Raw genomic sequence first — 53,769 nt, 5'->3', positions numbered from 1 at the left:
CGACGCCCCGGAGCGCTACATCTCCGGCCAGCTACGCGCCATTGTGGGCATCGAACTGGTCATCACCCGGATCGAGGCGAAAGCCAAGCTGAGCCAGAACCGGCCAGCGGCGGACGTGGACGGCGTGGTGGCAGGGCTCAGCGCTCGGGGTCAGTCGGACAGCGCCGCCGACGTCGAGCGGGCCCGGCCGGCGCGCGCCTAGTCTCTGGCCCAACTAAGTAGCGCTAACTGTCGTTTTGGGGCCTCAAAACGACAGTTAGCGCTACGTAGTTGGGGGCCGGGGGCTAGTCGTGTGACTTTCGGCGCTATTTGGCGGCTTTTTGTGATCGCTAAATGGCGCACACAGCCAGGGATTGAACGCTTGGCCTAATCCTTCCGTCTCGTATCCCAAGGGCTACGAGACATAAGCTACCGCCAGATCTCTCGGGCCAGTTAGACCCGCGCTGTGAAAAGCTGCCTCAAATTTGGCGTTTCCTCAGCACTGCTTCAGGGCGCTCCTGGCATTTCGGGGGATTGCATGAGTCGAAACTGATCTCCGTACATTGTCACGGGTTCTATGCCGGAGGAGACTTGAGGCGACGGCACCCCATCAGGGGCCGCCCGCGGGGCCACCCGGCTGCGGGGCCTCACATTACCCTGTAGCGGCTTGGTGGATCGATGAGTTCCATGACACCCCTCGAAAAGACCGCTCAGCGGTCGCACCATCTCTTGCCCCTAGTGGCTATCGCACTGATTGGCTGTCTAAGCGGGTGCCAGTATGAGCCCGACAACGCCTCCCTCCCGTCCGCCAGTTCTCCGACCACGGAGGCTCGCACGGTCCCGCCGCTGCCGGAGAGTGGCGACACTCGCACCGTCCGACCGCTGCCGAAGAGTGGCAACATCGACGCCGGCACATACTTCGTCCCCGTCGCCGGCTACAAGGAGCCTTTCGAGATCACCGTCCCCGACGGCTGGTTTGCGCTCGACGGCGACAGCCTGGGCAAGGACGACCCGGATCACCCGGCTGAATGGGCCGTCTACCTGACTCTTTGGCCCGCGGACTATGTGCCGAAGGACGCATGCGACTGGGTGGGCGCCCTTGTCGAGGTCGGTCCGTCGGCCGAGGCCTTTGTTGCCGCGATGGCGGCGCAGTCGTCGACGGCAAGCACCCCTCCCGCCAAGTTCATGGTGGGCAACTACTCCGGCTTCGAGTTCGACCACTCCGTCGAGGGCAGCGTGGACATCAACGCCTGCGACGGCGGCAAGTTATGCATCCACTCAGGATCCTTATACGACTGCTCACGCTGGTACTCGACTCAGAATGAACACGAAACCTACCGGGTGGTCGACCTGAACGGCCAGCGGGCTGTGGTCGCGGTAGGCCATGTCGACGAAACGATCAATCCGGAGCTGATGAGAGAGGCACGCGCCGTCTTCGACTCGATCGTGTTCGGGTCCGACAAATGACCAACTGATCCGATAGACAATCCCGCCCGCGGACGCCGACTCCTTCTCTTGGCCACCGGGGTGTCTCATAGCCTCAGTGTTTCGTATCCCTAACGTTTTGAGGCACTAAGATTTCGAGACACCGTCTTGAGATGGGAACCCCCTTACGGGCGATCCCTGTAGCGCTCGGCGTACCAAGCGCAGCAGCGACTGCCCGTAGGGGTGACTGAGGTTCTGGTTAGTGGGTCGCACAGTGCCCACCGCGCGATCGGTGTGCGGCCGGTCCTAGCTCAAGATGTATGGTCCGGGCATGCTGAGTGCATGACGGCCACCGTCGCGGTACTTCTACCGGGTACTGCGGCCCCGTGCGGCGGAGGTGATGAGGTCACTCTTGGTCAGCGCCGCGCTCGTGCGCAGTGCTTCGGTCCAGGTCGCGGTGTCGGCGACGGCGGCCCAGTTCGAGTGCAGCAGCGCCATGAGGGTCTCGTGGACCTGGCGTGCGGACGCGGTGCCAGCGTCGTTGGAGAGGTCGATTGCTCCCGTCGCGTCTCTGAGGACTTCGACGGTGAATCCAAGCGGCTCGGCGGCCGCGGCGGAGGCGATCACACAGTTGTTTGTCATGTACCCAACGAGAGTAATCGTGTCGATGCCCTGTTCACGCAACCAGGCTTCGAGGCCGGTGTCGGCGAAGATGCTGGAGAACTGCTTGCTGATGCGCTTGACTGCCAGGTTCTCATGGGCAGCTACTTCGGAGTGGTTTTGCCAGGTCGCCGATCCGGATGCGAACACCGGGGCTTCTGCGGGAAGCTCGTGCTGGACGAGCACGACAGGCGTTCCGGTCTGCTCTGCGGCCTTGATCGCGGTCTGGATGCTGGTGATGGATTGGTGACGGTCCGGGTACTGGATCGGAAGTAGTCCGTCGAAGTATTCCTGTTGGGCGTCAATGACGATTAGGGCTCGGTGGGGGGCGGTCATGGGGTTCTCCTTTAGGGCTGTGTTTGTGAACGTCTGAGTGTTGAAATGTCTCTATTGTGCGGTGGCCGGTAGCGGTGCGTTCAGGTGCGGGAGTTCGTAGTGATCGGCGATCAGGGTAATCCCGTGCTGGTCGAGGGCTGTTGAGTGGCCGCCAACGACAAGCATCACCTCGTCGACGCCGGTGCGTTCGTGCAGGGCTTCGAGACGGTCGGCGATAGTAGCGGCGGTGCCATGAAAACTGCGGCTGGTGTACGCGTCGAGGATCTGCCGCTCCTGAATCGTGGCAGCGTACGCCTCGACCTCGTCCGGAGGCAGGAGCAGGTAGCCTTCGCTCTTGAACATGCGCAGCATCGCCATGGCCGATGTGGCCGCCTGCCGTTTTGCCTCAGCCGGGTCGTCGCTGATCGCCGCGGGCACGCTGACGAGGGTGTGCGGCTCGGCCAGCACAGCGGAGGGCTGGAAGCTCTCACGGTAGAGACGCATGGCCGTGTCGATGTCAGCGTCGCCGAACTGCAAGGCGAACGCATACGGCCGGCCGAGCTGCCCGGCCAGTTGTGCTGAGTACGGAGAGGAACCCAGCACCCACACCTCCGGAAAAGTCGAGGGCGCAGGCACTCGGTTTTCCCTTGACTGCCAAGGGCCGGGAACCGCGTGGACATGCCGGTAGGGGTGTCCAGGAGGGAACTCGTCACCCAGGAACCCGAGCAACTCGAGCATCTGCTGCGGGAATCCATCGTTGGCATCCGCGCCCCGACGCAGAGCCGCAGCAGTCGCCCCATCAGTGCCAGGGGCGCGTCCCAGCCCCAGATCGATCCGGCCCGGGGCGAGAGCCTCCAGCATCCCGAACTGCTCGGCGATCAGCAACGGGGAATGGTTGGGCAGCATTACCCCTCCGGCGCCAAGGCGGATGCTCGTCGTCTCAGCGATGAGGCGGGCGACCATCAACGGAGGTGAAGACACCGAGGTCGCCCCCATCCCATGATGCTCAGACATCCAGAAACGGTGATAACCGCGCTGGTCCGCCGTCCGCGCCAGCGAGATCGTACTCGCGAGCCCCTCCCCAGCGGTCATCCCCACTCCTGTACCGCCCGCGGAAAGCACGGACAGTGTGAATGGGGCGGTGCCGGCTGGTCGACCGAACTTCATAAGAACTCCTCATGGAAAAATGTGTTATTTAGCGTGATTGGAGCGTAGCAGCTGCCTCACGCTTAAATGAAACTGATACCATGAGAACCATGTCGGAGACACTGCTAGCAGCCGCGCCAGGCGCCGAAGAGCATCCCAGCCTCGCACTGGTCAACAGCGCAAGCGAACTGCCCGGAGGCAAACGCTACGACGAACTGGGCGGTCCTGACGACGCCGCGGATTGGCTGAGAGCACACGATCTCATCGCATCGGACACTGTGCTGCACGAGCACTGCCGGGGCAGGCTCGCAGCGCTGCGCACAGACCTGCGCGATCTATTCAACGCGCACACCACAGGGGACGTCCCCACGACAGCGGCCGTGCAAGCTCTGAATCGTGCGCTGACTTGTGCACCCGGGGCGCTCCTGCTTCAGTTCGACCCGGAGTCAGGGTTTACCCGCAGCGCCAACCACCCCGTGACACAAGTCGTCGAGCACGTCATGGCCGTCATCGCCGACGACGCTGCCTCGCTGCTAAGCGGCGACCAAGCATCGGTGCTCGCGTCCTGCGAAGCGGACGGGTGCCGGCGATTCTTCCTCCGCACCCATGCGCGGCGGCAATGGTGCTCAACCCGTTGCGGCGACCGAGTCCGCGCCGCACGAGCCTACGCACGCAAACGCGCGCTACACAGCGGATGAATCCAGATGCACGCTGCGGTAGTCGCCATGTCGTGGGGCGGGAAGCGAACACGCTGGAGCACCCCAAACAAGCGCACTCCGGAGGGCAAGAGCAAACGAAACACCCTGCGCTGCCTCAAACCCAAGGCAGCCCGGGAGATCTACCGCCAGATCACCAACCCCCATTCAGAGGTCAGTCGGAAGCCAGTGAGTCGGCCAATGCGGCGATGTCCCGGGGCGTGGTGCGGCAACAGCCTCCGATGATGCGGGCGCCGAGGTCCCGCCATGCACCGGCTCCGGCTTCAAGGCCTTCGGGCTGGGAGCTGAACGACTCAACGGCACCCTCTGATGAGGGTCCCCAGGTCTTAGTGGCGGCATCGTAGCTTTCGCCGGAGTTCGGATAGGTGACCAGCGGCTTCGAGCCCGCCCCGCCCAGGGCTGCCAGGGCGGCCGGGACCAGGTGCAGCGGCACGCAGTTCACGCCCAGAGCCACCACGCGCGGCTCGGCCCCGCAGAGTTCCGCCACCGTACTCAACGGAGTGCCGTCACTGATGTGCGCGCCGTCCCGCAGCGAGAAGGAGAACCAGGATTCGACGTCGAACTCCACGGTGAGTGCCAGCAGCGCCTGTGCTTCGGCAAAGGACGGCAGTGTCTCGCAGGCGAGGAAGTCGGCTCCGGCGTCCACCAGTGCCGCGATGCGGGGCCGGTGGAAATCCTTGAAGGCCTCAGCGTCCAGGACGTAGTCCCCGCGGTACTCCGAGCCGTCCGCGAGGTAGGCGCCATACGGGCCCACGGAGCCGGCGATCAGCAGCGGCCCGGCCTGAGGATGGACGGCCATGTGTTCGCGCCGCGCGTCGTCCGCCAGCCGGACCGAGAGCCTGACCAGGTCCAATGCCGCATCCTGGGAGAGCCCCCGCTGTGCGAACCCCAGCGGGGTGGCCTGGTAGCTGGCGGTGGTGGCCACGTTGGCGCCGGCTTCGAAGTAGTCCCGGTGCACGTCGCGGATCAGCTGCGGCTGCTCCAGCAGGACCTTGGCCGACCATAGCGGGTCATCCAGGCTGCAGCCGCGCGCCTCAAGTTCGGTGGCAAGGGCGCCGTCAGCGGTCAGGTGCGCTCCGGCATCAAGCAGGCGGGACAGCGTGGTGTTGCTGGGCATGGCAAGAACTCCGGAGGTCGGTGGCAGGGCGGGCGCCGATTGTTCATCATAAGCAATTAGAGATGCTGTTAACGAGCATAGCGAACTGTGACCGACCTGGATCGGGCAGCTCCATTAGACTCTGGCCTATGTCGAAAACCTCCAGCATGGGCCGCGGCATGCTGGCCATCCTGGCTCTGGGTGCACGGCATGAGGCCGGACTTCCGGGTGGGACCGTGGCGGGGATCGCTGCGGACCTGGACAAAGACCGCAGCCAGGTATCCCGGAACCTCCGCACGGGCGAGCAGGAAGGTTTCCTCGGCCGGACCGGCGAGCGAACTTACACCCTGGATTGGTCCATCCTGACCGATGCCCAGCAGCTGACAACGCAGCGGCTGCACACTGACGGCGCCGTGGCACTGGACCGGCTGGCCCGCGACACCGACGAGGGGTGCTTCCTGGGCGTGCTGCACGGGGCGAGTACTGTAACCATCGGCGAAAGCGTTCCGGCCAGCAGCAACCTGGTGGGCTCATGGTTGGGCAGGCCCTACCCCGCGTACTGCAGCGACGCCGGCCAGGCTGTCCTGTGGGAGTCGTCGGTAGCGGAGGTGCGGACCGTTTTCGCCGACGTGGATTTTGTGCGGCATGGCCCCAATACCCCGTCCGACGTCGGCGATTTCCTCGTGCGGCTGGCTGCGGCGAGGGTGCGGGGTTACTCAGTGGTGGATCAGGAAGCGGAGCCCGGGCTCTATTCGCTGGCCGTCCCCGTCCGGGATTTCAAAGGGGACGTGGCGGCGGCGCTGCAGATCGTGGGCACCAAGGCCCGCCTGGAGCCGCGCCGGACCAAGTTCGCGACGGCGCTGATGGAACAGGGACGGTGGCTTGAGACCACGCTTGGCTACCAGCGTGCGGATAGCCCCGAGTCCTAGGAAAGCAACCGTACGCCGCAGGCCTAGCGGGAGCGGGGCCTAGCCACCAGCGGGGTTCAGCGGGCAGCGGCCACTGAGCCCAGTCGCTCCGCGGCATCGCGCAGGGCAGCGGCAATTCCCGCCGCGTCATGGCCTACTTCGGCACGGTGTCCCAGCACACTGAGTGCGGCCAGGATGTTGCCGCTGACATCGCGGACGGGGACGGCGAGCTCCAGGATGTCGTGCTCAAATTCCTCGTCCGCGGTGATGTAGCCGCGTGACAGGTCGCGGACCATCAGCTCCCGGACCTCATCGATGGAGTGAGCGGCGCCGGGGCCGCCCACGCCGATGAAGTTCACCTCGTGCAGCAATTCGTCCAGGGCGGGCCGGACGTGGTCCCAGAGCAGGGCCCGGCCCGCGCCGGTGCACCAGGCCGGCGTCACCATGCCCGGAGCAACGAAGCTGCCCAGGCCGGCGTCGTTACTGGAAGCGCGCACAAGGATCGCCCGGAAACCGTCCCGGACGGAGAGCCGTGCCCGCAGCCCTAGGGCGGAAACCAAGGACTCGAGTTCGGGCTTGGCCTCGCGGACCCAGCTGGTGTTCAGCGATGCGGCAAGGCCAAAGTACCGGGGCCCGGTCCGGAACGGGCCACGGTCCACCCGTTCCAGCAGGCCCAGATCACACAGTTCCTGCGTCAGGCGTGAGACGCGGCTCTGGTCCATGTCCAGCTCCGCCGACAGCTGGGAAACGCCCAGCAGCTGCCGCCCGCGTTTCTCCCGATCAACCACCAGCCGGACAATCCGGAGTCCTTGCGCCAATGATGACGCTTCAGCGGACGAATCCACGCGTATTACCCCTCACTGCCGGTGCCCGCCCCATTCTTCCACGGTGACCGGGGCGGTGACGCAGGTGGCCCGGGCTGGTTACTGGACTGCCGCCGTCGAACGTTTCCGGCCGTGCCGGAAGTAGAAGTATGCGTAGCAGGCGGCAACGAACGGGATACCAAAGTAGAGGGCGGCCACCTGGTTGGGGTCCAGGGCGATGCCCACCAGCGAGATGACACACATGGTGAACGCCAGGATGGGCACCAGCGGGTACAGCGGGGCCTTGTAGGCCAGGGCGCCAACATCGCCGCCGTTCCGCACGAAAGCGCGCCGGTGGAAATAATGCGAGGCCGTGATGGACATCCACACGCCCACCACGGCGAATCCGGCCACGGATACCAGCACCAGGTACACCGTTTCCGGGGCCACCACGCTGCTGATAAGGGACGCAATGCCGCCCACCATACTCACCGACAGGGCGATCAGCGGGATGCCCCGGCGGGTGAGGCGCTTGAAGGCCTGGGGCGCGTGGCCTTCGTCGGCCAGGGAGTAGAGCATTCTGGCGCAGGAGAAGAGGCCGCTGTTTCCGGCCGAGAGGAGGGCTGTGATGATGACGAAGTTCATGATGTCAGCTGCGAACGGGATCCCGATGGCGGAGAAGACCGTGACGAAGGGGCTCTCGTCCAGACCCACCTCGGTGTAGGGGATGGTGGCTGCGATGACGGCGATGGCGCCGACAAAGAAGATCAGCAGCCGGATCACCGTGGTGCGCATGGCTTTGGGGATGGCCGTGGCGGGGTCCTTGGTTTCGCCCGCTGCCACGCCGATCAGTTCCGACCCCGAGAAGGCGTAGAAGACGGCGAGTACGGTGACCAGGACGCCGGTGAAGCCGTTGGGGAAAAGCCCGCCGGCCGTGTTGAAGTTCTCGAAGAGGACAGGGTGGCTGCCGCCGTCGCTGAGCGGATGGAAACCGAACAGTGCGGCGCCGCCGAGGACGATCAGGCCGATAATGGCGCCCACCTTGATGATGGCGAACCAGAATTCGGATTCGCCGAAGAACTTTGCGGACACCGCGTTGAAGCCGAAGAGCACTGCCGCGAAAATCAGGCACCAGATCCACACGTCAACATCCGGGAACCAGCGCTGCATGAGCAACCCGGACGCTGTGAATTCGGAGCCGATGGCCACTGCCCAGCAGAGCCAGTACAGCCAGGCCGTGGCGAATCCGGTGGCGGGCCCGATGGAGCGGGCGGCGTAAATGTGGAACGCTCCGGAAACCGGATACGCGATGGCCAGCTCACCCAGGCATGCCATCACCAGGTACACCACAAACGCGCCCACCAGGTAGGCGAGCACCGCGCCCAGCGGACCGGCCTGGGAAATGGTGTAGCCCGAGCTGAGGAACAGGCCGGATCCGATGACGCCGCCCATGGCGATCATCACCAGGTGCCTGGTGCCCATGGATCTGCGGAGTCCGGGTTGGACCGGCGCAGGCCCGGTGGGCTTCAGGTCCGGCGTCGCATCGAGCGTCAGGGGTGATGGGGTTTCCACGGGCGTCTCCAGGAGGCATGGTCGGCAGGTGTGCGGGCGCACTCCCCTGTCCCGTCCCGGGTACCGAAGATATGCGCGTCAACAGAGAGAAATTAGCACAATCACCGAATTACGCTCGCTAAAATCATGCGAACTTGTTCATATTGCACACTTGTTACCTCGGGTGACCCGCCTGCGGTTGGAAGTCAGGCTGCGACGAGTGCCTCGCTGGCCTCCCACAAACCCTGCGCCAGCTCGGCGTCGTACGCCTGGGCGTTGGCCTTGGCCAGAGCGCGCTTGGCGTAGTAGGCGCCGGAGATCCAGTCGGTGCCGGCGGTGCCGTTGATGAGCCAAAGCAGGGTGTCGGCGCCCTGGTCCGGGGTGAGCATAAAGCGGTTGAGCAGCGTCTTGTAGGCGTGCCGCATCGGGCTTGTGGACTCCGCCGCAAAGTTGGTGCGGACCACGCCCGGGTGGAACGCCGCCGTCGTGATTCCCTGCTCGCCGAAGCGGCGGTGCAGCTCGGATGTGAAGAGGATGTTGGCGAGTTTGGCGGTGCCGTAGGCGCGGTTGGTGGAGTAGGTGTGCTCCGACTTGAGGTCGAAAAGATCCATTTTGCCGAAGCCGTTGGCCGCGCTGGAGGTGTTGATGACCTTGGCGTTGCTGGCGGTGAGGACGTCCATCAGCTCCGTGGTGAGCAGGAAGGGCGCCAGGTGGTTGATTTGGAAGGTGGATTCGTTGCCGTCCACGGTGAGCTGGCGCTTGCCCATGATGCCGCCGGCGTTGTTGGCCAGGACGTCGATCCGTTCGTAGTCGTCCCGGAGCTGCGCGGCGAGGGTGCGGACCTGGTCCAGCTCGGCGAAGTCGCTGACGAAGTAATCGGCGTTGAGTTCCTTCGCGATGGCCTGCGTTTTCTCCTCGGAACGGCCGACGACGACCACCCGGTCGCCTGCCTGCGTCAGCGTCCGCGCGGCTGCCGCGCCGATGCCGTCGCTGGCGCCGGTGATCACAATGGTGCGTTGGGTCAAGGGGTGTCCTTTGGTTGAGGTGGGAACCTGTGAAGAGACTTCGGACTCCTGCCAGCCTAGCGGTACGGCACTTCTGTCCACGGCGCCTGGGCAGGCATAAGCTGCACACGGAATCACGCTTCAACCATGGGAGACAGCGACATGGAAATGGCCAAAGCGTCCGACGAAGCCAAGGAGCACTTCCGCTCAGTAGTGCCCGACAACCCCGAGGTGGTGGTCAAGCCGATGTTCGGCAACCTGGGCGCCTTCGTCAACGGCAACATGTTCGCCGGCCTGTTCGGCTCCACCATCGGGGTAAAGCTCTCTGACGCCGACCGGCAGGAGCTGGAAAGCACCGAGCGGACCGTCCCGTTCGGCCCGGCGGAGCGGCCCATGGGCGGCTACACAGGGCTGCCGGAGGGGTGGAACGCCGAGGGTGCGGACGCCGACGCGCGGGCAAGCGCCTGGGTGGAGAAGGCCTTCGAGCACGTCGCGGGGCTCCCGCCGAAAGCGCCCAAGGCAGCCAAACCGCGCAAGTAGCGGCGCACCCGGAGTACGACGACGACGGGGCGCCCGGAATTTCTCCGGACGCCCCGCCGTCGTACTTCAGCCAGCCGTGGCTGGGGTCAGATCGCTAACCCGCCACACCGGCGAGCAGGAAGAGCACCGCCGCGATGGCGAAGCCCATAACACCGATGAGGGTTTCCATGACGGTCCAGGTCCGCAGGGTGGTCTTGACGTCCATGCCGAAGAAGCGGCCCACCAGCCAGAAGCCGGAGTCGTTGACGTGGGAGACCACCACGGAGCCGGCTGCCACAGCAATAACCAGGGCGGCGATCTGCATGCCGGTCAGGCCGGCGGCGGCCACGGCCGGGGCGATGAGGCCGGCGGTGGTGGTCAGGGCCACGGTGGCGGAACCCTGGGCGATGCGCAGGATGGCGGCGATGAGGAAGCCGGCCAGGATCAGCGGAATGCCCAGGTTGCCCAGGACATCAGCCAGCGCGGCGCCAATGCCGGAGGCCCGGAGCACACCGCCGAACATGCCGCCGGCACCGGTGATCAGGATGACCGAGCAGACCGGGCCCAGTGAGGATTCGAGCAGCTTCTCGATGGCGCCGGCATCCTTGCCGCGGCGGGAGCCCAGGACAAACACGGCCACCAGGACGGCGATCAGCAGGGCCACCGGGGTTTCACCGATGGTGCGCAGGACCTGGAACCACTGCTCCTTTTTGACCTCTTCGGCGAGGGCGCCGGACGAGGCCAGGGTGTTCAGGCCGGTGTTGATGAAGATCAGGACGAGCGGCAGGAGCAGCAGGCCGATGATGGTGCGGAAGCGCGGCGGGTGGGACTCGGCCTCGGCGCTGGCGTGGCCCAGGATCTCCGGTACCGGAAGGACCAGCTTCTTGCCGGTCCACAGGCCGAACAGGTACGCGGTGACGTACCAGGTGGGGATGGCGGTGATGAGGCCGGCGATCAGGACCAGCCCGATGTTGGCGTCAAAGAAGGCGGCAGCGGAGACCGGGCCCGGGTGCGGCGGCAGGAAGATGTGCATCACGGAAAACGCGCCGGCGGCGGGGAGTCCGTAGCGCAGCACTCCCCCGCCCAGTCGGTGGGCCACGGCGAAGACCACGGGCAGCATAACCACCAGGCCGGCGTCGAAGAAGATGGGGAAGCCGAAGATCAGAGAGGCGAGGCCCAGGGCGAACGGGGCGCGCTTTTCGCCGAAGACGCCGATCAGGTAGTCGGCCAGCACCTTGGCACCACCGCTGGTTTCGACGATGCGGCCCAGCATGGCACCCAGGCCCACGAGGAGCGCCACGGTGCCCAGGGTGGTGCCGAACCCGTTGATCAGCACAGGAACCACCTGGTTGGCGGGGATTCCGGTGGCGAATGCGGTCGCGAGGCTGATTACGATCAGGGCTACGAGAGCGTGCATCCGCAGCTTGATGATCAGGAACAGCAGCGCGACGATCGCTGCCGCGGCAATGAGCAGCAGGGGGCCGGCGCCCAGCGTTTGGGTCCATCCTTCGATGACCATGGTTCTCCTTTGAAACAGAATTTATTGGGGGAAATTGGGCCGGCTCAGCCGGCGCTGGGCTCCATGCGAGCGCTCGGCGCCGGCCCGACGGGGAGCTTGAGGCCAGCCAGCACTGCGGCGACGATCTCTTCCGGGGAGTTGGAGATGTCCAGGCGGAGGCTGCCGGCAGCAAGTTCTTTGCCGGTCAGCGGCTCCAGGGTGGCCAGCTGGCTGGGTAGGAGCGTGGGCGGCATGAAGTGGCCTTCGCGGCCCTGCATCCGCTGGCCGATCAGGTCGGCGTCGCCATCGAGGTGGATGAACAGGACCCGGCCCTGCGCGTCGGAGAGCAGCTGACGGTAGCTCTGCTTGAGCGCGGAGCAGGTGAGAACTGTGCTCTTCCCGGCAGCGGCACTTGCAGTCATCCACTCCTGGATTTCCCGCAGCCAGGGCCAGCGGTCCTCGTCCTGCAGGGGAATCCCCTGGGTCATCTTGTCGATGTTGGACTGCGGGTGGAACTCGTCCGCCTCGGCACAGGCCCAGCCAAGCTGCTGGGAAAGCGCTGCCGCGATGGTGGACTTGCCGGAACCGGCAACGCCCATCACCACCAGGTGAGTGGCTGGATACTGCATGGTTTACCTCCGAAGACGCCGTTGGCTAAGTGAAGAAAGCTATTAGCGCACCCCACAAGGAACTGCGCCGGAAAATAAGGTATCACCATTACCGGCCACAGATACTATCTTTTGGTGTCACAAGTCATACCTTTGGGACTTTTTGGGTACGATTAGTGGGCGCACAGGCGCGGACGAAAGCAGGAAAGATGTCGACGGCGACACCACCGGACGCGGATAACGCGCACGACGGCGGGGCCTCCCCCGCCATGCATAAACGGGTTCTCGAGGCTGTTGGCGTTGCCATCGCGGCAGGAAGCCTTCCGCCGGGCAGCCGCCTGACCCTTGACGGCCTCCAGCTGGAGTACGGCATTTCCCGCACCGTTGCGCGGGACACCATGAAGGTCGTCGAGTCCATGAACCTGGTGTATTCGCGCCGGCGGGTGGGCATTGTGGTCCAGGAGCGCAGGCTGTGGAATGTCTTCGATCCCAAGCTGGTGCGCTGGCGCCTCGCCTCAGCCAACCGCGCCGAGCAGTACAGCAGCCTCACGGAGCTGCGCATCGCCGTCGAGCCCATTGCGGCCGCAGGTGCTGCCCGCCGGGCGAGCGCCGCGGAACGGGCCAGGCTGGTTTTCCTCGCTGCGGAGCTGCGGCGGCTGGGCGAAGCGGGCCAACTTGAGGCGTTCCTTGCGGTGGACATCGAGTTCCACTGCCTGCTGCTCGAAAGCTGCGGCAACGAGATGTTCACGGCGCTCGAAGGCATGGTGGCCGAGGTGCTCACCAGCCGGACCCAGCAGGGGCTGATGCCCTTCAAACCGCGGGCCGAAGCGTTGCAGGCCCACGAGGATGCTGCGGCGGCAGTGGCCCGCGGAGACGCGGTGGCGGCGGAGAATGCCGTCCACCACATCCTGGACGAGGTCCGGAACGCGATGGGCCTGCACTGACTCTTTCGGGACGCCTCGTTCCTGAGTAGCCTGCAAGTAGGGGCTCATGCAAAGGGCCCAAAGCTGCCGTGCAGAATTATCTGTGAGGTGAAAAATGGCCATCGCCGGACATTCACGACTAGGGACCGCATCAACCGCCGCTCCCCCGGTAGTACCCCTGCGCAAAGGCTCCAAGGTGGTCGGCTGGCTCACCTCCACCGACCACAAAGTCATCGGGTACATGTACCTGATCGCCTCGTTTGTGTTCTTCATGATGGCCGGAGTTATGGCCCTGCTTATCCGGGCAGAGCTCTTCGAACCCGGCATGCAGGTCCTGCAGACCAAGGAGCAGTACAACCAGCTGTTCACAATGCACGGCACCATGATGCTGCTGATGTTCGCCACCCCGCTTTTCGCCGGCTTCACCAACTTCATCATGCCGCTGCAGATCGGCGCCCCCGACGTCGCGTTCCCGCGGCTGAACGCCCTGGCCTTCTGGTTCTTCCTCTTCGGCTCCACCATCGCCGTGGCGGGCTTCATCACCCCGCAGGGCGCGGCGGCGTTTGGCTGGTTCGCCTACGCGCCGTTGAATAACACCACTTTCACCCCCGGAGTGGGCGGTGACCTGTGGGTCTTCGGCCTGGCCCTGTCCGGCTTCGGGACCATCCTGGGTGCGGTCAACTTCATCACCACCATCATCTGCATGCGCGCCCCGGGCCTGACCATGTGGCGGATGCCCATCTTCACCTGGAACGCCCTGGTGACGTCCATCCTCGTGCTGATGGCCTTCCCGCCGCTGGCTGCCGCATTGTTCGCGCTTGGCGCCGACCGCCGCTTCGGGGCCCACATCTATGATCCGGAAAACGGTGGCGCCGTACTCTGGCAGCACCTGTTCTGGTTCTTCGGCCACCCCGAGGTGTACATCATCGCGTTGCCGTTCTTCGGCATTGTGTCCGAGATCTTCCCGGTCTTCAGCCGCAAGCCGATCTTCGGCTACAAGGGCCTGGTTTACGCCACCATCGCCATTGCCGCGCTGTCCATGACCGTGTGGGCGCACCACATGTACGTGACCGGTTCGGTGCTGCTGCCGTTCTTCTCCTTCATGACCATGCTGATCGCAGTGCCTACCGGGGTGAAGTTCTTCAACTGGATCGGCACCATGTGGGGGGGCTCGCTGACGTTCGAAACTCCCATGCTGTGGAGCCTCGGCTTCCTCATCACGTTCCTCTTCGGCGGCCTGACCGGCATCATCCTGGCCTCGCCGCCGCTGGACTTCCACGTCTCCGATTCCTACTTCGTGGTGGCGCACTTCCATTACGTCGTGTTCGGCACGGTGGTGTTCGCGATGTTCGCGGGCTTCTACTTCTGGTGGCCAAAGTTCACCGGCAAGATGCTCAACGAACGCCTCGGAAAGATCCACTTCTGGATGCTGTTCCTGGGATTCCACGGAACGTTCCTGATCCAGCACTGGCTTGGGGTCATGGGCATGCCCCGCCGCTACGCCGACTACCTGGTGGAGGACAACTTCGCCTGGCTGAACCAGTTCTCCACCATCGGTTCCTATCTTCTGGGCGCCTCAATGCTCCCGTTCTTCTGGAACGTCTACATCACATCGCGCAGCTCCAAGCGCGTCGAGGTGGACGACCCCTGGGGCTTTGGCGCCTCGCTCGAATGGGTCACGTCCTGCCCGCCGCCGCGCCACAACTTCACCTCGCTGCCCCGGATCCGTTCTGAGCGTCCCGCCCTGGACCTCCATCACCCGGAGCTCAGCATCCGCGCGCACGAAACCGCGCACAGCCCTGCCGCGGCCGCCCTGGGCGCTGCCGATATCGGCGAACGGGACGTACGCAATCCAGACCCGGACCAGTGACCCGGGGGGGGGTCGAGCCCGTCCAAACTTAAACCGACCGCCTCGGGAGCTGTCAAAGTGCAGGCTCTACGGACTCAACTGACTCAACGGCATAGGGTTTGGTAGCCGAGCGTCGCAGCGGATGCCGCAGCCGCACCTGGTACGGACCGTTCCGGAATGTGGCGCGGGGGTCCAACTGGACCAGCACGAGTGGTTCGTCGCCGGCGAGGTCCAGCCGAACCACGATGCCGTCACGCCGCCCGTCTACGTACAGCGGGGTGGCCCGCTCCACGGCTGTTTCCTGAAGGCGGTCCCGATATTCCTGCCCTGCCGCCAGAAACAGGATTCCGTGCGCCAGCCCGGTGACTTTCAGGGGGATCACGGCGTCAGACCGTGCGGGTTCAGAGGTAGGCAGAGTAGGGACAAGGTAGTCCTGCGCAGGCGACGCCCTGGCTGCCTTAGGGTGCCGGTCGCATTCCGTGCACCGGGTCCGCTCCCCCACATCGGCCAATAGTGTCACGAGCAGTTTTCTGGGGCCGCGGTCCCAGGTGTCGGCCACCACCTGGCACCACGCCGGGTGGTAGTCCGTCCCGTACTTCATCACGTAGACCTGGTCATTGCCCAGCAAGGGCACCCCGTCCCGGCGGCCGGCGGGTTCCACTGGCTTGAGCTCGCCGAGGCCCCGGGGCTCTGCCTTGGCGGCGTGGTTGACATTAAGGTACTTGCGGATCAGCGGACTGAGTTGGCGCTTTGGTATTGGCACGGAAATACGGGGTCTCTCTGTGCGGGCACGCTGCGATCAGCACACCTGGGTTAAACAAAAAACAGGGCCGGTCAAGAGACCGGCCCTGCTTTGAAAATGAAACCCTAAGGCCCCAGAATCTCTAATGAATTAGAGTGCCTGGATGTTGACGGCCTGGGGACCCTTGGGGCCCTGCTCGGTTTCGAAGGAAACCTTCTGGTTCTCTTCGAGTGAGCGGAAGCCGGAAGAGGCGATCGCGGAGTAGTGAGCGAAAACGTCCTGTGAGGAGTCATCGGGGGAAATGAAGCCGAAGCCCTTTTCAGCGTTAAACCATTTGACGGTACCAGTAGCCATTATTTTTGTCCTTCGTGAAGGTAGAGGAAAAGTCCCGACTTTCGGGTCCTCCGGTGTGGGGTGTTCAAAACCGCTACTTCAGAAAGACGCGGACTTTCGACCGCGCGTACTGCCTGAACTACCAACTGCATAAACACAACAACAGGATCAACTCTACAGGAGATTTTCCGAACCATTTACCACCGGCCACTGAAAGGGGCCATTGAGCCTCGCGAAGCCCAGGCGTAGCGTTCTTCTTATGGGACCAATTCGGGCCATTCTCCTGCCGGGTGCCGTACTCCCCGCCCAGGCCGCCTTCGGCGAACTCATCGCCGCCCTCGGGCCGGATGTCCACGCAATCGCCAAGGACCTCGAGCTCTACGCAGGCGAAGAACCGCCGGCGGACTGGAGTCTGGACACAGAGATCGGCGGCGTGCTGCGCGAGGCCGATTCCCGGGAATGGGAGACGTTCCACTTAGCAGGCTATTCGGGCGGTGGCGCGGCGGCGCTGGCGTTTGCCGCCAAGCACCCCGGCAGGCTGTTGAGCCTGGCGCTGCTGGAGCCCGCTTGGGCCGGGAACTGGGACTGGAGTCCTGCGTACGCGGAGCACCGGACGAAGTTCGAGCAACTGGAAACACTCCCGCCGGAGCAGTTCATGCCCGCCTTCATGAGGCTGGGAGTCAGGCGCGAAGTCGTCCTTCCGCCGCCGCCAGATCCCCCGCCTTCCTGGATGGCCAACCGGCCTGCGGGTATCAGGGCGTTCCTGCGGACCTTCAAAGACTATGACCTGGAGAGAGCGTGCTTGGCCGTCTTTCGGCCGCCCGTCTTCTTCGCCCTCGGCGGCCTGAGCAATCCCGACGACTACGGCGACATTGCCACCCGACTGTCACGGGTCTTCTTCCCGGACTTTCATCTGGAAGTGTTCCCCAAGCGGCACCACTTTGACCCACCACACCGGGTCGAGCCCGAACGGCTGGCTGAATTGCTCCGGCGGCACTGGGAACGGGCAGAGGCCAGCATGGCCGTTGAGCCTGTCGAAACCCACCGGGGTTGAGCCTTAACCTCCGGCGCAGCAGTCCATCGGCTGGCCTCAAGCTGGTGGTTGAAGAGCCAGAGTCGTCCGCAGCCGCCCGATACCTGTCAGCAGCCGCTGCCGAGAGCCACAAGTTGGTGGCGTCGATGCTGCTATATACGGAACTTCATTGCGCGGCCCATCGCCGCGGTTTTCCCGGCGAGCCCGTCAATACGGTATTGGCGGCCATCAACCTGGTCGATCTTGCCCGCCCGGACCTTATGTACGCGGCAGCCCTGCCCGGCAAAGCTCCGGAGCGCCGACGCCATTCATCTGGCCGCAGCCATCCGGCTGCAGTGCGACATTATGGTGGCGTATGACGCCAAGCTGCTGGCCGCCGCCGTCGAGGCCGGCCTGAACGTCCTCTCCCCCGGTGGTTGAGCTTGCCCTAACCAGCAGGTGCGGAACGGCCGCTCGATTCAGTGGCGCTCGGTGGCACCGGAGGTGACGGCCACAGGTGTCGGGGCGATGTGCAGCCGCGTGGAGAACGCCGCCACGAGGGCGAAGAGGAAGGCTGCCACCGCGATGGCCAGCGCCATGACGGCGACGGCTCCGTAGCCGCTGACCCTAGGGTCCAGGAACGGGTAGGGGTACCAGTCGACGATGGGACCGCGGATCAGGCTGTAGACCAGGTAAAGCAGGGGGAACCCGAGCCAGATCAGCGAGGTCCGGACGGGGACCCTGGTTCTGGGCAGGTCAACAAGCCAGTCGATCACCATGATGGTCGGGATGGTGTAGTGCAGGACCACGTTGATCCACGGGATGGGCGTGTTGACGTCGATGTTGCTCAGCAGGAGGTTGTAGACGATCCCCGTGATGGTCATGTAAATGGTGGCAGCACCGCGCAGCAGTTCAAGCCAGCGGGGGCTTTCGCCGTTCCAGGCGTACCAGCCGGAGATAGCCAGGCTGATGACGGCGATGATGTTTGATTCGATGGTGAAGTAGCTGAAGAAGTTCGCCGCAGACGCGCCGGGAACGTTCTGGAGCAAGTGTGTCAGCTGGAAAAATATGGCCAGGAATCCGAGCAGGGCGAACCAGAACCTGAAGAGTGCGAGACCTCGATTGGGTGTCATATGGAAATCCTATGGCGATGTGCCGTGTAATTTAGGCATAACATCACCCTGGTCCGAGGACGCCCATGAAAAGAGCCACCATCACGCCGCGCTCCTTTAGCCTGCAGCGTGAATGGTCCGGGGCGTTCACGCTGATGCTCCTGGCCCTGTTCGTCGGCGCGGCAGTCACCGTCGTCGGAGTCCGGTTCGTGGTGAACGAGATGGAAGCTGCGAACGGCCGGCTGCAGGCCGAGTACGGCAGCGTCGCGCACCTGGCCGCCGCCCTTGAGACACATGAGCAGCTGGGGCACCAGTTGCTGGCGGCGGGGCCCGTGAACAGGGAGGCGTTTGTCCTGGAGCAGCAGGACCTTGAAGCGCTCTTCCGTGCGGCCGCCGCCGTCCCGGTTGCGGACGAAGGCCGGCCCGAGGCCCTGTCCGCGGCGCAGCAGGACTGGCAGGCCGGACTTGAGCAGGCCGGTCTCTGGGGTGACCAGGCACTGAACCCTACCGGGAGCAATGTAGCTGCCGCCGCTGCCTTCGCGGCCGCAAACTCCACCGTGCGGGCGCAATTGGCCGCTGTCCAGCAGTCCTCCCTCCAGACGCTGAACAGGGGGCTCGTGGACACGCGCGAACTTGAAGGGCTTCTGGTGATTGGCCGGTTCGGGCTGTTCGTTGTGGCCATCGGCGCCACCCTGTACTTCCGCCGCCGGATGGTCAAGGACCTGATGCGGCCCGTCAACAGCCTGCGCCGAGGCGTCCTCAAGCTGCAGTCCGGCGATTTCAGCCACCGCCTGGACGTGGCCCGGCGCGACGAGCTGGGCGAGGTGGCGGTGGCGTTCAACGGGATGGCCGCCGCGCTCCAGGACAGCCACAAAGCCCTGACCTACCGGGCAACACACGATGACCTCACCGGGCTCGCGAACCGCGCGGCCCTGGCCGAGCGCCTGCTGGCATCCTTCGAACCGGACAGCGATCGCCGGACCCGGCACGAGGGACTCCTGTTTATTGACATCGACGATTTCAAGGACGTCAACGATTCCCTCGGCCACGAGGGCGGCGACGCGCTGCTGGCCCAGTTGGCCGAGCGGCTGCGGGCCAGCGTCCGCAGCCACGACCTGGTGGCGCGGCTGGGCGGCGACGAGTTCGCCGTCGTGGTTTTGGATAACGACGACGGGACTCCGGCCACGGGGGCCGTCGCCGAGCGGATCTATGAGGCCCTCAGCGAGCCGTTCCTGATTGGTGACCGGTCGCTGCAGGTGTCGCTGAGCATGGGCGTCGCCCAGCGGACCGCGGACACGGCGGACGTGACGGAGCTGCTACGTCAGGCCGATTCGGCCATGTACCGGGCCAAGCACGGTGGCAAAGCCCGGTACGAGACCTTCAAGAACTAGAGCCACGAACTAAAGCGACGCCCCGCCGCAGATAAAGTACCAACGGCCAGATGGCACCTTCAATCCCGGCCGCTACCCTCCCTGGACCGCGGTTTCGAGGACCTCCCGCAGGCCCGTGATGGGAATGTCAGGGAACTCCGCGCGCGTTGGCGCCCATTCGAAGCCGGCAGCTCCCGAATCCTCCCAGATCCCGGCCCCCGCTACTCGGGCGAGGAAAGGTGAGAAGGGCCTCGCTGCGACGGACAGGACGCGCTCGGCGGCGGCCGGGATCCGCTGAACGGACCCGTGGCCGGCCCGGGTGAGCAGAGCCTCGGCAAGCTCATTGGCTGTGAGTGTCTGCGAACCCCAGTCGATGGCTCGGTTCCGCAGCGCCGGGTCCGTGAGCGCACGGTTCACAAGGGCGGCTGCGTCCCTGACAGATGTGAAGGTGACCGGGGCAGTCCCGGAACCGAACACCAGCACCTTGCCCTTGGACGCGAGCGGGGCGGTCATGGTCTCGAGTCGCTGCTCAAGGAGCGATCCTATCCTGATGACTGTCCAGGCCATGCCGGACGTGCGGACGGATTCCTCGGCCGCGGCCTTGCAGCGCAGGAAGTCGATGGATCCGTCGGAGGCGGCACCGTGCATAGACATCATGACCATGTGCTCCACTCCGGCAGCGGCCGCCGCGTGCACCAGCCGGATGGCTCCGTCGCGGTCAACGGTGCGTGGATCGGAGTCCTTGATGCCGAAGCCGGAGGCCGCGAACACCACCGCTGTGCAGCCTGCCGCCGCCTCCCGGCAGTCCGCCTCGGAGCCGAGGTCCCCGCGAACGAGCTCGACGCCGGTGCTCGCCGCGTCGGGGAAAGGCTGGGAAGCGCCGCGTGCCATAACACGGACCTGATGCCCGGCTTCCACGAGCAGCGGAACCAGAGCGCGGCCAAGCCGGCCCGTTCCGCCCACCACCAGGATCATGACCCGTCACCGCTTCGGGCTGCCCCACGGACGGCCATAACCACCGCGGCGTTTACGTCCCCGGACTCGTGCTCCACCGGTTCGAGATAGAAGTGCGCCGCGGCGATCCTGTCATCACGGAGAGTGAAGATGGCCACCCCGGCGGACTGCGTCACCGAGCCATCCGGCCGGGTGCCCCGGTTGCCCCATTCCATCCAGACCGTGTTGCCGGGTCCGGTCGTCGCATCGTGCACGGTGAGGCTCAGGTCCGGCAGCCCGGCGAAGAGCGCGGCCCAGTTCTTACGCACCTGGGCTGAGCCGGTGAAACTGCGGGCAGGGTGGGCTGGGGTGGTGTTCTGGTAGTCCTCGGCGAACTCGGACACCATCGCCTCGAGGTCGTGGCGGTTCGCGGCGGCCATCATGCGCCGCACCGGGCCCTCGGGAAGGCGATCAATTCCTGAAGCGTCCATGATTTGCTCCTTTATTTATCCGTCGCGGGTGGACGGGGACGCTGGTATGCTGAATTTGATACAGTCGGCTGTAATTAACTGGTACAAGGAGTCTAAACCCGGTGGGTCCCGTGGTCAACGAATCGCATCGCCAGGTTCCCCGTCCTCGCGCCTACGACGCCCGGCGTCGCCAGGAGGCAGCCGAGGAGGCGAGGAAGCGGGTGCTCGCGCAGTCGCGCGAATTGTTCCTGACGGGTGGATATGGCCGGACCACCATTGCCGCGATCGCCCGGGCTGCAGGCGTATCGAAGGAGTCCGTATACAAGGGCTTCGGCGGAAAGCCGGGGATCGTCCAGGCGATCTACGAGCAAAGCCTGCTCGGTGCCGGCGGCCCCCCGGCTGAAGATCGGTCGGACCGCGCGCAAACCACAGTCACCGACCCCCGTGAACTCATGGAGCAGTTCGGCCGGTTCATCACCGAAGTCAGTCCACTCGGCTCCCCGGTCTTCCTACTGATTCGGGACGCCGCCGCCAGCGGGGATCCGGACATGGCCGCACTCCTGCTCGACGTCGACGACGCGCGGTACGGCCGGATGCTGCACAACGCCCGGCAGGTCCTCGGCAGGGGATTCCTGAGGGCGGACCTGACAGAGGAGGAGGTAGCGGACGTCATGTTCACGTGCACCTCGGCTGAGCTTTACGAGAACCTTGTCCTCAAGCGCGGCTGGAGCGCCCAGCGCTATGGCCGCTTCATCGCCCGGACGCTCGCAGCCAACCTTCTGCCTGAGCCTCCTGTCTAGCAGCACACCTGTCGAAACCGGGCCTGTCGAAACCGAGCCCGTCGATGGCGGTCACGGCAGCATGCGGCGCCGGTGCCGCGGCGCGGCCACGGGCACCGGTGCGCTGAAGCGAAACGCGCGGCGAGCGATGTGGTGGTTTTCCGGACGACGGCGGACCGGCACCGGTCCGGCGGGAAGCTGCTGGGCATCGCGGGAGAAGAACCAGGCCTTGGCGAATTCCACCAGGACCAGGTACACCACGATCATGCCCAGCAGGGCCAGGAAGAACGGGACCGGGAGCGGGTCGAAGCCCAGCACCCCGGCCAGCGGTGAGAGCGGCAGGAAGATGCCCAGCGCCACCACCCCGAGCGAGGCCACGATCAGACCGGCCGAGGGCCGGCTGCGCAGGAACGGCACGCGCCGGGTCCGGATGGCGAAAATAATGAGGGTCTGGGTGGCGATGGATTCGATGAACCATCCGGCCCGGAACTCCCCCGGCACAGCATGGAAGGCCACCAGCATCAGGGCGAAGGTGGCGAAGTCGAAGAGCGAGCTGATGGGCCCAAAGAGGAACATAAAGCGCCGGATGAAGGCGATGTTCCAGTGCGACGGCGCCCGCAGCTGTTCCTTGTCCACGCGGTCGCCCGGGATGGCCAGCTGACCGGAGTCGTACAGCAGGTTGTTGAGCAGGATCTGGCCGGGCAGCATCGGCAGGAAGCTCAGCACCACTGACGCCGTGGCCGCGCTGAACATGTTGCCGAAGTTGCTGGACGTGCCCATCAGCACGTATTTGATGGTGTTCGCGAAGATCCGGCGGCCTTCCATCACACCCTCGGCGAGGACCCCCAGGTCCTTGTCCAGGAGTACGACGTCGGCGGCGTCCTTGGCGACGTCGGTGGCACTGTCCACGGAGATGCCGATGTCCGCCTTGTGCAGTGCCAGGGCGTCGTTGACGCCGTCGCCCATAAAGCCCACCGATCCGCCGCTTTGGCGCAGCAGGGCGATGATCCGCGCCTTCTGCTCCGGCGAGACCCGGGCAAAGATGGTGGCGGTCCGGGCGGAGGCGGCGAGTTCGGCGTCGGACAGGTTCTCGATGTCTGCGCCTGTCAGGGTCCCGCCGGACAGCACGCCGAGGTCGGCGCAGACTTTTTCGGCGACTTTGGCGTTGTCCCCGGTGGCGATTTTCACGGCGATGCCCAGGGCTGCCAGCTGGTCCAGGGATGCTTTGGCGTTGGCTTTGGGCCGGTCCAGGAAGATCAGGAAGCCCGCCAAATCGAGGCCGCGCTCGTCGGCGGGGACGAGCTTGCCCAGCCCCGCAGCGGAACGGGTGGCCACCGCCACCACCCGGGAGCCGGCGTCGAACTGTTCATCCAGCATCGCCTGTACGGCAGGCGGGGTGGCCCCGCAGAGTGCCAGCACGTCCTCCGGGGCGCCCTTGGTGACCAGCCGCGCCGGGCCGCCGCCCTCCCGCACCAGCACGGTGGTGCGGCGGCGCTGGTGGTCGAAGCCAATCAGGTCCAGGCGCTCGTAGCGGGCCGGGTCGAAGGTGGCCGCGCCGGGGCTGTCCCAGAGGGCGGCGTCCAGCGGGTTCTGCCCGGCAGAGGAGAGCTTGGCCTCCGCATAGTCGGCCTCGGTGGCCAGCAGTCCCAAGGTGAGCAGGCCGCCGTCGGACGTGTCAGGGGTGACCGGAAGCGTGCCGGTGAAGCTGATCCGCCCCTCGGTCAGGGTTCCGGTTTTGTCGGTGACCAGGATGTCCATGTCCCCCAGGTCCTCGATGCATACGAGCCGTTTGACCAGCACCTTCCGTTTGGCCAGCTGGCGGGTTCCGGTGGCGAGGCTGGTGCTGACCACCGCGGGGAGCAGCTGCGGCGTGATGCCCACCGCGATAGCCAGCGAGAACAGCAGGGATTCGATGAGCGGGCGCTGCAGCAGCAGGTTGGCGATGAAGATCAGCGAGGTGAGCCAGATGGCCACCTGCAGAAGCAGGAAGCTGAACCGTTTGAGCCCGAGCTGGAATTCGGTCTGCGGCTGCCGTTCGCCCAGCCCCAGCGCGATCCGACCGAATTCAGCGCGCCCGCCGGTGGCCACCACCACGCCGGTGCAGCCGCCGGACTGGATGACGGTGCCCATAAACACGCACGAGGCGAGGTCGCCCAGGGCCGAGTCGGCCGGGACCGGCGCGCGGTCCTTGGCGGCGGGCATCGACTCCCCCGTGAGGATGCTTTCGTCGCAGAGGAGGTTATGGGTGTCCAGGAGCCGGAGGTCGGCGGGGATGATGGCGCCCAGGGAGAGGTGGACGACGTCGCCGGGGACCAGGGCGGTGACGTCCACGTCGCGGGTGGTTCCGCCGCGGACTACCACGGCGCGGTGGGTGACGCGGGAATGCAGGGCTTCGGAGGCGCGTTCCGCCCGGAATTCGTTGGCGAAGCCGAGCCCCACGCTGACCAGCAGGATCACGCCGATCACCGCCGAGTTGGTGGCATCGCCCAGGAACAGGGACAGCCCGGCCGTAATGATCAGCAGGATGAGGATGGGGCTGCAGAACTGCCGGCCCAGGACCGCCCAGCCGTTGGCCCGGTGGGTGCGGACGGCGTTGGGACCCAGGTCCGCGAGGCGCGCGGCGGCTTCCTGGTCGGCCAAGCCCTCGGGGCGTGAGGCCAGGCGTTCCAGCACCTGTTCCGCGGTAAGGCTTGCGGCATCGGTGATGGGCAGCTGGACGGAGCTCCGCTCCCGGACGTTGAGCTCTGCCATGCGGATCCGTTCGGACGCGTCGAGGTTCGGAGAGTCGGGTTACGGCTAAGCGTACGGCGCGGAACTGGGACCGGTCACCCACGGGACCTGCCTCCCGCCGTCGTTCGCTGAAACGCCCGACGGCGGCGGTATCCGCCTCCATTTTACTCCCCTTGCGCCGTGACTACTTAGTGTTACTATTTAGTGGTAGTCAGTAACACTGAGTAGTCGAGGGAGAAGAGTTCCATGGGCAATCAGACCACCGAGATGCTCAAGGGCACGCTCGAGGGCATCGTCCTCGCGATCCTGGCCGCGCGGCCGGAGTACGGCTATGAGATCACCGCCAAGTTGCGCGACCAGGGCTTCTCCGACATCGCCGAGGGCACCGTTTACGCCCTGCTTGTCAGGATCGAACAGCGCGGCCTCGTCGACGTCGAGAAGGTCCCGTCAGAGAAGGGGCCGCCGCGCAAGGTCTACTCGCTGAACGCGCTGGGCGGCGAGTACCTCGAAGAATTCTGGAGGACATGGAGTTTCCTCGCAGAACGGATCGAACACCTCCGCCACAACATCAAAAGCACGCAGGACGAAGGAGAGTAACCATGGCCGCAAAGTGGATCGAGACCCTCACCGGCTCGCTCGAGCAGAAGAAACAGTACAAGAAGGACAAAGCCCGCATTGAGGCACTCCCCGCGCCGTACGCAACCGCGGCGAAGGCCATGCACCGGTACTTCATGTACTTCGGGGGCATCACCGACGGCGACACGCTCATGACGATGTTCGGCGACCTGGCAGACCTCTGGGAGCGGGCCGCCATCGATGGGACGCCGGTGCGCGCGATCGTCGGCGACGATCCGGTGGAGTTCGCCGAGACCTTCGCGCAGGCATACTCCGGCAGGCAGTGGATCGACAAGGAGCGCGAGCGCCTCACGAAGGCGATCGATGCCGCCGCCGACGACACCCGAGAGGGGAAATGACGCATGACCACCAACCAGGCCCTTGGACCCGCCATCCGGGTGCAGGGCATCGAGAAGTCGTTCAAGGACCTGCACGTGCTGCGGGGCGTCGACTTTGATGTGAGGGCGGGGAGCATCTTCGCGCTGCTCGGCTCGAACGGTGCGGGCAAGACCACGCTGGTGCGGATCCTGTCGACGCTGCTGAAGGCCGACGCCGGCACCGCAACGGTCAACGGGTTCGACGTCGGCGCGACGCCCGGCGACGTGCGCGAGTCCATCAGCCTGACCGGCCAGTTCGCCGCGGTTGATGAAGTGCTCACCGGCCGGGAGAACCTCGTGCTGATCGCCAAGCTGCGGCACCTGAAGAACCCGGGCGCGATCGCGGACGGCCTGCTCGCCCGCTTCGCGCTCACCGAGGCAGGAAACCGCAAGGCGGCGACGTACTCGGGCGGCATGCGCCGCCGGCTCGACATCTCGATGAGCCTGATCGGGAACCCGCCGATCATCTTCCTCGACGAACCCACCACTGGACTCGACCCCCAGGCGCGCATCGAGGTGTGGCAGACCATCAAGCAACTTGCCAGTCAGGGCACCACGGTGCTGCTGACCACGCAGTACCTCGACGAGGCCGAACAGCTCGCCGACCGGATCGCGATCCTGCACAAGGGCACCATCATCCAGAACGGCACCCTCGCCGAACTCAAGCAACTCCTCCCGCCCGCCAAAGTCGAGTACATCGAGAAACAGCCCTCCCTCGAGGACGTCTTCCTCGCCCTCGTCGGTGACACCGGAGAGACCGATATCGCCGACCAGAGCCGCACCCCCGGCACGTTCCCGGCAGGAAAGGAAATCCGATGACCACCACCCACGTCCTCGGCGACACCGGCGTCCTCACCGCCCGCTCGCTGCGCCACATCCTCCGCAGCCCCGACACGATCATCACCACCGCGGTCACCCCGATCGCGCTGATGCTGCTCTTCGTGTACGTTTTCGGCGGCGCGATCAACACCGGATCCGACGAGTCGTACGTCAACTACATGCTCCCCGGCATCCTGCTCATCACCATCGCGTCCGGCATTGCGTACACCGCGTACCGGCTGTTCCTGGACATGCAGGGCGGCATCTTCGAACGCTTCCAGTCCATGCCCATCGCGCGGTCCAGCGTGCTCTGGGCGCACGTGCTCACCTCCCTGGCCGCGAACCTGGTCTCGGTCGCGTTGGTCATCGGCGTCGCCCTGATCATGGGTTTCCGCACCGGAGCATCCGTGGGAGCCTGGCTCGCGGTGGCCGGTGTCCTGGTCCTGTTCACCCTCGCGCTGACCTGGATCGCCGTGATCGCCGGGCTCTCCGCGAAGACCGTCGACGGCGCGAGCGCGTTCAGCTACCCGCTAATCTTCCTGCCGTTCATCAGCTCGGCGTTCGCGCCCACCGACTCGATGCCCGGCCCGGTGGCATGGTTCGCCGAGAACCAGCCCGTAACCTCCATCGTGAACACCATCCGGGCACTGTTTGCCCAGCAGCCGGTGGGCAGTGACATCTGGATCGCCCTCGCCTGGCTCGCCGGCATTCTGGCCGTCGGCTACGGCTTCGCGATCGCCATCTACCGTCGCAAGATCAGCTGAGGCCGAGCGGTCTTGAGGGCATGGATCGCGCGATCAAATTGCGGCCGCGTCCCGCGAGCACCCCAGAAGCCTGGGGCCGATGCACAGAAGATCATCCCGTCCCGAGCTTGTCCTGGATCCGGGGCCGATCCATGGTCCTTGGCTGTCGAGTCCGCGGTGTGTGCGGCGTCCGTGTCCTGCCGGGGGTCTGGTCCGAGAGGTCGGCGACCAGGCCCGTGCCCGCACATTCCCGTACGGCATCGATTCCGGCGACGGCTGCTAACTTGTCATCGAAACCGGACGACACGGCCAATACCAATCCCCTGCCGTCGAGGAGCCGGAACCTGAACTGCGATTGCGCATCAACGAATAACTCAAAACGACCAGCCATGGTGTTCCCCTTTGCAGACGGGGAGCACCCCGCCCAACAGCCCTCGGTAAGGGCCTGCGGAAACCGCCTGCTGCTGGACGGTTCCGGACCAATCGAACGCGCGCTGCGTCGCAAATGGTCCGTCAAAAAAATTGGTGACACTGTGCCGTCACCAATCCTCATCCAACCATGCGGTTCAGGCTTCAACAAGCCACGTTGACGGCTTCGGCGGGATCTTCAGCGAATTGCGGTGCACTGGATGGTGCTGAGTGCCTGCTGTTCACGGTTGGACGGAGTCAAAAAACCGGTATTCCGGCGGAGCGGTCCGGGCCTCGTGCGCCTTGGCCTGGATGAAGTCGCGGTCTTCCTGGGACAGTTCGCTCTCGCCATGCCGGTCACCCACGTCCGTCCCGCCAGTCTCCTTGCAGATGATCGCCGTGATAGTCCTTGGCAGGATCAGGCACCCCGGGTTGTCGATGAGCCACTGCTGGGTGGTGTGATCGAGTTGGTCCCATTGGTCCTTGATGTTCATCCCCATGACTGCTGCCTCCCCAGGCGAACGCGCGTGTTAACGGGCCCCGGCATTACGTCGGTAACCAAGTGCGCTCAGCGTACCCGCGCCAGCAAGCGAATGACAGGGGCCGCCGGCACGGAACGGCCGCGTACCTGGCCGGGATGAGGCAGCCGCTGGCCAACCGACTTGATTCGCTGCAGACCTGCCGGATTTTGGAGGTTGAGCCTGCCGAATCAAGTACAGAATTGACCTGATCCAATCGAGGGGCTGGAAGGTAAAATGGACCATGTTGGTCTTCCCAGCCATCGGACTCCTGCTTTGGATTGCCTTCCTTTTTGCCGTTCTGGTCCTAAGCGGCATTGCTTGGGCCGTGTGCCAGCTGGCGCTCGGGATCCTGAATCTCATAGAGCGGCCAAGACAGAAGAAAGTTACCAGCGCCAGACGGGACCCAGCCCGGGTCCAACGCCCCGTCCTGGCCCGGGCTCCGCTGCGGACAGCACCCGCGGTTCGAGACCGGGCACCGCGACCGGCACCCGCCCCAGCACCGGCCTTGGCCTCGTCCGACATCTGGCCCAAGTGGACCCCGGCGTACCGCCGCTACGTGGACCAGGAGTTGGCCCTCTGGCAGGAGCAGTTCGACACGCTGAACTCCCGCAGGTAGAAACTCCACCAAATCGACAGCTCTTGTCACGCAGTTAACCACCCATTCACGCCGCTCTCACAACCTGTCCAACCGGCCGCAATACGGTCAATCCCATGGACAATATTTCACGCAGATCCCTCCTTTCCGCCGGCCTCGGGGCCGGGCTCGTCGCCGCTTGGCCGGGTGCCGCCATCGCCACCTCCACAGCGGACGACGCCGGCCTCCGCACCGATCCGTTCCTGCTGGGCATCGCCTCCGGCGAGCCGTGGCCGGACGGCTTCGTGATCTGGACCCGGCTGGCGCTGGACCCGATCGCGGAGGACGGGCTGGGCGGCATGCCCTCACGCAACGTCGCCGTGGCGTGGGAAGTGGCTGAAGACGCCGGCATGCGCACCGTAGTAGCCCGCGGCGTCGAGCATGCCCGGATCGAAACCGCCCACTCCGTGCACGTCGAACTCAAAGGCCTGCGGCCGGGGCGTGAGTACTTCTACCGGTTCCGCACCGGCAAGCACGTCAGCGTAGTGGGACGCACCCTCACCAGCCCGGCACCGCACGAGACGCCGGCGGCGCTGGCCATGGCCTTCGCCAGCTGCTCGCAGTACGAGCACGGCTACTTCACCGCCTACTCGCGGCTGGCCCAGGACCACCCGGACCTGGTGCTGCACCTGGGTGACTACATGTACGAGTACAAGAAAGGCAGCTACGTGATCGGCGGCGGCAACCCGCGCGATCACCAGGGCCCGGAGACCTCCAGCCTGGCCGGCTACCGGCAGCGGCACGCGCAGTACAAGTCCGACGCCGATCTGCAGGCCGCGCACGCGATCGCACCGTGGCTGGTGGTGTGGGATGACCACGAGGTGGACAACAACTGGGCGGACGAGGTCCCGGAAAACCAGGACGCCGCGCAGCTCAACGACACCACCGAGCGTTTCCGGCAGCGCCGCACCGCCGCGTTCCAGGCGTATTACGAGAACATGCCGCTGCGGGCATCCTCCGTGCCGGCCGGGTTCGACATGAAGATTTACCGCACCATCCAATGGGGCCAGCTGGCCAACTTCCACATGATGGACACCCGGCAGTACCGCGACGACCAGCTCGCCGGCGACGGCTGGAAGAAGAACGTCACCGAGCGCCTCGCGGAGAACCGGACCATCACCGGCGCGGAGCAGGAGAAGTGGCTGCTGGACGGCTTCAAGAACTCCACCCAGCGTTGGGACATCCTGGGCCAGCAGGTGTTCTTCGCCGAGCGGGACAGGGACAAGGCACCGGAGATCGACGACGTCTCCATGGACGGGTGGGACGGCTACGCCGCCTCACGCCGCCGCATCACCCAGGGCTGGGTGGACGCGAACGTGCGCAACGCCGTGGTCCTCACCGGCGACGTGCACCGTAACTGGGCCAACGACCTCAAGGTGGACTACAAGGACCCCGCCTCCCCCGTCGTCGGCTCCGAACTAGTTTGCACGTCCATCACCTCCACGGGTGACGGCACCGGCTCCACCACGGATCCGACCATGGCGTGGAACCCGCACCTGAAGTTCTACAACGACAACCGCGGCTACGTGAACACCAAGATCACCAAGGACGCGCTCACCGCGGACTTCCGGGTCCTGGACTACGTCACGACGCCGGGTGCTCCCGTCAGCACGAAGGCCTCCTTCGCCATCCAGGACGGTGTGCCGGGCCTGATGGCACGAGGATAAGTTCCTCAGCGAGGCGCCCGGCCGGGATTCCTCGGCCGGGCGCTGCTGCGTGTTGGGGGAAATCATGTTAGATCTGAATCACATCGATCGGACATGACAGACCTTGTAGCTCGTCAGGGCTTGAACCGGTCAACGCCCTAGGCCAATAAAGACGGCTAGGGACTGCTCAACGGCAACCATGGTTTTGGAATCTACTCGGCCTATCCGCTGCCCGAGGTTGGCACGCCGCACGGTGGTGAGCTTATCCACCATGATCTGGCTAAGTTGTTCCAAGCCGGTGAGCTGCCCGGGGTGAATTGTCAGCCTCAGCAGCGGGGCATCCGTCAGGTGGGAAGTCAGCGGCAGAAGAGTTATCGACTCCGATGCCGCAAACAGGTCGTCCTGGATGATGAGTGCGGGCCTCGGTTTCTGCGCATATGTTCCGCCCGAAACCATCCACAACTCGCCGCGGTTCACTCCGGCCAGTCTTCCGCAATCTGTTCAATGAAATCTTGATCGTGGCTAGCGCGGTCGGAGGCCGCGACTGCCAGCGCTTGACGGTAGGCTTCACGCCTAAACTCCGCTGTACGGGTGTCCGGAACCCACATCTGAATCTGCCGGAAGCCTCGTTCCCGCATGGCAACTCGGTGCCGTGCTACACGATCTCTTACGCTCATAAATAATTGTTACATGTAACGACGTTAAGCGGCATTTGGCCTTTTGAGGTCATTAGCCAGCCGGGCGGACGCCGTGGGCGACGCTTCCTCGCAGCCGGCGCTGGCCCGGTTGGAGGAGTACGTTGCCAGAGTGGCTGCAGCGGAGGTTGCTACCCTGTGAATCTAGTTTTTCGGCCGGCAACGCCTCCGGCGCGGTGGTCGCGGCAGTGACACTTACCTTCGCAGGGCAGCCGTATAGCGAGGTCGCGATTGAAAATGAGCTTGAGTTCCGGATGCTCGCCGTTGATCCTGCCACCCAAGGCAGCGGAGTTGGGCGCCAGGTGGTCCGCCGGGTCATCGAACATTCCGAGTCGCTGCCAAGCATCACGGCGATCAGCATCACGAGTGCGACGTTTATGGAACGGGCCCACAGCCTTTACGAATCCCTCGGCTTCAGGCGGGCTCCCGCCCAGGACTGGTATGTGCCGGGCGAGGATGTACTCCTGTGGGTGTTCCGGCTGGAGCTGTCCCGCGGTGCCACCGGCTCGAGGCGGAACGCCAGCTTGTAAGGCACCACCCGGAGTACGAGCACGGCTATTTCACCGCCTGCCTAGCCCAGGCGTGCCTTGAGGTTGTCGTCCAGTGCTGCGAGGAACTCCTCTGTGCTGAGCCATGCCTGGTCCGGTCCCACCAAGAGAGCCAGGTCCTTGGTCATCTGGCCGGCTTCGACCGTCTTGATGACGACATCTTCAAGGATGACGGCAAACTCTTTGACGGCAGGGGTGTTGTCGAGTTTGCCGCGGTGCATGATGCCGCGGGTCCACGCGAAGATCGAGGCGATCGGGTTGGTGGACGTCTCGTTGCCCTGCTGGTGCTGGCGGTAGTGGCGCGTCACGGTGCCGTGTGCGGCTTCGGCCTCGACGGTCTTGCCATCCGGGGTCATCAGCACGGAGGTCATGAGGCCGAGCGAGCCGTAGCCTTGGGCGATGGTGTCGGACTGGACGTCACCATCGTAGTTCTTGCAGGCCCAGACGTAGCCGCCTTCCCACTTCATCGCCGAAGCGACCATGTCATCGATCAGGCGGTGCTCGTAGCTAAGGCCCGCTGCTTCAAACAGGTCCTTGAACTCGGCGTCGAATACTTCCTGGAATAGATCCTTGAACTGGCCGTCATAGGCCTTCAGGATGGTGTTCTTGGTGGAGAGGTAGACGGGGTAGTTGCGCTGCAGTCCATAGGCGAAGGAGGCGCGGGCGAAATCCCGGATGGAATCGTTGAAGTTATACATGCCCATGGCAACCCCTCCCCCGTCGGGGTAGGTGACCACCGTCTGCTTGATCTCTTCGCCTCCGTCGGCGGGCGTGAAGGTCATGGTCAGCGTGCCAGGGCCGGGGACCTTGAAGTTGGTCGCCATGTACTGGTCGCCGAAGGCATGGCGGCCGATGATGATCGGCTTGTTCCAGCCCGGAACCAGGCGCGGGATGTTGGAAATGATGATCGGCTCACGGAAAACGACGCCACCCAGGATGTTGCGGACGGTTCCGTTCGGGGACGGCCACATCTTCTTCAGGCCGAATTCCTCGACCCGGGCCTCGTCCGGGGTGATCGTCGCGCACTTAACACCAACGTTGTATTCCTTGATGGCGTTCGCGGCGTCGATCGTGACCTGGTCATTGGTCGCGTCACGGTTCTGGATGGACAGGTCGAAGTATTTCAGGTCCACATCCAGATACGGGACGATCAGGCGGTCCTTGATGAACTGCCAGATGATGCGGGTCATCTCGTCGCCGTCAAGCTCCACAATGGAGCCAACGACCTTGATCTTCTCGTTCATGCGGTCTCCTTGATTTCATGGGCCCAATGACCCACACCGATGGTGGTCTCTGACATCTGCGAACCCGTGGCGGCGCCCGGTGCACGGACGGTTCCGGGCACCGGGCACCACCTGGCACCTATCGGGAACTGACCCTCGGCGTCCCCCGGCGGGCGGCGAAGCGGTTCTTGAGATGTTGCAGCTCGGCCGGCAGCTCGGGAGGCAAAGAGTCGCCGAACCGGGCGTACCACTGATCGATGCTGTCGATTTCCTGCGCCCATTCCTGTGAATCGACCGCCAGGGCGGCACTGAGGTGTCCGGGGGTGACGTCGAGGCCTTCGATGTCGAGGGACTCCGGCGCGGGGACGAAGCCGATGGGGGTTTCGATGGCAGCCGCTGTCCCCTCGAGCCTTTCGATGGCCCATTTCAGGACGCGGGAGTTGTCTCCGAATCCGGGCCAGAGGAAACTTCCGTCGGCGCCGCGGCGGAACCAGTTGACCAGGAAGATCCGGGGCAGCCGGGCGGGGTTGGCCGTCCGGCCGGTCTCCAGCCAGTGGTTGAGGTAGTCCCCGGCGTTGTAGCCGATGAAGGGAAGCATGGCCATCGGATCGCGGCGGACGACCCCGACCTGACCGGCGGCTGCCGCTGTCGTCTCGGAAGACAGTGTTGATCCCATGAACACGCCGCCCGCCCAGTCCCTGGACTCGGTGACCAGGGGGATGGTTGTCTTCCGGCGGCCACCGAAGAATATGGCCGACAGCGGCACACCCTGGGGTTGGTAGTATTCTTCGGCCAGGATATCGACCTGGCTGATGGGCGTGCAGAACCGTGAGTTGGGATGGGCCGCGGGCCGGCCGGAGGCCGGGGTCCAGTCCTGGCCGGTCCAGTCGGTCAGGTGCTCGGGGATGTCCCGGGTCATCCCTTCCCACCAGACGCCGCCGTCGTCGGTGAGGGCCACGTTGGTGAAGATGGTGTTGCCCTTGGCGATGGCGTCCATAGCGTTGGGGTTCGTGTGCCATCCGGTACCCGGTGCGACGCCGAAGAGGCCTGCCTCCGGGTTGGTGGCGCGCAGTTCCCCGTCCTTGCCCGGACGTATCCAGGCGATGTCATCGCCTAGGGTTTCCACCTTCCACCCCTCCACGGTGGGGTGGAGCAGGGCGAGGTTGGTTTTGCCGCAGGCCGAGGGGAACGCCGCGGAAATGTAGTAGGACTTCTGCTCGGGGCTGGTGAGTTTGAGGATGAGCATGTGTTCCGCGAGCCAGCCCTCCTGCCGGGACATCGCGGACGCAATGCGCAGTGAGTAGCACTTCTTGCCCAGCAGGGCGTTGCCTCCGTACCCGGAGCCGTAGGACCAGATGGACTTCTCCTGCGGGAAGTGCACGATCCATTTCTCGTCGTTGCAGGGCCAACTGACGTCCTGCTGGCCTGGTTCCAGCGGCGCCCCGACGGAGTGCAGGGCGGGGACGAAGTCCGCGTCCAGTTCAACCATTTTGGCCAGGACATCGGAGCCGGTGTGGGCCATGATGTGCATGGAGGCCACGACGTAGGCGCTGTCGGTGATCTCGACCCCGAATTTGGGGTCCTCCGCGTCGAGGTGGCCCATCACGAACGGAATCACATACATGGTGCGCCCGCGCATGGCGCCGGCAAAGAGCCCCTGCAGCTTGTCCTTCATCTGCGCCGGTTCCATCCAGTTGTTGGTGAAGCCCGCACCCCCTTCGTCTTCGGAGCAGATGAAAGTCCGCTCTTCGACGCGGGCGACGTCCTTGGGGTCGGAGAAGGCGGCAAAGGAGTTGGGGAACTTGTCCTCGGCCAGGCGCGTCAGCGTGCCGGCGGCGACGAGCCCGTCGGTAAGCGCACGGTATTCGGCCTCTGATCCGTCGATCCAGTGGATGCGGTCCGGTTCGGTCAGGGCGGCTACCTCGCCGACCCAGTCCAGAAGACGGGTGGAGGCAACGGGGGCGGCGTCCAGGAGGCTGGAGTATGTGGTGTTGTGCACGGTTCTCTTCCTTCCCCCGCCCTGACAGCGGGCGGGGCGGTCCTAGAAAAGTCATGGAAATTGTTCGTGAAGCCTCGGCCAGTACTGACAAGAATCAGCAACGGCCGCGGGCCGCACCGATAAAGGAATCGGGCGAAGGCTTTACTATTTGATGGATACATCATCTAATATAACAGTCATTCAATGGCGCGGGCCGTTCTGCCGTCACCGCACTGGATGATAGAACTATAAAATAGTCAAGCAAGTACTTAGGGTGATCGGCCGGGAGGCAGGCATGGAAGAATTCTCGGATTTCCGGGCACCGTTATACGAGGTGAAGGCCAACCTTTTCAAGGGACTGGCCCATCCGGTACGGATCCGGGTGCTGGAGCTCCTGTGTGAGGCGCCGGAGGTGTCCGTGACGGATCTTCTCGCCGCCACGGGCCTGGAGGCCTCGCACCTGTCCCAGCACCTGTCCGTGCTGCGCCGCTACCACCTGGTCAGGGGGGAGCGCCGCGCCCTGCAGATGTTCTACTCGCTGGCGTACCCGCAGGTGGCTGAGCTGCTGTCCGTGGCACGCCTCCTGCTCAACGACATGCTGCACACCACCCGAGAACAGCTCGAGTACTCGGGGGCAGCGGCTCCTGCCGCGGCGGCGGCAGGCGGCACACGATGAGGGCCCTGACCGCTGCCCGGGCGCTCCTGCCCGGCCGGAAAGATTACGCGGAGCTGCCGCGCACCTGGAAAGGGGACCTCATCGCCGGGGTCACCGTCGGCATCGTCGCCCTCCCGCTGGCACTGGCCTTCGGGGTCAGCTCCGGGGCCGGTGCGGCCAGCGGACTGATCACCGCGGTGATCGCCGGCGTGATTGCCGCCGTGTTCGGCGGTTCCAACATCCAGGTTTCCGGCCCGACCGGGGCCATGGTCGTCGTCCTGGGTCCCGTCATCGCCGCACACGGCGCCGGGGCCCTTGCCGCGGTGGCCGTCCTCGCCGGGGTCATCGTCATCGCTGCCGGTGTCCTCAAGCTCGGCCGGGTCGTGACCCTGCTGCCCTGGCCGGTGATCGAAGGATTCACCCTCGGAATCGCCATGATCATCTTCCTCCAGCAGGTCCCCGCGGCGTTCGGCGTGAAGGCAGGCCCGAGCAGCAACGCCGCCGTCTCTGCCGTCCAGGGACTCACAACGGCGTCCCCCGCCGCCGTCCTGGCCCCGCTGGCACTGGTGGCACTGGTCGCCGTCATCATGATCGCCGCACCCCGGATTCATCCGCAGATCCCCGGCTCGCTGATCGCCATCATCATCGCCAGCATCGCCGCCCAGGTACTGGACCTTCCGGTAGCCCGGATCGGTTCCCTGCCCGATACCCTGCCGGCCCCGGTCATCCCCGCCCTCGACTGGGGGACCGTGACTGCCCTGGCCGGGCCGGCCGCGACGATCGCGGCCCTGGCGGCGATCGAGTCGCTGCTCTCGGCCCGGGTTGCCGCGTCGATCTCCGATACCGGCCCCTACGACGCCGACCGTGAACTCCTTGGCCAGGGCCTTGCCTCCGTCTGTTCCGGGTTCTTCGGCGGCATGCCGGCCACCGGCGCCATCGCTCGCACCGCCGTGAACATCCGCTCCGGCGGCCGGACCCGGCTCGCCGCCATCACGCACGCCCTGGTGCTGCTGGGCGTCGTGTACCTGGCCACCGGCCCGGTCTCCCGGATCCCGCTCGCCGCCCTCGCAGGTGTCCTGATGGTCACCGCCACCCGCATGGTCTCCCTCAGCACCCTCCGCAGCGTCATCGGATCAACACGTGCCGACACGGTCGTTTTCTTCGTCACAGCCCTGATCACGGTGTCCTTCGACCTGATCGAGGCAGTGGCCATCGGCATCGCCGTCGCGTCCTTCTTCGCCCTGCGCACCCTGGTCAAGTCCAGCGGCGTGCACCGCGAAGAGATCCCCGGCCCCATTCAGGAAGGCGACGAACACATCGCGGTGTTCCGGCTCGACGGGGCCCTGTTTTTCGCCGCGGCCGAACGCGTGCTGGACCGGGTCAGCGCGATCCGAAACGTCGATGTCGTCATCATCCGCATGTCACAGCTCCAGGTCCTGGATGCAACCGGCGCCCGGGTCATCACCGACATCGTCAACGCCCTCGAACGCCGCGGCATCACCGTGCTGATCAAAGGCATCCAGGAACGCCACCTAGCCTTGGTCACCAAGGTCGGTGTGGTGGAATCCCTGCGCCACCACAAACACCTCTTCGATGATCTGCCGCCCGCCGTGGAACACGCCCGCAGCCACGTCGCCCGCGCCAGGGCCGCCCGTACAACAGAACATCCCTCACAGGACAAGGCATCCGACACCGGCCAAAACCGCGTCCATGGCCAGGCCGCGGCAGCCACCCCCGCAGTACCACGGACCCATGAATGATCAGGAGCATCCTTTGCCGCCAACAGCACCCCTGGAATCCCAGACCGAACCGGACCGCATGCCGCAATACCTCCTGGCCTCCGCGCTCACGGCCCTTCTGCTGTTCAGCCTCCCGGCACTTTTCGCGGGGCCCACGAACCCGGCCTGGCTGGCCGCGGCGGTATTGACCGGCCCAATCGTCGGCATCCCCGCCGGAATCGCTGCTTTCCGGCGGCGCAACAACTCACGCTACGGCCCCGCAGGGGCAGGAGCGCTGCGCCCGGGCAGGAGCCGGCCATGAGCGTGGACGGCATGCCGCTGCCGGCATGGAAGCACGCAAGGGGACGGCCCGGCTACCCCGCCGACGCCGCGGCCTGGAACCGCTGGCACGCCGAAGCCGATTACGGCTGGTCCCCGGCCAGCTCGTCCGTGCGCTCGGAACTGAATGGGCTGGCCCCCGGACGGGCGCTGGACCTTGGAGCCGGGGACGGCCGCCACGCGGTGTGGCTGGCCGGCCGCGGCTGGCACGTGAACGCCATGGATTTTTCCACCGAAGCCCTGGCCATCGGACGCGAACGCGCCTTCGCCGAGGGCGTCACGGACCTGATCACCTGGTCAGTAACCGACGTCACCGCCCACACCCCCGCCCCGGGGAGCTTGGACCTGGTCCTGGCCGCCTTCCTTCACCTGCCCGGCGCGGACCTTGAGAGCACCATAGCCCGCATCTCCCCGGGCCTGGTCCCCGGCGGGCTCTTCCTGTACATCGGCCACGACCCGGCGGACCCCCGCGAAAGCGCCCTCGGACCACGGGCCGCAGCCGTGCTGCCTGACAAAGCCCGGGTGGCCGCCTGGGCCCGGCGGTCCGGACTGCAGGTTGAATCAGCCGAAACGCGGTCACGGCCAGTTCCCGGGTCCCGCCGCCCCGCACTGGACTGCGTCGTTCTCGCCCGCAGTCGGGCCTCTCCAGCCCAGTCTTCGTCCGCCAAATACTCCCACCGTTAGGTCCCGTCATGACAGCAGCCACCAGCACCGCCACGGTCCCTGACGCCGTGGTTCCCAGGTCCAAGGGCCGGATCGTCGTCAGCTGGATCACGACCACCGACCACAAGACCATCGGGTACATGTACCTGATCGCGTCTTTCACGTTCTTTTGCCTCGGCGGTGTGATGGCGCTGCTGATCCGGGCCGAGCTGTTCGAGCCCGGCATGCAGATCCTGCAGACCAAGGAGCAGTACAACCAGCTGTTCACCATGCACGGTACGATCATGCTGCTGATGTTCGCCACCCCCCTCTTCGCCGGGTTCGCCAACGTCATGATGCCCCTGCAGATCGGCGCCCCCGACGTAGCGTTCCCGCGGCTGAACGCTCTGGCGTTCTGGTTCTTCCTCTTCGGTTCCCTCATCGCCGTCTCAGGATTCATCACCCCGCAGGGCGCGGCGTCGTTCGGCTGGTTCGCGTACGCTCCGCTGTCCAACACCACCTTCACCCCGGGTGTTGGTGGTGACCTGTGGGTCTTCGGCCTCGCCCTGTCCGGTTTCGGCACGATCCTGGGCGCGGTCAACTTCATCACCACCATCATCTGCATGCGCGCTCCCGGCCTGACGATGTGGCGGATGCCGATCTTCACCTGGAACACCCTGATCACGGCCATCCTGATCCTGATGGCCTTCCCGCCTCTGGCCGCGGCCCTCTTCGCCCTCGGCGCGGACCGGAAATTCGGAGCCCACATCTTTGACCCCGAAAACGGCGGCCCGATCCTGTGGCAGCACCTGTTCTGGTTCTTCGGCCACCCCGAGGTATATATCATCGCCCTGCCGTTCTTCGGCATCGTGTCGGAGATCTTCCCCGTCTTCAGCCGCAAGCCGATTTTCGGCTACAAGGGCATCGTCTACGCAACCATCTCCATCGCCGCATTATCCGTGACCGTGTGGGCGCACCACATGTACGTCACCGGCTCCGTGCTGCTGCCGTTCTTCGCGTTCATGACGATGCTCATCGCCGTGCCTACCGGCGTGAAGTTCTTCAACTGGATCGGCACCATGTGGGGCGGGTCCCTGACCTTCGAAACCCCCATGCTCTGGAGCCTGGGTTTCATCGTCACGTTCCTCTTCGGCGGCCTGACCGGGATCATCCTCGCCTCCCCGCCGCTGAACTTCCACGTCTCCGACACCTACTTCGTGGTGGCCCACTTCCACTACACCGTCTTCGGCACCGTGGTGTTCGCGATGTTCGCCGGGTTCTACTTCTGGTGGCCGAAGTGGACCGGGAAGATGCTCAACGAACGCCTCGGCAAGATCCACTTCTGGATGCTCTTCCTGGGCTTCCACGGCACCTTCCTCATCCAGCACTGGCTCGGCGTCGAAGGCATGCCACGCCGCTACGCGGACTACCTGCCGGAGGACAACTTTGCCTGGATGAACCAGTTCTCAACCGCCTCTTCCTTCATCCTGGGCGCGTCCCTGATCCCGTTCTTCTGGAACATCTACATCACCTGGCGCAGCGCGGAGAAAGTGGAAGTCGATGATCCGTGGGGCTTCGGGGCCTCCCTGGAGTGGGCCACGTCCTGCCCGCCGCCGCGGCACAACTTCACCTCCCTTCCCCGCATCCGTTCGGAGCGCCCGGCCCTGGACCTGCACCACCCCGAACTGGCACGCCGGGATCATGAGCCCACGCATGGCCCGACGGCGGCCCCCCTGGGCGGCGCCGATATCGGAGAACGTGATCTCCGTTCCCCGAGCCCCGAAGACTGACCGATTTCCGGCACCTCCCCGGCTCCCCGCCCCGCCCGTGTACAGGAGAACAGCCATGGACAAACACCTGAGAAGCATCTGGTCAGCGTCGGCGGAACTGGAAATGCTCCAGTTCCAGACCGACCAGGCCCACGAGCGCCTCGTCCAGGCCCTGTGTACGGCAATGGCGGCACGAATGTCCCCCGCCCACGTCGCGGCAGCCGCCAACATGAGCCTGAGTGAACTCTTCGACACGCTCCGCAGGAGCAGGACCACCCCGTCCGCGGTGGACAGCCATGCGTTACGCGACGCGTAAGCCCCTTCCCGCCACCGGGACCGCCGAAGCATGTTCCCCCTCACCCGCGCTGACGGGCACCGTCATGCCATTCCGCACCCAGACCAGGAGCCACCCATGAACCCGTCCCCGTCTCCGCCCCGCAGCACGACGGACGCGCCGGTCCGCGGATCCCGTGTCGCCGGCGTCGGATCCTACCAACCAGGCAGGGTCCTCACGAACAGTGAACTGAGCCTGACTGTGGACACCAGCGACGAATGGATCCGCAGCAGGGTGGGCATCGAAACGCGCCACATCGCGGACACCGAATCCGTGGCCGACATGGCCGTCCGGGCCGGACTGGACGCCCTCCAGGACGCCGGGATGGAGGCCATAGATCTGGACCTGATCATCGTCGCCACCGTCACGGCCAAGGACCGCTCCCCCAGCACCGCAGGCCGGGTCTCGGCCAGCATCGGCGCCGCGTCACCGGCCGTTTTCGACGTCAACGCCGCCTGTTCCGGTTTCACCCATGCGATGGCCATCGCCGATCAGGCGATAAGGGCCGGATCCGCAACCACGGCCCTGGTCATCGGAGCGGAAAAACTCAGCGACTTCACCGACTGGACCGACCGGAGCACCTGCGTCCTGGTCGGAGACGGTGCCGGCGCCGCAATCCTGACAGCCACCGACGAACCCGGCGTCGGGCCGGTCCACTGGGGCTCAATACCGGCCCTCGCACAGGCAGTCAGAATAGAAGAACCCTCCCTGCACCTGGAGCAGGAGGGCCTCACCGTCTACCGCTGGGCCATCACACAGGCAGCGCAACTGGCACGCCGGACCTGCGAACTGGCAGGAATCCGCCCCGAGGACCTGGCCGCGTTCATCCCGCACCAGGCGAACCTGCGCATCATCGAACCCCTCGCGGACCAACTCGGCATCCCCCGCGCCATTACGGCCCGCGACGTCATCCACTCCGGAAACACCTCATCAGCCAGCATCCCGATCGCCCTGGCCAAACTCGTCCGCAGCGGGGAAATACCCCCGGACAGCCCCACCCTGCTCTTCGGGTTCGGCGGCGGGTTCGCCTTCGCCGGCCAGGTCATCCGGACACCCCGGAACACGGCAGCCGTCCTCACGGCAGGGGCACCTCCCCTCCTATGACTCCCGCGCCGGCGCGGGACCATCGGCACTTGCGGGCCCAAAACGAAGAAACAAAACTGAGATAGCGCACAACGGCAGCCCGGGAAGAGGAGGACAGGATCATCACGCAAGAGGCCAGCCGTTCAACGGCACCCGGGCCAGGCGTATTGGTGCTCGCCCGCCTTCCGTCGGTCCGCGAGGGGCTCCGGAAGGTTCTGGACAGCCAACCCGCAAGCTCCTCATCGAGGCCGCCCGGCAGCACCGGCGCCCCTAGCCCGGCCCGAGGAACAGCTGATCCGCCAGCTCGATCTCGTCGTACCGGCAACCCGGATCAGCTGCGGGGCAGTTCGCCACAGTCCTTCCAGGCATGGCAGCAGCGTGCGTGCGGTATTCAGGGCCCTCACAGGGCGCTGGCTGCGGGAACGGCCTCAGCCGATTTTTCGCCCCGAATATTCCAACTGTTCGCGGGTCGTGTCAAGCATGTCAGCGAGCAGTGATCTGGCCGCAGCCAGAAGGTCCGCGACCTGTGGGTAAGCCAGCGAGTAAAACATTTGCAGGGCCCGTCGTTCGCCCTTCACCAGATGGTAGCGTCGCAGCACCGTCAGGTGCTGCGACAGATGGGAGGCTTCCAGCCCCGTCGCGGCAAGCATGTCTGAAACCGAAACCTCCGGCGCCGCAGAGAGCAGTTCCAGCACCCTGATCCGCACGGGGTGGGCCAGCCCCTTGAAAAGGTTGGCCTTAACCTCATACAACGGTGCCCGGAAATCCGAGATTTCTTCCATACCCGCCCTCCCGTCGAATTTAACGATCCCTGGTTAATCTATAGATCCATCATCCACTAATGCAGGTGGTGGAATTTTCTCCGGGTCCGGCGTGGACAAAAGAACAGCCGAGGTGCCCCACTTCCTTCCATAAACGCAACGCACGGGCTACCAGCCGCTAGCTGGTGCTTCCCTTGCTTCTGATGCGGACGCGTTCTGCTTCGTCTCGCCGTCGGCGTAGGCTCCAGAAGACCCCCAAGGTGCAGCTAACATGCCTGATCGGCGGCGAGTTTTTGTGCCCATGGCCAGCCGCGGCGCAGGTGTGACAGCATGAGTCCACTATCCATCCGCGCCGCGGAAAGGCAGCAATGGGCGGCAATTCCAAGAGCAGCACTGACTACGAATTCCTGACCGTCTGGCGCGTTGCGGGGACCGCTCGTGAAGTCGTGGATGTTTTGGGCGATGCCGGGACGTTGGCCCGCTGGTGGCCCTCCGTGTATTTGAGCGTCGTACCAGTGGATCCGGGGTATCCGGACGGCACGGGAAAGGCATTCTCCCTACATACCAAGGGTTGGCTGCCGTACACCCTGCGCTGGAGGCTCACGGTCACCGAGCCCATTACGGAGCAAGGCGTCGCAATCTCAGCGCAGGGTGACTTGAACGGTACGGGGCGCTGGACGTTCGAACAGGACGGGCCGGAAACCGTGATCACGTACCACTGGCGGGTCACTCCGTCGAAGCCGCTGCTGCGGCGGCTGAGCTGGCTGCTCAAACCCGCCTTTTCCGCGAACCATCGTTGGGCGATGGCCCGCGGTCAGGAAGCCCTCGCCCTTGAATTACGGCGGCGGCGCCCTGGTGCCGACCTCTCCAAGATCCCCCGGCCGGCGCCGCCGACGTTTGCGGCCCGCTACCGCTGGCCAAGGAATTCGACACATGCCTGACGAAAAGAAGGCCGAGGTCCGCTGGTTGCCGCAGCCTCCACTCAAACTGGCTGACGCGCCCCGCTAACCACCGCAAACGAGCCGCAACGCCGGTAGAAGGAGGGACGTGTCGTTCTTTCAGCTTTCGCTGATCGCCGCGGTGGCGCTCCTCGGTCCGCTGCTGGCGCTATCCCAAAAATGGCACCTTCCTGTGGTGCTGGGGCAGTTGCTGGCTGGTATCGCCATCGGGCGCACGGGTCTGGGACTGGTGGACTCCTCGGATCCCACGTTCACGTTTGTGGCCGACGTCGGGTTCGCCCTCGTCATGTTCGTCGCCGGGACGCATGTCCCCGTGCGGGACCGAGCCATCCGCCCGGCACTGGGTGGTGGCGCCCTGCGTGCAGGCATCGCCGCAGTGTTGGCGGCCGCCGTCGGAATCGTCATTGCCTTTGCCTTTGGCACCGGACATGCTCCCCTTTACATCGTTCTGCTCGCTTCCTCATCGGCAGCCCTGGTCCTGCCGATCATCGATTCGCTGCGGCTGACGGGGCCAAAGGTCCTGACGACGACGGCGCAAGTGGCGGTAGCGGACATCGCCTGCATTGTGGCGCTTCCGCTTGCTGTCGACCCACCCAATGCGCCGAGGGCAGCCGTCGGGGCAGCCCTCGTTGCGGTGTGCGCTGCGGTCCTGTTCTTTGTCCTTCGCTGGCTGGAGCGCAGCGGCACGCGCGGACGGATGCATGCCGTGTCCGAGGACCGGAAGTTCGCCCTGGAGCTCAGGATCCAGCTTGCCCTGCTCTTCGCGCTCTCCGGGCTTGCCGTCGCGGGCCACGTGTCCATCATGCTGGCCGGGTTCTCCTTCGGCCTGGTGGTCGCAGCGGTGGGAGAACCCCGGCGGCTGGCTCATCAACTCTTCGCCGTCAGCGATGGCTTTCTAGGGCCGGTGTTCTTCGTCTGGCTGGGCGCATCCCTCGATCTGCGCACCCTCGCGGGAAGCCCCAGCATGATTCTCCTCGGGATTTGCCTGGGGTTTGGAACGCTGCTTGTCCATGGCAGCCTGCGGCTGCTCGGCCAGCCTCTGCCGCTCGCGGTGCTGGCAGCATCCCAGCTGGGAGTGCCGGTTGCCGCCGCCACTATCGGCTCCCAATTGCAGTTGCTGGAACCGGGAGAAGCCTCGGCCATTATCCTCGGGGCCCTCATCAGCATCGGGGCGAGCACCATCGCGGGCTCACGGGCCGCCCGCACGTTTACGCAGCCCGCGCCGGCACACAAGCCATCCGGGGGCGGCCCGGCCGTGGCTGCGTAGAGCAAGGACAACCAAGCTTCCCGAGGGGTTGTTGGGCCCATGGCCAGCCGCGGCGCAGGTGTGACAGCATTCCCTGTGGGCCGGTCACCGGAGCCCGTCATCAGAACTGGGGGAAAATGAACGGCCGAATGCAACCGCCACTCTCGCCCCGCGTCGTGGCAGCTCTTGTGCTCCTCGGGGCAACCCTCATGGCCGGCTGCACGGCACCGGAGAAGCCCCCAGTACGTAATACCAGCGCCCCGCCGGTCACCGAGGCGCCAGCGCCACTGGCGGAAAGCCTCCCCAAATACGATGCCCTGAGTACAGAGCTCATTGCTGCACTGGAAGCGAAGATGCCGGACATCAGCTGGACCGTGGACAAGCCAGCCACCCTGGGCAGGCTGAAGGACGGCAGATGCATGCTCTACCCGCAGACCATGAAGAGCAGCGCCGACGTGGTGGAGCCATCCAACTGGTTCGCTGACATTTTTGCCGTTGGTGATCCCGTTTTGAGGCAGCACGGATTCCCTGCCTTCGATGGAACAGACGCAGTTCCCGGGGGCTGGACGGTTGCCCGCAGCACGGACGCCGCCGGTGCCACGCTGTCCATCGAATCAAAATACCCGGCCTACCTGCGCATCAGCGTCCCGGTGGACTCCCCCACCTGCAACGCGGACGAGCTCCCACAAAGCTGACGGCGGCGTTTTCTCCCTTGGCGGTGGGAACGGCAGCAGCCGTGTTCCGCTATTTGGCTCATGGATCAGAGCGTGCCGTTCTCCTTGGCGCTTTCGGTCCGAGGGAGCTTTGCCACACGGCGTGGCCGACCGCTGCGCAGGTGGCCACCCAGGAATCCGCTGGCCAACAGGAGCACTGCTCCTGCCCGTGCCAGACCGATTCCAAGCCCGTGGCGGCCGCGTTCGCGGGCCGCCCAAGATGCGAGGTATACAAGGGTGGCCGCGGCATTGACTGCGGCGTGGACGATGCCTACGCGCTTCGTGCCTTGATCCTTCATGGACCACGCGGCCCAGCCGGAGAGAGCGGTGGGAACTGCTGCTACGACGCCCAGGCCCACGAGCCGTTTTGCGGCGATCCGGGAGCCGTCGTCTTTGTAGAAATCGAGGAATATCGCCGACCACCAGGCGCCAAAAGGGGCGTCGGTCAAGATGCCATGCAGGGGGATGCCGGTGGCATCCCCGCGAAAGAAACCCCGCATTCCCCGGTGGGCTGTAAGGCGGCCGGCATAGGGTTCAACTGTTTTGACCACAGCACCCAGGGGCTTTACCCCTTCAAGAAAGCCAAGGAACTGTGCATAACGGCTGCCGCTGCCACTATTGGCATCCAAGGCCCGGCCGGTCGACTGTGAAGCACCACGTGCACTGGGTTTGAACTGCATGCAGCTCAAAATACTCCTGGCGCCTCGTAATTGCACCGCTTTTCTACAGGGATTTGGGGAGCGCGGCGTCCTGGGAAGCACGACGGCGGGGCGGCCAGTGATCCAACCCGCTACCCCGCCGTCGTCCGTCATTTTGGATGACTTCCGCGGGGACCGTTGACCACGGCCCGTAACCGGCGGAGCATTGGCTTCCTTGGGACCCGCGCGCTGCGTGCGGGCTGAAGCAAGCAACATGCCATAGGCATCAGACATTTTAGAACAATGGGGTTTTATCATGAAAAAGGTCATCGCTGGTTTTGCGGCGGCACTTATGTCATTTGGCGTGATTGTGTTTGCAGCCCCAAGCAGCTCGGCAATTGCAAGCAGCGCCGCGAGTCAGTCATCGCACACCTCGGGCCAAATCATAGTGAAATTCCGCGACCAAAGTGCGGCAGCCGGCGTGCTGCGCCAGCACGGCCTCAGCGAGGGCCCCGGCATCGGCAGCACAGGTGCCCACCTCGTCAAAGTGCCGGCAGGCAAGGAACAGCGGCTCATCGATGCCGTGAGCCGGAACCCCGCCGTTGAGTACGCCGAGCCCGACGAACTCGTGACTGCTTCGACGGATGACACGTATTTCCCGCGCCAGTACGCCCTGCAAAACACCGGCCAAACGTTTACCAACACCGCCGGCACGATAGTGGTAGCCGCGGGCAAAGCAGACGCGGATGTGGACGCCGTCGAAGCGTGGACCGTCACCACCGGCAACGAGGTCAGAGTTGCTGTTCTCGATTCCGGTGTCGCCAGCGACAACGCCGACATCGCACCAAAGGTGGTCGCACGCGCCAACTTCAGCAGCGCGGCAACCGGTGAAGATAACTACGGCCACGGGACCTACATTGCCGGCGCTGTGGCAGCCACCCGCAACAACGCCATGGGCGTCGCTGGTGTGTGCCCGGGTTGCAAGATCCTGGACGGCAAAGTCCTCAACGACAGCGGGATTGCCTCCAGCTCAGGCCTTGTGAACGCCATCAACTGGTCCGTCAGTAATGGCGCGAAGGTGATCAACATGAGCCTCGGAGTGCGCGCGTCACGCACTCTCGAAACTGCAGTCAATAACGCCTGGAGTCAGGGTGTGGTGCTCGTTGCCGCAGCGGGCAACGGCGGCAACCAGACCAAGATCTACCCCGGCGCATACCCCAACGTCATCGCCGTCGCCGCAACGGACAACACCGACGCAAAGGCATCCTTCTCCACGTACGGAGCCAGCTGGGTGGATATCGCAGCGCCCGGGGCCAACGTTTACTCCACCTTCCCGAACCACCCGTTCTACCTCGGTACCCAAAACGGCCGCTCCCAGGGGTACGACGTCGGCAACGGCACGTCAATGTCCTCAGCCATCGTCGCCGCAACCGCCGCGCTTGCCTGGAGCTCACACCCCGGCGCCACCAAAACGTCAGTCCGTGCAAATGTCGAAACGACCGCCGACAAAATCGCCGGCACCGGCACCTACTGGGCGCATGGCCGCGTGAATGCGTACAACGCCGTGCGGTAGGCGACAGCTGGCAGCCTGTAACTCAAACACTCCACCTGTTACCCGCAGCAGAAATCGCATTCGTCGCGGACAAATGAGGGTTCGACGACGACGTTGTCCCCAGCTGCGCGGTCAGCGGTGGGTGTTCTTGCGCCAAAGGTGGGAAGAACTTGCGAAGGCCTTGATGCAGCGCGGTCAGACTTGCCTCCATCACCCTGCTTTTTGCTCAGGCTACGGGGTTACGCTCGGCGGGCAATTTCGCACCATCAATACTTGATTCTTGGGGGCAATAAATGAATACACTTTCGCGACGCAATGAAGCTCGGAAGCCGGTCAACAATGAAGTTGGCCATGTGGTCCGGACATCGCCGGGGTCAGGCATTTCCCGGCGGCAAGTGGCTGGTGGAGCTTTCGCGGTTGCCATAGTCATTTCAGCGACGGCCTGCGGAGGTCAATCGGCGGCCTCTATCAGTACTTCCCGCGCCAGTGAGTCCGCATCCGCGACGGCGACGCCGACACCCACTCCAACTGGACCCGCTTCATCCACCTGCCTCACCGAGAACGCGACTGAAAAGTACACGCCGAAGGTCTTCGTCTGCACCAAGACCGATGCCGGAAAACTGCAGTGGTTGGAGCAGTCGGAATCGAAACGGGTAACGGACGCGCGAGCGGCAGCGGCGGCAAAGGTCGCGGCAGAGAAGGCTGCCGCAGATAAAGCAGCGCAGGACGCCGCTGCAAAGGCAGCCGCAGAGCAGGCCGCTGCGGAGGCGGCCCGTCAGGAAGCTGTTGCCGCAGAAGCAGCCCGCCAGCAGCAAGCCGCTGCAGCAGCCGCCGCGGCAGCTGCAAAAGTCCCGGCGCCCGTGCAGCCTGCCGCCCCCGCAGCACCGTCCGGATGCGACTCGAACTACGCGGGAGCGTGTGTGCCCATTGCATCTGACGTCGATTGCGCCGGAGGGAGCGGCAACGGTCCTGCGTATGTGAGGGGCCCTGTCACCGTCGTGGGATCTGACATCTATGGTCTGGACAACGATCGGGACGGCGTGGGGTGCGAACGGTAACCAGCGAAGTTAGGGATAACCCGATGCTGGAACTGAAACGCGTCTATTGGAGCCGTCAGGCTTTGCGCTTGGCATATGCGGCCGTCACGATGTGGCTGGGAATCTCGGTTTTCCTGGCCCTCATGCCAAAGCCGACGGTAGTTTCCGGGACTGGGATTTCCGCGGTGACCGGGGTCGTGCAGGGAATGCTAGACAGCGTTCTGGCTGCGGCTACTCTGCCCGGCGCAGTTCTTGTGCCCCTGGTCATCGTTGCCGCCGTCATCCGCGCCCAGGACCTCCGACGCCGGGACCCGGTCAGGCGTTTCACACGCCAGCAGCGCCGCGAGGGTATGGCCCGAGCTGCTGGCGTGTGTGAAATGGAGGCAGGATTCCGGCGCCGTTGCTCCCGGCCCGCCGAGCACGGCGACCATTTCTACCCCTGGTCCAAGGGTGGATCCACCAGCCTGCAGAACTTCGTCGCCGCCTGCGCCCGGTGCAACCGGGCAAAGGGGGCCAGGATTCCTTCCCCAGGCCAACAGGAACGGATAGTACGACGACGGCGGGACTACGTTGCGCCCGACGCTTCCGTCAGCGTCGGCGAACGGCAGCCGCTTCCTTAGCCCAGGAGCGCAATGTGCGGCACGCACCCAGGTGCGCGCCGCCGTCGTCCCTTCCAGTCCATTTAACCGCCACCGCGCCTTACAGTTCAGGAGTGTTCTTAACGGAAATCGGCGGCCTTCCGGCCCACATCCTCTTGATCCATGGCGTTGTTGTCCTCGCGCCCCTGGCTGGCCTGATGGCGGTGGTTTTCGCGCTCTGGCGGCGCAGCCGGAATTACCTGGCTTGGCCCATGGGGGTGTTGGCTCTGTTGATGGTGCCGCTGTCCGTCCTGACCGCCGAGGCAGGGGAACAGCTGGAAGATATCCGGCCAGCGTCGGAACTCATCAAAGAGCATGCCGAGCAGGGCAGTTTCTTCAGGTTCGTGACAGTCATATTTCTGGTCGTGGTGGCCGCGCAAGTTCTCGCCGCCTTCCCGACCAGGGTGAGCCGGTGGCCGGCCTTTCGCGGCGCCGGACATGCACTGAGCGCCCGCTGGCTTATCCCGGTCACTTCCGTCCTCGGAGTATTGGCGGGCCTGTTCCTGATTTATGAGTCCGTCATGACGGGACATTCCGGCTCGGCATCGGTATGGAGCGGAACCTAATGCACTTTCCCGAGGGGCTGGTGGTCTCCGCTTCTCATCCTTATCACGACGAGGAAACCGGACGCGGCCGTGAGTGCGGCGACTGTGGCGATGGCTGCGGGGATCCCATATAGGTCTGCGAGGAGTCCGGACAGGAGCGCCCCGATGGCGAAGCCGCTGTCACGCCAGAGCCGGTAGACCCCGACGGAGCGGGCCCGCCAGGTGGGGTGCGCCACGTCGCCGATCGCGGCCAGGAGTGCGGGGTAAACCATGGCGGTTCCGATCCCCAGGAGGACGGCGGCGACCAGCCAGGGCCCGAAGCTGTGGGCTGCTGCGACTATCGCCAGCCCTACCGCTTGGACGAGCATGCCGGCCACGATGAGCCACTTTCGGCCCCACCGGTCTGAGGCGGCCCCGGTGAAGAGCTGCCCGGCGCCCCACACCGCGGGGTATGCGGCGGCCAGGATGCCTACCTGGTTCAGGCTTAGCCCGGAGCTCACGAACAGGACCGGGAAGAGGCCCCAGGCGAGGCCGTCGTTGAGGTTGTTCACCAGGCCCGCCTGGCTGGCTGCGGAGAGTGAGCGGTCTTTGAAGCTGGTGAGGGTGAACACCTGGCCCGTGGTGAGGCCGGCGTGGGCACTGCCGTGTCTACTGCCGTGCCGGGCCGCCTCGGCCCTGGCGTGCTGCTGGGTCTCGCGGACGGTCAGGACAGACAGGCCCAAGCCGAGGGCGATGTACGCAGCACCCAGGAGGAACGGGCCGGGCCGGAGCCCATAAGCAGAGGCAATGTACCCGGTCACCAGGGCAGTGACGGCGACCCCGAGGTAGCCTGCCGATTCGTTCAGACCCATGGCGAGGCCGCGCTGCTTCGGGCCGACAAGATCCATCTTCATGATCACTGCGGTGGACCAGGTCAGGCCTTGGCTGACCCCGAGGAACACGTTCGCCGCGACGATCCATCCCCACGACGGCCCGAAGATGAGCATGAGAGGGACGGGGATTGCTACCAGCCATCCCGCGACGAGGACGGGCTTGCGGCCATACCGGTCAGCGAGTGTTCCCGCGAAGTAATTCATCGCGGCTTTGGACAGGCCGAAGGCGAGAATGTACGTCAGCGCGCTTGTGTACAGGTCCAGGTGGAATGTCTGGGAAGCGAGCAGGGGCAGGACAGTGCGTTCCTGCCCAAGCGTCCCGCCCACCAGGGCGTTCACCGCCACGAGCAGCATGAACTGCGACAGATTCTGCCGAAGGCCCAGCACAGCGCCCGCAGATCCTGGGTTGCGGCGCGGGTGTGTGCTGCCCGGCATTCTGGGTGCTCCGTTCGTGGTGGGGTCATAAAGGTGCCCGGGCGCGTTGGGGACGCGCCCGGGCTGCCCGGGCTGGAGGGGGGACCTGCCCGGGCGGTTTAGGGGTTACCTTGCAGCGACGGCGTTCTGCCGCGTCTGGTGCCACATGGTCCAGGCTGCGTAGCTGCCGTCAAGTTCGACGACGTCGTACCCGGCCCGGCGCAGGGCACTGGCTGCGACGGAGTTCCGGACACCGGACTGGCAGTAGGTCACGATGGTGCCGCTGGTGGGAAGTTCGTCCAGGTGCCACATGACGCGGCCGCCGCTGAGCTGGTGGGAGCTGGGGATGTGCCCGGCGGTGTGCTCGGTGCGGTTGCGGACATCCAGGACCATGGCGGCGTCTAAGCCGTCGAGTTCCTCGGGCTGGATCAGCTTCGGGGTGGTGGTGGGCAGCCCGTCGATGCTGGTGAGGTAGCCGGCGACATTGTCGATGCCGACGCGTACCAGGTGGTCCCATAGGTCCTGGGCCTGTTCCTGGTCGGATGCCAGGAGCACCAGCGGGTTCTTGTCCGTCTCGGGGTTCACCACCCAGGCGCCGTAGCTGGCCACTGACTTCCCGGCGGGGACGTTCAGGGAGCGGGCAACCGTCCCCTGGTGGACCTCAGCGTTGGCGCGGGTGTCGATAAACGTGACCTTGTCCGCTGCCAGGTCATTTGCGACGTCGGCGGTGTTCAGCTCGTGCAGGGGCGTGCGTTGGCCCATGACGGCAGGGCCTTCCCGGTTTTCGCGCTTCATCCGCCCGAAGTAGGCGTGGGCGTCGGGCTGGCCGTCGAGGAGTTCGTCGATGAAGCCCTGCTCGTCGTTGGCGGCAAGGTACGGGCCCCACCAGGCGTAGAGGCGCTCATAGCCGACCGTGGAGGACGGGATGGCCCCGAGTGCCTTGCCGCACGCACTGCCGGCACCGTGGGCGGGGTGGACCTGGACGTAGTCCGGCAGGGTCAGGAACTTGTCCCGCAGGCTGGTGAACAGCTGTTTGGCGCCTTCGAAGCGGGTGTCGATGCCGCCGGCTGCCTCGTCCAGCAGGTCCGGGCGGCCCAGGTCACCGGAGAAGACAAAGTCGCCGGAGAGCAGGTAGCCGGGCTGGTCACTGAACGCGCCGTCGGTCACCAGGAAGGACAGGTGCTCGGGGGTGTGGCCCGGGGTGTGCACGGCCTGGATGCTGATATTACCCAGGGTGATCGTGTCGCCGTCGTTCAGGCGTTCGCCGTCGAATTCGTACTGCCAGTCCGGGCCGCCCTCGCCGGAGACGTAGATCTTCGCGCCGGTGGCTGCGGCCAGTTCGCGGGTACCGGAGAGGTAGTCGGCGTGGATGTGGGTTTCGGTGACAGCCACGATCTTCATGCCGTTCTTTGCGGCAAGATCCTGGTACACCGCGATGTCGCGGCGGCCGTCAACAACAATGGCTTCACCCTTGGCCTGGCAGCCAATCAGGTAGCTGGCCTGGGCAAGGTCTTCATCGTAAATGCGCTCAATAAGCATCTGGTGTTCTCTCCTTCGGAGGGAAATTTCTTGGTGATCCTGAGTTCGATTCTAATACCCCGGGGGGTATATGGCAATGCTGGGTGTGCCGCTGCTCTTGGGTGCGGGGGGTGATGCTGGCTGCTGCGGCAAGGGCCTGTTCGGCATCGGCGGGACTGCAGAAGTCAGGTGGTGGGGAGGCCGGAGCGGATCCAGGCGGTCATGCCACCGGCCATGGTGTCTGCGGTGAAGCCGGCGCCGTTGAGGGCGTCCGCGACGCGGGCTGAACGGCTGCCGCTGCGGCAGACCGCGATGACGGGAACGGCTGGGTCCAGTTCGGACAGGCGCGCCTGCAGCTGGCCCATGGGGATGTGCAGTGCGCCGGGGATCATGCCTTCCTCGACCTCGAAGTCCTCGCGGACATCGAGGATGCGGGCGGTGGAGCGCCGCTGCTCGGCTTCGGTGACGGTGATTTCGGCCATTGGATTCTCCTTCGAAATATTGTGGGCTGTTGTTAGCGGACGGGTTCGCCGGCTTGGCGCCAGGCGCTCATGCCGCCGCGCAAAGAGTAGGCGTCGTAGCCTTTCGCGGAGAGCAGCCGGGCCGCGGACGCGGACCGCACCCCGGAGGCGCATACGGCGATGACAGGCCGGGTTTTCTGGATCCCGGCGGTGCTGGTCTGCAGCCGATCCAGGGGAACGTGTTTGGCCTGCGGGGCGCGCCCGGTGCGCCATTCCTGGGCGGAGCGGACATCGATCAGCGTGGCGCCGGAGCCCAGGAGTTCCTTGGCCTGGGCGACGCTGATGGTCTTATAGGGCTTACTGAAGGCCTTTTTGAGGGAATCTATCAATCCCATTGGTTCTCCTCTTTGATGAGATTAGGCGGTGATGGTGCCGGCGGTGACCCAGGCCGCGACGGCGAAGATGAGTACCGCGAATGAGATGCGGATGTGCGTGTCCTTCAGGCGGCGGGCCAGCCGGGCGGCGACGAGGGAGCCCAGGATGGCCGGGACCGCGAACGCCAGGGTGGTTGCCCAGTCGATGGTGTATCCGGAAGCGTGGGCACTGAATCCAGCGGCGGAGTTGATGACAATGATCGCCAGGGACGTTCCGACGGCCTGCTTCATGCGCAGACCCAGGAAGATGGTCAGTGCGGGGGTGATGAGGAAGCCTCCTCCCACCCCGAGCAGTCCGGTGAGGAAGCCCACGAGCAGGCCTACCCCTACGGCCTTCGGGGCACAGGACCTGAAGGCCCTCCCCGGCCCGGTGCTGCAGGACCCTTCGGATTCGCGCGGTTTCCTGAGCATCCGGATTCCTGCCGCCATCATGATCACGGCGAAGGCCAGCATCAGGATGTTTGGGTCCAGCAGCCGGCCTACGGCCGCACCGCCCCAGGCTGCCGGTATGCCGGCAGCCCCGACCACTGCGATTACTGGCCAGTTCAGACCATCCCTGAACCGGGGCAGCAGGGCCGCCAACGAGGACACCCCCACCACCAGCAGAGAGGTGGGGATGGCCTGGGCCGGGCTCATGCCCACCCCGTACACCAGGGCCGGAACGGCGATGATCGATCCGCCGCCGCCCACCACACCCAGGACGATCCCTACGACAAGCCCCAGGCCCAGGGCCGGAATCATGCCGCGATGTCC

60 protein-coding genes (2 of these 60 running past the window's edge) are annotated in these 53,769 nt (G+C 65.2%); 32 read left to right on the top strand and 28 right to left on the bottom strand.

Annotated elements, in window-relative coordinates; all coding sequences use genetic code 11:
- On the top strand, positions 1–202 hold the end of the coding sequence (locus ACZY0Q_RS11525) for an FMN-binding negative transcriptional regulator (RefSeq protein WP_463916939.1). It extends 428 nt beyond the left edge of the window; the window shows 202 of its 630 coding nt (coding positions 429–630); the start codon falls outside the window, past its left edge; the stop codon is at positions 200–202.
- A gap of 455 nt (positions 203–657) precedes the next feature.
- Positions 658–1,446, top strand: coding sequence for a hypothetical protein (locus tag ACZY0Q_RS11520; RefSeq protein ID WP_463916937.1), 789 nt, complete (start codon positions 658–660; stop codon positions 1,444–1,446).
- Between the two features lie 324 nt (positions 1,447–1,770).
- Here ACZY0Q_RS11520 and ACZY0Q_RS11515 read toward each other — a convergent pair whose 3' ends face one another.
- The gene (locus ACZY0Q_RS11515) at positions 1,771–2,400 is read right to left on the bottom strand and encodes a cysteine hydrolase family protein (protein WP_463916936.1); all 630 of its coding nucleotides are present in this window, start codon (positions 2,398–2,400) and stop codon (positions 1,771–1,773) included.
- A 51-nt stretch (positions 2,401–2,451) separates the two neighbouring features.
- A complete protein-coding gene (locus tag ACZY0Q_RS11510; protein ID WP_463916933.1) occupies positions 2,452–3,546 on the bottom strand; it encodes an LLM class flavin-dependent oxidoreductase in 1,095 nt (364 codons plus the stop codon).
- A gap of 89 nt (positions 3,547–3,635) precedes the next feature.
- Here ACZY0Q_RS11510 and ACZY0Q_RS11505 point away from each other — a divergent pair, with 89 nt between their 5' ends.
- Positions 3,636–4,223, top strand: coding sequence for a CGNR zinc finger domain-containing protein (locus tag ACZY0Q_RS11505; protein WP_463916931.1), 588 nt, complete (start codon positions 3,636–3,638; stop codon positions 4,221–4,223).
- A gap of 172 nt (positions 4,224–4,395) precedes the next feature.
- Here ACZY0Q_RS11505 and mmuM read toward each other — a convergent pair whose 3' ends face one another.
- Positions 4,396–5,358, bottom strand: a complete 963-nt coding sequence (gene mmuM / locus ACZY0Q_RS11500) for a homocysteine S-methyltransferase (protein WP_463916928.1) — start codon at positions 5,356–5,358, stop codon at positions 4,396–4,398.
- 128 nt (positions 5,359–5,486) lie between these two features.
- On the opposite strand from mmuM, the gene ACZY0Q_RS11495 reads away from it, so the two are divergent.
- Positions 5,487–6,266, top strand: a complete 780-nt coding sequence (locus ACZY0Q_RS11495) for an IclR family transcriptional regulator (protein ID WP_463916926.1) — start codon at positions 5,487–5,489, stop codon at positions 6,264–6,266.
- Between the two features lie 56 nt (positions 6,267–6,322).
- Here ACZY0Q_RS11495 and ACZY0Q_RS11490 read toward each other — a convergent pair whose 3' ends face one another.
- From ACZY0Q_RS11490 to ACZY0Q_RS11480, 3 genes are all read right to left on the bottom strand, one after another.
- On the bottom strand, positions 6,323–7,090 hold the full coding sequence (locus ACZY0Q_RS11490; protein WP_463916924.1) for an IclR family transcriptional regulator: 768 nt from the start codon (positions 7,088–7,090) through the stop codon (positions 6,323–6,325).
- A 78-nt stretch (positions 7,091–7,168) separates the two neighbouring features.
- The gene (locus ACZY0Q_RS11485; protein WP_463916921.1) at positions 7,169–8,620 is read right to left on the bottom strand and encodes an amino acid permease; all 1,452 of its coding nucleotides are present in this window, start codon (positions 8,618–8,620) and stop codon (positions 7,169–7,171) included.
- A gap of 185 nt (positions 8,621–8,805) precedes the next feature.
- Positions 8,806–9,624, bottom strand: a complete 819-nt coding sequence (locus ACZY0Q_RS11480; RefSeq protein ID WP_463916919.1) for an SDR family NAD(P)-dependent oxidoreductase — start codon at positions 9,622–9,624, stop codon at positions 8,806–8,808.
- Between the two features lie 141 nt (positions 9,625–9,765).
- Here ACZY0Q_RS11480 and ACZY0Q_RS11475 point away from each other — a divergent pair, with 141 nt between their 5' ends.
- Positions 9,766–10,143: a TfoX/Sxy family protein gene (locus ACZY0Q_RS11475; RefSeq protein WP_463917562.1), complete on the top strand. Its 378-nt coding sequence runs from the start codon at positions 9,766–9,768 to the stop codon at positions 10,141–10,143.
- Positions 10,144–10,237: 94 nt separating this feature from the next.
- On the opposite strand, the gene ACZY0Q_RS11470 is transcribed toward ACZY0Q_RS11475, so the two are convergent.
- Positions 10,238–11,641, bottom strand: coding sequence for a GntP family permease (locus ACZY0Q_RS11470; protein ID WP_463916917.1), 1,404 nt, complete (start codon positions 11,639–11,641; stop codon positions 10,238–10,240).
- A gap of 44 nt (positions 11,642–11,685) precedes the next feature.
- The gene (locus ACZY0Q_RS11465) at positions 11,686–12,249 is read right to left on the bottom strand and encodes a gluconokinase (protein ID WP_463916915.1); all 564 of its coding nucleotides are present in this window, start codon (positions 12,247–12,249) and stop codon (positions 11,686–11,688) included.
- 188 nt (positions 12,250–12,437) lie between these two features.
- Here ACZY0Q_RS11465 and ACZY0Q_RS11460 point away from each other — a divergent pair, with 188 nt between their 5' ends.
- Entirely contained in the window at positions 12,438–13,172 is a 735-nt protein-coding gene (locus ACZY0Q_RS11460; protein WP_463916913.1) for a FadR/GntR family transcriptional regulator, read from the top strand.
- A gap of 94 nt (positions 13,173–13,266) precedes the next feature.
- The gene (gene ctaD, locus ACZY0Q_RS11455) at positions 13,267–15,021 is read left to right on the top strand and encodes an aa3-type cytochrome oxidase subunit I (protein ID WP_463916911.1); all 1,755 of its coding nucleotides are present in this window, start codon (positions 13,267–13,269) and stop codon (positions 15,019–15,021) included.
- 52 nt (positions 15,022–15,073) lie between these two features.
- Here ctaD (ACZY0Q_RS11455) and ACZY0Q_RS11450 read toward each other — a convergent pair whose 3' ends face one another.
- Both ACZY0Q_RS11450 and ACZY0Q_RS11445 read right to left on the bottom strand, forming a co-directional pair.
- Positions 15,074–15,763 carry a hypothetical protein gene (locus ACZY0Q_RS11450; protein ID WP_463916909.1) on the bottom strand — a complete coding sequence of 230 codons (690 nt, stop codon included), beginning with the start codon at positions 15,761–15,763 and terminating at the stop codon, positions 15,074–15,076.
- Positions 15,764–15,892: 129 nt separating this feature from the next.
- The gene (locus tag ACZY0Q_RS11445) at positions 15,893–16,096 is read right to left on the bottom strand and encodes a cold-shock protein (RefSeq protein WP_024365339.1); all 204 of its coding nucleotides are present in this window, start codon (positions 16,094–16,096) and stop codon (positions 15,893–15,895) included.
- A 238-nt stretch (positions 16,097–16,334) separates the two neighbouring features.
- Here ACZY0Q_RS11445 and ACZY0Q_RS11440 point away from each other — a divergent pair, with 238 nt between their 5' ends.
- Both ACZY0Q_RS11440 and ACZY0Q_RS11435 read left to right on the top strand, forming a co-directional pair.
- Positions 16,335–17,129, top strand: coding sequence for an alpha/beta fold hydrolase (locus ACZY0Q_RS11440; protein WP_463916907.1), 795 nt, complete (start codon positions 16,335–16,337; stop codon positions 17,127–17,129).
- Positions 17,130–17,351: 222 nt separating this feature from the next.
- Entirely contained in the window at positions 17,352–17,528 is a 177-nt protein-coding gene (locus ACZY0Q_RS11435; protein ID WP_463916905.1) for a hypothetical protein, read from the top strand.
- A 38-nt stretch (positions 17,529–17,566) separates the two neighbouring features.
- Here ACZY0Q_RS11435 and ACZY0Q_RS11430 read toward each other — a convergent pair whose 3' ends face one another.
- Positions 17,567–18,220, bottom strand: coding sequence for a Pr6Pr family membrane protein (locus tag ACZY0Q_RS11430; protein ID WP_463916904.1), 654 nt, complete (start codon positions 18,218–18,220; stop codon positions 17,567–17,569).
- Positions 18,221–18,285: 65 nt separating this feature from the next.
- Between ACZY0Q_RS11430 and ACZY0Q_RS11425 the strand changes: the two genes are divergently transcribed.
- A complete protein-coding gene (locus tag ACZY0Q_RS11425) occupies positions 18,286–19,590 on the top strand; it encodes a diguanylate cyclase domain-containing protein (RefSeq protein ID WP_463916902.1) in 1,305 nt (434 codons plus the stop codon).
- A 72-nt stretch (positions 19,591–19,662) separates the two neighbouring features.
- Here the strand turns inward: ACZY0Q_RS11425 and ACZY0Q_RS11420 are convergent, their stop codons facing one another.
- Positions 19,663–20,544, bottom strand: a complete 882-nt coding sequence (locus ACZY0Q_RS11420; protein WP_463916900.1) for an SDR family oxidoreductase — start codon at positions 20,542–20,544, stop codon at positions 19,663–19,665.
- Positions 20,541–20,993: a nuclear transport factor 2 family protein gene (locus ACZY0Q_RS11415; protein WP_463916898.1), complete on the bottom strand. Its 453-nt coding sequence runs from the start codon at positions 20,991–20,993 to the stop codon at positions 20,541–20,543. Before ACZY0Q_RS11415 ends, ACZY0Q_RS11420 begins: the two co-directional genes overlap by 4 nt.
- Positions 20,994–21,094: 101 nt before the next feature.
- Between ACZY0Q_RS11415 and ACZY0Q_RS11410 the strand changes: the two genes are divergently transcribed.
- Complete coding sequence (locus ACZY0Q_RS11410) at positions 21,095–21,772, top strand: TetR/AcrR family transcriptional regulator (protein ID WP_463916897.1); 678 nt, start codon at positions 21,095–21,097, stop codon at positions 21,770–21,772.
- Between the two features lie 51 nt (positions 21,773–21,823).
- Here the strand turns inward: ACZY0Q_RS11410 and mgtA are convergent, their stop codons facing one another.
- Positions 21,824–24,502, bottom strand: a complete 2,679-nt coding sequence (gene mgtA, locus ACZY0Q_RS11405) for a magnesium-translocating P-type ATPase (RefSeq protein WP_463916896.1) — start codon at positions 24,500–24,502, stop codon at positions 21,824–21,826.
- 225 nt (positions 24,503–24,727) lie between these two features.
- Between mgtA and ACZY0Q_RS11400 the strand changes: the two genes are divergently transcribed.
- From ACZY0Q_RS11400 to ACZY0Q_RS11385, 4 genes are read left to right on the top strand one after another with little or no spacing between them, the layout of a single operon-like run.
- Positions 24,728–25,078, top strand: a complete 351-nt coding sequence (locus ACZY0Q_RS11400) for a PadR family transcriptional regulator (RefSeq protein WP_463916894.1) — start codon at positions 24,728–24,730, stop codon at positions 25,076–25,078.
- A gap of 2 nt (positions 25,079–25,080) precedes the next feature.
- On the top strand, positions 25,081–25,455 hold the full coding sequence (locus ACZY0Q_RS11395; protein WP_463916892.1) for a DUF1048 domain-containing protein: 375 nt from the start codon (positions 25,081–25,083) through the stop codon (positions 25,453–25,455).
- 3 nt (positions 25,456–25,458) lie between these two features.
- A complete protein-coding gene (locus tag ACZY0Q_RS11390; RefSeq protein WP_463916889.1) occupies positions 25,459–26,292 on the top strand; it encodes an ABC transporter ATP-binding protein in 834 nt (277 codons plus the stop codon).
- On the top strand, positions 26,289–27,056 hold the full coding sequence (locus ACZY0Q_RS11385; RefSeq protein WP_463916887.1) for an ABC transporter permease: 768 nt from the start codon (positions 26,289–26,291) through the stop codon (positions 27,054–27,056). The genes ACZY0Q_RS11390 and ACZY0Q_RS11385 overlap by 4 nt, the downstream gene beginning before the upstream one ends.
- Before the next feature lie 91 nt (positions 27,057–27,147).
- Here the strand turns inward: ACZY0Q_RS11385 and ACZY0Q_RS11380 are convergent, their stop codons facing one another.
- Positions 27,148–27,426, bottom strand: a complete 279-nt coding sequence (locus ACZY0Q_RS11380) for a YegP family protein (protein ID WP_463916885.1) — start codon at positions 27,424–27,426, stop codon at positions 27,148–27,150.
- A gap of 259 nt (positions 27,427–27,685) precedes the next feature.
- A complete protein-coding gene (locus ACZY0Q_RS11375; RefSeq protein ID WP_463916884.1) occupies positions 27,686–27,943 on the bottom strand; it encodes a hypothetical protein in 258 nt (85 codons plus the stop codon).
- A gap of 262 nt (positions 27,944–28,205) precedes the next feature.
- On the opposite strand from ACZY0Q_RS11375, the gene ACZY0Q_RS11370 reads away from it, so the two are divergent.
- Both ACZY0Q_RS11370 and ACZY0Q_RS11365 read left to right on the top strand, forming a co-directional pair.
- Positions 28,206–28,580, top strand: coding sequence for a hypothetical protein (locus ACZY0Q_RS11370; protein ID WP_463916882.1), 375 nt, complete (start codon positions 28,206–28,208; stop codon positions 28,578–28,580).
- A gap of 95 nt (positions 28,581–28,675) precedes the next feature.
- Positions 28,676–30,265, top strand: coding sequence for an alkaline phosphatase D family protein (locus ACZY0Q_RS11365; protein WP_463916880.1), 1,590 nt, complete (start codon positions 28,676–28,678; stop codon positions 30,263–30,265).
- A 129-nt stretch (positions 30,266–30,394) separates the two neighbouring features.
- Here ACZY0Q_RS11365 and ACZY0Q_RS11360 read toward each other — a convergent pair whose 3' ends face one another.
- Entirely contained in the window at positions 30,395–30,721 is a 327-nt protein-coding gene (locus ACZY0Q_RS11360) for a type II toxin-antitoxin system PemK/MazF family toxin (RefSeq protein WP_463916879.1), read from the bottom strand.
- Positions 30,718–30,921 (bottom strand): antitoxin MazE family protein, encoded by a 204-nt coding sequence (locus tag ACZY0Q_RS11355; protein ID WP_463916876.1) that lies wholly within the window; start codon positions 30,919–30,921, stop codon positions 30,718–30,720. The genes ACZY0Q_RS11360 and ACZY0Q_RS11355 overlap by 4 nt, the downstream gene beginning before the upstream one ends.
- Before the next feature lie 122 nt (positions 30,922–31,043).
- Here ACZY0Q_RS11355 and ACZY0Q_RS11350 point away from each other — a divergent pair, with 122 nt between their 5' ends.
- Positions 31,044–31,469 (top strand): GNAT family N-acetyltransferase, encoded by a 426-nt coding sequence (locus ACZY0Q_RS11350; RefSeq protein WP_463916873.1) that lies wholly within the window; start codon positions 31,044–31,046, stop codon positions 31,467–31,469.
- Between the two features lie 41 nt (positions 31,470–31,510).
- Here the strand turns inward: ACZY0Q_RS11350 and ACZY0Q_RS11345 are convergent, their stop codons facing one another.
- Both ACZY0Q_RS11345 and ACZY0Q_RS11340 read right to left on the bottom strand, forming a co-directional pair.
- Positions 31,511–32,731 carry an NADP-dependent isocitrate dehydrogenase gene (locus ACZY0Q_RS11345; protein ID WP_463916871.1) on the bottom strand — a complete coding sequence of 407 codons (1,221 nt, stop codon included), beginning with the start codon at positions 32,729–32,731 and terminating at the stop codon, positions 31,511–31,513.
- 118 nt (positions 32,732–32,849) lie between these two features.
- Positions 32,850–34,709: a phosphoenolpyruvate carboxykinase (GTP) gene (locus ACZY0Q_RS11340; protein ID WP_463916869.1), complete on the bottom strand. Its 1,860-nt coding sequence runs from the start codon at positions 34,707–34,709 to the stop codon at positions 32,850–32,852.
- A gap of 274 nt (positions 34,710–34,983) precedes the next feature.
- Here ACZY0Q_RS11340 and ACZY0Q_RS11335 point away from each other — a divergent pair, with 274 nt between their 5' ends.
- The 7 genes from ACZY0Q_RS11335 (at position 34,984) to ACZY0Q_RS11305 (ending at position 41,249) form a co-directional block, all read left to right on the top strand.
- The gene (locus tag ACZY0Q_RS11335; protein ID WP_463916868.1) at positions 34,984–35,364 is read left to right on the top strand and encodes an ArsR/SmtB family transcription factor; all 381 of its coding nucleotides are present in this window, start codon (positions 34,984–34,986) and stop codon (positions 35,362–35,364) included.
- The gene (locus tag ACZY0Q_RS11330) at positions 35,361–37,103 is read left to right on the top strand and encodes a SulP family inorganic anion transporter (protein WP_463916867.1); all 1,743 of its coding nucleotides are present in this window, start codon (positions 35,361–35,363) and stop codon (positions 37,101–37,103) included. The genes ACZY0Q_RS11335 and ACZY0Q_RS11330 overlap by 4 nt, the downstream gene beginning before the upstream one ends.
- Positions 37,096–37,383 carry a hypothetical protein gene (locus ACZY0Q_RS11325; protein WP_463916866.1) on the top strand — a complete coding sequence of 96 codons (288 nt, stop codon included), beginning with the start codon at positions 37,096–37,098 and terminating at the stop codon, positions 37,381–37,383. Before ACZY0Q_RS11330 ends, ACZY0Q_RS11325 begins: the two co-directional genes overlap by 8 nt.
- Positions 37,380–38,084: an SAM-dependent methyltransferase gene (locus ACZY0Q_RS11320; RefSeq protein ID WP_463916864.1), complete on the top strand. Its 705-nt coding sequence runs from the start codon at positions 37,380–37,382 to the stop codon at positions 38,082–38,084. The genes ACZY0Q_RS11325 and ACZY0Q_RS11320 overlap by 4 nt, the downstream gene beginning before the upstream one ends.
- Positions 38,085–38,092: 8 nt before the next feature.
- A complete protein-coding gene (ctaD, locus tag ACZY0Q_RS11315; RefSeq protein WP_463916862.1) occupies positions 38,093–39,832 on the top strand; it encodes an aa3-type cytochrome oxidase subunit I in 1,740 nt (579 codons plus the stop codon).
- A 55-nt stretch (positions 39,833–39,887) separates the two neighbouring features.
- A complete protein-coding gene (locus ACZY0Q_RS11310) occupies positions 39,888–40,127 on the top strand; it encodes a hypothetical protein (protein WP_463916859.1) in 240 nt (79 codons plus the stop codon).
- Between the two features lie 96 nt (positions 40,128–40,223).
- A complete protein-coding gene (locus ACZY0Q_RS11305) occupies positions 40,224–41,249 on the top strand; it encodes a beta-ketoacyl-ACP synthase III (RefSeq protein ID WP_463916856.1) in 1,026 nt (341 codons plus the stop codon).
- Between the two features lie 407 nt (positions 41,250–41,656).
- Here the strand turns inward: ACZY0Q_RS11305 and ACZY0Q_RS11300 are convergent, their stop codons facing one another.
- Complete coding sequence (locus ACZY0Q_RS11300) at positions 41,657–42,010, bottom strand: ArsR/SmtB family transcription factor (protein ID WP_463916853.1); 354 nt, start codon at positions 42,008–42,010, stop codon at positions 41,657–41,659.
- Positions 42,011–42,357: 347 nt separating this feature from the next.
- Between ACZY0Q_RS11300 and ACZY0Q_RS11295 the strand changes: the two genes are divergently transcribed.
- The 3 genes from ACZY0Q_RS11295 to ACZY0Q_RS11285 all read left to right on the top strand — a co-directional run bounded on the left by ACZY0Q_RS11295 (position 42,358) and on the right by ACZY0Q_RS11285 (position 44,889).
- Positions 42,358–42,930 carry an SRPBCC family protein gene (locus ACZY0Q_RS11295; protein ID WP_463916849.1) on the top strand — a complete coding sequence of 191 codons (573 nt, stop codon included), beginning with the start codon at positions 42,358–42,360 and terminating at the stop codon, positions 42,928–42,930.
- A gap of 106 nt (positions 42,931–43,036) precedes the next feature.
- Positions 43,037–44,215, top strand: a complete 1,179-nt coding sequence (locus ACZY0Q_RS11290; RefSeq protein ID WP_463916846.1) for a cation:proton antiporter — start codon at positions 43,037–43,039, stop codon at positions 44,213–44,215.
- Positions 44,216–44,343: 128 nt separating this feature from the next.
- Positions 44,344–44,889, top strand: coding sequence for a hypothetical protein (locus ACZY0Q_RS11285; protein WP_463916843.1), 546 nt, complete (start codon positions 44,344–44,346; stop codon positions 44,887–44,889).
- Positions 44,890–44,954: 65 nt separating this feature from the next.
- Here ACZY0Q_RS11285 and ACZY0Q_RS11280 read toward each other — a convergent pair whose 3' ends face one another.
- Entirely contained in the window at positions 44,955–45,407 is a 453-nt protein-coding gene (locus ACZY0Q_RS11280) for a DUF2231 domain-containing protein (protein WP_463917561.1), read from the bottom strand.
- A gap of 454 nt (positions 45,408–45,861) precedes the next feature.
- Between ACZY0Q_RS11280 and ACZY0Q_RS11275 the strand changes: the two genes are divergently transcribed.
- The 4 genes from ACZY0Q_RS11275 to ACZY0Q_RS11260 all read left to right on the top strand — a co-directional run bounded on the left by ACZY0Q_RS11275 (position 45,862) and on the right by ACZY0Q_RS11260 (position 49,338).
- The gene (locus ACZY0Q_RS11275; RefSeq protein WP_463916839.1) at positions 45,862–47,118 is read left to right on the top strand and encodes a S8 family serine peptidase; all 1,257 of its coding nucleotides are present in this window, start codon (positions 45,862–45,864) and stop codon (positions 47,116–47,118) included.
- 272 nt (positions 47,119–47,390) lie between these two features.
- Positions 47,391–48,155: a hypothetical protein gene (locus ACZY0Q_RS11270; protein WP_463916836.1), complete on the top strand. Its 765-nt coding sequence runs from the start codon at positions 47,391–47,393 to the stop codon at positions 48,153–48,155.
- Positions 48,156–48,178: 23 nt separating this feature from the next.
- A complete protein-coding gene (locus ACZY0Q_RS11265; RefSeq protein ID WP_463916833.1) occupies positions 48,179–48,754 on the top strand; it encodes an HNH endonuclease in 576 nt (191 codons plus the stop codon).
- Positions 48,755–48,846: 92 nt separating this feature from the next.
- Positions 48,847–49,338 carry a hypothetical protein gene (locus ACZY0Q_RS11260; RefSeq protein ID WP_463916830.1) on the top strand — a complete coding sequence of 164 codons (492 nt, stop codon included), beginning with the start codon at positions 48,847–48,849 and terminating at the stop codon, positions 49,336–49,338.
- Here ACZY0Q_RS11260 and ACZY0Q_RS11255 read toward each other — a convergent pair.
- From ACZY0Q_RS11255 to ACZY0Q_RS11230, 6 genes are all read right to left on the bottom strand, one after another.
- On the bottom strand, positions 49,335–50,624 hold the full coding sequence (locus tag ACZY0Q_RS11255; protein ID WP_463916827.1) for an MFS transporter: 1,290 nt from the start codon (positions 50,622–50,624) through the stop codon (positions 49,335–49,337). The two genes, ACZY0Q_RS11260 and ACZY0Q_RS11255, sit on opposite strands and share 4 nt — an antisense overlap.
- 105 nt (positions 50,625–50,729) lie before the next feature.
- Positions 50,730–52,142 (bottom strand): MBL fold metallo-hydrolase, encoded by a 1,413-nt coding sequence (locus ACZY0Q_RS11250; protein WP_463916824.1) that lies wholly within the window; start codon positions 52,140–52,142, stop codon positions 50,730–50,732.
- Positions 52,143–52,306: 164 nt separating this feature from the next.
- Positions 52,307–52,603 carry a rhodanese-like domain-containing protein gene (locus tag ACZY0Q_RS11245; RefSeq protein WP_463916822.1) on the bottom strand — a complete coding sequence of 99 codons (297 nt, stop codon included), beginning with the start codon at positions 52,601–52,603 and terminating at the stop codon, positions 52,307–52,309.
- A 32-nt stretch (positions 52,604–52,635) separates the two neighbouring features.
- Positions 52,636–52,977 carry a rhodanese-like domain-containing protein gene (locus tag ACZY0Q_RS11240; protein WP_463916818.1) on the bottom strand — a complete coding sequence of 114 codons (342 nt, stop codon included), beginning with the start codon at positions 52,975–52,977 and terminating at the stop codon, positions 52,636–52,638.
- 21 nt (positions 52,978–52,998) lie between these two features.
- Complete coding sequence (locus ACZY0Q_RS11235) at positions 52,999–53,757, bottom strand: sulfite exporter TauE/SafE family protein (RefSeq protein ID WP_463916815.1); 759 nt, start codon at positions 53,755–53,757, stop codon at positions 52,999–53,001.
- Positions 53,754–53,769, bottom strand: partial view of a rhodanese-like domain-containing protein gene (locus ACZY0Q_RS11230; RefSeq protein WP_463916812.1) — the 3' end only. 602 nt of this gene lie beyond the right edge of the window; 16 of the gene's 618 nt are visible here — the last part of the coding sequence; its start codon lies off the right edge, out of view; its stop codon occupies positions 53,754–53,756. The genes ACZY0Q_RS11235 and ACZY0Q_RS11230 overlap by 4 nt, the downstream gene beginning before the upstream one ends.

It is taken from the genome of Pseudarthrobacter lactosi, from assembly GCF_055412785.1.
Note: the sequence above shows the minus strand (reverse complement) of the source record. Positions and strands in the feature narration are given on the sequence as shown.

Bases quoted from the DNA above. Each gene is read 5' to 3' on its own strand.
- ACZY0Q_RS11445 (WP_024365339.1), bottom strand. From the start codon at position 16,096: ATGGCTACTGGTACCGTCAAATGGTTTAACGCTGAAAAGGGCTTCGGC.
- ACZY0Q_RS11240 (WP_463916818.1), bottom strand. From the start codon at position 52,977: ATGGGATTGATAGATTCCCTCAAAAAGGCCTTCAGTAAGCCCTATAAG.
- ACZY0Q_RS11270 (WP_463916836.1), top strand. From the start codon at position 47,391: ATGAATACACTTTCGCGACGCAATGAAGCTCGGAAGCCGGTCAACAAT.
- ACZY0Q_RS11320 (WP_463916864.1), top strand. From the start codon at position 37,380: ATGAGCGTGGACGGCATGCCGCTGCCGGCATGGAAGCACGCAAGGGGA.
- ctaD (WP_463916911.1), top strand. From the start codon at position 13,267: ATGGCCATCGCCGGACATTCACGACTAGGGACCGCATCAACCGCCGCT.
- ACZY0Q_RS11295 (WP_463916849.1), top strand. From the start codon at position 42,358: ATGGGCGGCAATTCCAAGAGCAGCACTGACTACGAATTCCTGACCGTC.
- ACZY0Q_RS11505 (WP_463916931.1), top strand. From the start codon at position 3,636: ATGTCGGAGACACTGCTAGCAGCCGCGCCAGGCGCCGAAGAGCATCCC.
- ACZY0Q_RS11415 (WP_463916898.1), bottom strand. From the start codon at position 20,993: ATGGACGCTTCAGGAATTGATCGCCTTCCCGAGGGCCCGGTGCGGCGC.
- ACZY0Q_RS11365 (WP_463916880.1), top strand. From the start codon at position 28,676: ATGGACAATATTTCACGCAGATCCCTCCTTTCCGCCGGCCTCGGGGCC.
- ACZY0Q_RS11335 (WP_463916868.1), top strand. From the start codon at position 34,984: ATGGAAGAATTCTCGGATTTCCGGGCACCGTTATACGAGGTGAAGGCC.
- ACZY0Q_RS11265 (WP_463916833.1), top strand. From the start codon at position 48,179: ATGCTGGAACTGAAACGCGTCTATTGGAGCCGTCAGGCTTTGCGCTTG.
- ACZY0Q_RS11325 (WP_463916866.1), top strand. From the start codon at position 37,096: ATGAATGATCAGGAGCATCCTTTGCCGCCAACAGCACCCCTGGAATCC.
- ACZY0Q_RS11245 (WP_463916822.1), bottom strand. From the start codon at position 52,603: ATGGCCGAAATCACCGTCACCGAAGCCGAGCAGCGGCGCTCCACCGCC.
- ACZY0Q_RS11250 (WP_463916824.1), bottom strand. From the start codon at position 52,142: ATGCTTATTGAGCGCATTTACGATGAAGACCTTGCCCAGGCCAGCTAC.
- ACZY0Q_RS11305 (WP_463916856.1), top strand. From the start codon at position 40,224: ATGAACCCGTCCCCGTCTCCGCCCCGCAGCACGACGGACGCGCCGGTC.
- mmuM (WP_463916928.1), bottom strand. From the start codon at position 5,358: ATGCCCAGCAACACCACGCTGTCCCGCCTGCTTGATGCCGGAGCGCAC.
- ACZY0Q_RS11475 (WP_463917562.1), top strand. From the start codon at position 9,766: ATGGAAATGGCCAAAGCGTCCGACGAAGCCAAGGAGCACTTCCGCTCA.
- ACZY0Q_RS11420 (WP_463916900.1), bottom strand. From the start codon at position 20,544: ATGATCCTGGTGGTGGGCGGAACGGGCCGGCTTGGCCGCGCTCTGGTT.
- ACZY0Q_RS11400 (WP_463916894.1), top strand. From the start codon at position 24,728: ATGGGCAATCAGACCACCGAGATGCTCAAGGGCACGCTCGAGGGCATC.
- ctaD (WP_463916862.1), top strand. From the start codon at position 38,093: ATGACAGCAGCCACCAGCACCGCCACGGTCCCTGACGCCGTGGTTCCC.
- ACZY0Q_RS11430 (WP_463916904.1), bottom strand. From the start codon at position 18,220: ATGACACCCAATCGAGGTCTCGCACTCTTCAGGTTCTGGTTCGCCCTG.
- ACZY0Q_RS11520 (WP_463916937.1), top strand. From the start codon at position 658: ATGAGTTCCATGACACCCCTCGAAAAGACCGCTCAGCGGTCGCACCAT.
- ACZY0Q_RS11375 (WP_463916884.1), bottom strand. From the start codon at position 27,943: ATGGGGATGAACATCAAGGACCAATGGGACCAACTCGATCACACCACC.
- mgtA (WP_463916896.1), bottom strand. From the start codon at position 24,502: ATGGCAGAGCTCAACGTCCGGGAGCGGAGCTCCGTCCAGCTGCCCATC.
- ACZY0Q_RS11310 (WP_463916859.1), top strand. From the start codon at position 39,888: ATGGACAAACACCTGAGAAGCATCTGGTCAGCGTCGGCGGAACTGGAA.
- ACZY0Q_RS11330 (WP_463916867.1), top strand. From the start codon at position 35,361: ATGAGGGCCCTGACCGCTGCCCGGGCGCTCCTGCCCGGCCGGAAAGAT.
- ACZY0Q_RS11495 (WP_463916926.1), top strand. From the start codon at position 5,487: ATGTCGAAAACCTCCAGCATGGGCCGCGGCATGCTGGCCATCCTGGCT.
- ACZY0Q_RS11370 (WP_463916882.1), top strand. From the start codon at position 28,206: ATGTTGGTCTTCCCAGCCATCGGACTCCTGCTTTGGATTGCCTTCCTT.
- ACZY0Q_RS11385 (WP_463916887.1), top strand. From the start codon at position 26,289: ATGACCACCACCCACGTCCTCGGCGACACCGGCGTCCTCACCGCCCGC.
- ACZY0Q_RS11460 (WP_463916913.1), top strand. From the start codon at position 12,438: ATGTCGACGGCGACACCACCGGACGCGGATAACGCGCACGACGGCGGG.
- ACZY0Q_RS11470 (WP_463916917.1), bottom strand. From the start codon at position 11,641: ATGGTCATCGAAGGATGGACCCAAACGCTGGGCGCCGGCCCCCTGCTG.
- ACZY0Q_RS11390 (WP_463916889.1), top strand. From the start codon at position 25,459: ATGACCACCAACCAGGCCCTTGGACCCGCCATCCGGGTGCAGGGCATC.
- ACZY0Q_RS11275 (WP_463916839.1), top strand. From the start codon at position 45,862: ATGAAAAAGGTCATCGCTGGTTTTGCGGCGGCACTTATGTCATTTGGC.
- ACZY0Q_RS11380 (WP_463916885.1), bottom strand. From the start codon at position 27,426: ATGGCTGGTCGTTTTGAGTTATTCGTTGATGCGCAATCGCAGTTCAGG.
- ACZY0Q_RS11395 (WP_463916892.1), top strand. From the start codon at position 25,081: ATGGCCGCAAAGTGGATCGAGACCCTCACCGGCTCGCTCGAGCAGAAG.
- ACZY0Q_RS11280 (WP_463917561.1), bottom strand. From the start codon at position 45,407: ATGCGGGGTTTCTTTCGCGGGGATGCCACCGGCATCCCCCTGCATGGC.
- ACZY0Q_RS11285 (WP_463916843.1), top strand. From the start codon at position 44,344: ATGCAACCGCCACTCTCGCCCCGCGTCGTGGCAGCTCTTGTGCTCCTC.
- ACZY0Q_RS11355 (WP_463916876.1), bottom strand. From the start codon at position 30,921: ATGAGCGTAAGAGATCGTGTAGCACGGCACCGAGTTGCCATGCGGGAA.
- ACZY0Q_RS11515 (WP_463916936.1), bottom strand. From the start codon at position 2,400: ATGACCGCCCCCCACCGAGCCCTAATCGTCATTGACGCCCAACAGGAA.
- ACZY0Q_RS11300 (WP_463916853.1), bottom strand. From the start codon at position 42,010: ATGGAAGAAATCTCGGATTTCCGGGCACCGTTGTATGAGGTTAAGGCC.
- ACZY0Q_RS11465 (WP_463916915.1), bottom strand. From the start codon at position 12,249: ATGCAGTATCCAGCCACTCACCTGGTGGTGATGGGCGTTGCCGGTTCC.
- ACZY0Q_RS11235 (WP_463916815.1), bottom strand. From the start codon at position 53,757: ATGATTCCGGCCCTGGGCCTGGGGCTTGTCGTAGGGATCGTCCTGGGT.
- ACZY0Q_RS11440 (WP_463916907.1), top strand. From the start codon at position 16,335: ATGGGACCAATTCGGGCCATTCTCCTGCCGGGTGCCGTACTCCCCGCC.
- ACZY0Q_RS11345 (WP_463916871.1), bottom strand. From the start codon at position 32,731: ATGAACGAGAAGATCAAGGTCGTTGGCTCCATTGTGGAGCTTGACGGC.
- ACZY0Q_RS11510 (WP_463916933.1), bottom strand. From the start codon at position 3,546: ATGAAGTTCGGTCGACCAGCCGGCACCGCCCCATTCACACTGTCCGTG.
- ACZY0Q_RS11255 (WP_463916827.1), bottom strand. From the start codon at position 50,624: ATGCCGGGCAGCACACACCCGCGCCGCAACCCAGGATCTGCGGGCGCT.
- ACZY0Q_RS11425 (WP_463916902.1), top strand. From the start codon at position 18,286: ATGAAAAGAGCCACCATCACGCCGCGCTCCTTTAGCCTGCAGCGTGAA.